This window comes from Prevotella sp. SGI.167, from assembly GCF_050313615.1.
Classification (GTDB): Bacteria; Bacteroidota; Bacteroidia; order Bacteroidales; family Bacteroidaceae; genus Prevotella.
In genome coordinates this window covers 1-44438 of sequence record NZ_JBNPLT010000028.1, presented here as the reverse complement: position 1 = coordinate 44438, position 44438 = coordinate 1, and the positions used below count along the sequence as shown (strand labels likewise).

Annotated in this window: 28 protein-coding genes; 9 read left to right on the top strand and 19 right to left on the bottom strand. The window is 46.8% G+C overall.

Annotation, left to right across the window (positions count from 1 at the left end; all coding sequences use genetic code 11):
- Positions 1 to 103: 103 nt before the first annotated feature.
- Positions 104 to 1444, top strand: a complete 1341-nt coding sequence (locus ACQRBJ_RS12695; protein WP_445303817.1) for an ATP-binding protein — start codon at positions 104 to 106, stop codon at positions 1442 to 1444.
- A gap of 92 nt (positions 1445 to 1536) precedes the next feature.
- Here the strand turns inward: ACQRBJ_RS12695 and ACQRBJ_RS12690 are convergent, their stop codons facing one another.
- Positions 1537 to 2244: a glycerophosphodiester phosphodiesterase family protein gene (locus ACQRBJ_RS12690; protein ID WP_445303818.1), complete on the bottom strand. Its 708-nt coding sequence runs from the start codon at positions 2242 to 2244 to the stop codon at positions 1537 to 1539.
- Between the two features lie 737 nt (positions 2245 to 2981).
- Between ACQRBJ_RS12690 and ACQRBJ_RS12685 the strand changes: the two genes are divergently transcribed.
- Positions 2982 to 4955 (top strand): DUF262 domain-containing protein, encoded by a 1974-nt coding sequence (locus tag ACQRBJ_RS12685; protein WP_445303816.1) that lies wholly within the window; start codon positions 2982 to 2984, stop codon positions 4953 to 4955.
- Positions 4956 to 4960: 5 nt separating this feature from the next.
- The gene (locus ACQRBJ_RS12680) at positions 4961 to 7531 is read left to right on the top strand and encodes a GmrSD restriction endonuclease domain-containing protein (protein ID WP_445303815.1); all 2571 of its coding nucleotides are present in this window, start codon (positions 4961 to 4963) and stop codon (positions 7529 to 7531) included.
- Positions 7532 to 7802: 271 nt separating this feature from the next.
- On the opposite strand, the gene ACQRBJ_RS12675 is transcribed toward ACQRBJ_RS12680, so the two are convergent.
- From ACQRBJ_RS12675 to ACQRBJ_RS12640, 8 genes are all read right to left on the bottom strand, one after another.
- Positions 7803 to 8645, bottom strand: a complete 843-nt coding sequence (locus ACQRBJ_RS12675) for a CvfB family protein (protein ID WP_445303814.1) — start codon at positions 8643 to 8645, stop codon at positions 7803 to 7805.
- A gap of 114 nt (positions 8646 to 8759) precedes the next feature.
- Positions 8760 to 9545, bottom strand: a complete 786-nt coding sequence (locus tag ACQRBJ_RS12670) for an ABC transporter ATP-binding protein (protein ID WP_445303813.1) — start codon at positions 9543 to 9545, stop codon at positions 8760 to 8762.
- Between the two features lie 161 nt (positions 9546 to 9706).
- A complete protein-coding gene (locus tag ACQRBJ_RS12665) occupies positions 9707 to 11098 on the bottom strand; it encodes a rhamnogalacturonidase (protein WP_445303812.1) in 1392 nt (463 codons plus the stop codon).
- A gap of 136 nt (positions 11099 to 11234) precedes the next feature.
- Positions 11235 to 12362 (bottom strand): glycoside hydrolase family 88/105 protein, encoded by a 1128-nt coding sequence (locus ACQRBJ_RS12660; protein ID WP_294970070.1) that lies wholly within the window; start codon positions 12360 to 12362, stop codon positions 11235 to 11237.
- A 128-nt stretch (positions 12363 to 12490) separates the two neighbouring features.
- Positions 12491 to 15070: a glycosyl hydrolase gene (locus ACQRBJ_RS12655; RefSeq protein WP_445303811.1), complete on the bottom strand. Its 2580-nt coding sequence runs from the start codon at positions 15068 to 15070 to the stop codon at positions 12491 to 12493.
- A gap of 196 nt (positions 15071 to 15266) precedes the next feature.
- A complete protein-coding gene (locus ACQRBJ_RS12650; protein ID WP_445303810.1) occupies positions 15267 to 16214 on the bottom strand; it encodes a polysaccharide deacetylase family protein in 948 nt (315 codons plus the stop codon).
- A gap of 4 nt (positions 16215 to 16218) precedes the next feature.
- Positions 16219 to 17094, bottom strand: coding sequence for a sialate O-acetylesterase (locus ACQRBJ_RS12645; RefSeq protein WP_445303809.1), 876 nt, complete (start codon positions 17092 to 17094; stop codon positions 16219 to 16221).
- 178 nt (positions 17095 to 17272) lie between these two features.
- On the bottom strand, positions 17273 to 20389 hold the full coding sequence (locus ACQRBJ_RS12640) for a sugar-binding domain-containing protein (RefSeq protein WP_445303808.1): 3117 nt from the start codon (positions 20387 to 20389) through the stop codon (positions 17273 to 17275).
- A gap of 282 nt (positions 20390 to 20671) precedes the next feature.
- On the opposite strand from ACQRBJ_RS12640, the gene rhaD reads away from it, so the two are divergent.
- Positions 20672 to 21481, top strand: a complete 810-nt coding sequence (gene rhaD, locus ACQRBJ_RS12635; RefSeq protein ID WP_264951576.1) for a rhamnulose-1-phosphate aldolase — start codon at positions 20672 to 20674, stop codon at positions 21479 to 21481.
- A gap of 258 nt (positions 21482 to 21739) precedes the next feature.
- On the opposite strand, the gene rhaM is transcribed toward rhaD, so the two are convergent.
- The 5 genes from rhaM to ACQRBJ_RS12610 all read right to left on the bottom strand — a co-directional run bounded on the left by rhaM (position 21740) and on the right by ACQRBJ_RS12610 (position 27440).
- A complete protein-coding gene (rhaM, locus tag ACQRBJ_RS12630; protein ID WP_022110650.1) occupies positions 21740 to 22057 on the bottom strand; it encodes an L-rhamnose mutarotase in 318 nt (105 codons plus the stop codon).
- A gap of 113 nt (positions 22058 to 22170) precedes the next feature.
- On the bottom strand, positions 22171 to 23202 hold the full coding sequence (locus tag ACQRBJ_RS12625; RefSeq protein WP_217761859.1) for an L-rhamnose/proton symporter RhaT: 1032 nt from the start codon (positions 23200 to 23202) through the stop codon (positions 22171 to 22173).
- A gap of 176 nt (positions 23203 to 23378) precedes the next feature.
- Positions 23379 to 24632, bottom strand: a complete 1254-nt coding sequence (locus ACQRBJ_RS12620; RefSeq protein ID WP_294970051.1) for an L-rhamnose isomerase — start codon at positions 24630 to 24632, stop codon at positions 23379 to 23381.
- Positions 24633 to 24756: 124 nt separating this feature from the next.
- Positions 24757 to 26256 (bottom strand): rhamnulokinase, encoded by a 1500-nt coding sequence (rhaB, locus tag ACQRBJ_RS12615; protein ID WP_445303807.1) that lies wholly within the window; start codon positions 26254 to 26256, stop codon positions 24757 to 24759.
- Positions 26257 to 26564: 308 nt separating this feature from the next.
- On the bottom strand, positions 26565 to 27440 hold the full coding sequence (locus ACQRBJ_RS12610) for an AraC family transcriptional regulator (RefSeq protein WP_153121726.1): 876 nt from the start codon (positions 27438 to 27440) through the stop codon (positions 26565 to 26567).
- 321 nt (positions 27441 to 27761) lie between these two features.
- Between ACQRBJ_RS12610 and ACQRBJ_RS12605 the strand changes: the two genes are divergently transcribed.
- From ACQRBJ_RS12605 to ACQRBJ_RS12590, 4 genes are all read left to right on the top strand, one after another.
- Positions 27762 to 30959: a SusC/RagA family TonB-linked outer membrane protein gene (locus ACQRBJ_RS12605; RefSeq protein ID WP_445303806.1), complete on the top strand. Its 3198-nt coding sequence runs from the start codon at positions 27762 to 27764 to the stop codon at positions 30957 to 30959.
- Positions 30960 to 30997: 38 nt separating this feature from the next.
- Positions 30998 to 33034 (top strand): RagB/SusD family nutrient uptake outer membrane protein, encoded by a 2037-nt coding sequence (locus ACQRBJ_RS12600; protein ID WP_445303805.1) that lies wholly within the window; start codon positions 30998 to 31000, stop codon positions 33032 to 33034.
- 68 nt (positions 33035 to 33102) lie between these two features.
- The gene (locus ACQRBJ_RS12595) at positions 33103 to 35928 is read left to right on the top strand and encodes a SusC/RagA family TonB-linked outer membrane protein (RefSeq protein ID WP_445303804.1); all 2826 of its coding nucleotides are present in this window, start codon (positions 33103 to 33105) and stop codon (positions 35926 to 35928) included.
- A 21-nt stretch (positions 35929 to 35949) separates the two neighbouring features.
- Positions 35950 to 37728, top strand: a complete 1779-nt coding sequence (locus ACQRBJ_RS12590; protein WP_445303803.1) for a RagB/SusD family nutrient uptake outer membrane protein — start codon at positions 35950 to 35952, stop codon at positions 37726 to 37728.
- A 262-nt stretch (positions 37729 to 37990) separates the two neighbouring features.
- Here the strand turns inward: ACQRBJ_RS12590 and ACQRBJ_RS12585 are convergent, their stop codons facing one another.
- The 3 genes from ACQRBJ_RS12585 to ACQRBJ_RS12575 form a co-directional block, all read right to left on the bottom strand.
- Positions 37991 to 38287 (bottom strand): nucleotidyltransferase domain-containing protein, encoded by a 297-nt coding sequence (locus ACQRBJ_RS12585; protein ID WP_294970029.1) that lies wholly within the window; start codon positions 38285 to 38287, stop codon positions 37991 to 37993.
- On the bottom strand, positions 38266 to 38655 hold the full coding sequence (locus ACQRBJ_RS12580; RefSeq protein ID WP_294970026.1) for a HEPN domain-containing protein: 390 nt from the start codon (positions 38653 to 38655) through the stop codon (positions 38266 to 38268). The genes ACQRBJ_RS12585 and ACQRBJ_RS12580 overlap by 22 nt, the downstream gene beginning before the upstream one ends.
- A 140-nt stretch (positions 38656 to 38795) precedes the next feature.
- Complete coding sequence (locus ACQRBJ_RS12575; protein ID WP_445303802.1) at positions 38796 to 43133, bottom strand: hybrid sensor histidine kinase/response regulator transcription factor; 4338 nt, start codon at positions 43131 to 43133, stop codon at positions 38796 to 38798.
- Between the two features lie 153 nt (positions 43134 to 43286).
- Here ACQRBJ_RS12575 and ACQRBJ_RS12570 point away from each other — a divergent pair, with 153 nt between their 5' ends.
- Complete coding sequence (locus tag ACQRBJ_RS12570; protein WP_445303801.1) at positions 43287 to 43433, top strand: hypothetical protein; 147 nt, start codon at positions 43287 to 43289, stop codon at positions 43431 to 43433.
- 45 nt (positions 43434 to 43478) lie between these two features.
- Here the strand turns inward: ACQRBJ_RS12570 and ACQRBJ_RS12565 are convergent, their stop codons facing one another.
- Both ACQRBJ_RS12565 and ACQRBJ_RS12560 read right to left on the bottom strand, forming a co-directional pair.
- On the bottom strand, positions 43479 to 43574 hold the full coding sequence (locus tag ACQRBJ_RS12565; protein WP_153121734.1) for a smalltalk protein: 96 nt from the start codon (positions 43572 to 43574) through the stop codon (positions 43479 to 43481).
- A 78-nt stretch (positions 43575 to 43652) separates the two neighbouring features.
- Positions 43653 to 44216, bottom strand: a complete 564-nt coding sequence (locus tag ACQRBJ_RS12560; RefSeq protein ID WP_445303800.1) for an HU family DNA-binding protein — start codon at positions 44214 to 44216, stop codon at positions 43653 to 43655.
- Positions 44217 to 44438: the final 222 nt, after the last annotated feature.

The window sequence follows — 44438 nt, the reverse complement described above, 5'->3', positions numbered from 1 at the left end:
TGATATGCCTAGTTGTCCCTGATTTACAACAAACTTTAACGCTGTTGCCGCTGATTTGCGACAAAAAAGTAGTATCTTTGCCCCTGATTTGAAACAAATGCGTATGTTTAGACGAAATATCATCAGTAAACTGGAGGCTTGGATGCAAGACAAAAAGCATAAGCCTCTTATCCTGAGAGGAGCTCGACAGGTTGGCAAGACAACTGTGGTCAATGAGTTTGGCTCTCAGTTTGATAATTATCTATATTTCAATCTGGAAAGAAATGAGAATGCCAAGTTGTTCGAGATGGAGATTCCTTTAGACGACCTGGTGAATATGCTGTATGCCAGTGCCGGTAAGGTTAAGAAAGAAGGAACTACCCTTGTTTTCATCGACGAGATACAGAATTCTCCTAAAACCATAGCACTTCTCAGGTATTTCTATGAACTGAGACCTGATTTGTATGTTATTGCAGCTGGCAGTCTGTTGGAGAATCTGGTGGATGTTAAAGTCAGTTTCCCTGTAGGAAGAGTACAATATCTGGCTTTGCGACCTTGTTCGTTTTCGGAATTCCTGGGAGCTATCGGCAAGAATAATCTGCTTGCCGTACTCTCGCAGAAGGCAGAATATACGGTTGCCTTCCATGAACAGTTGATGCATCTTTTTAATCAATATACCATTGTGGGAGGTATGCCTGAAGCTGTGCAGCAGTATGCTGAAACCCAGGATGTCATTGGTATCGAAGATGTTTATGAAACTCTGGTGCAAGCCTATAAGGATGATTCTGAAAAATACGTCAGAGGTAATAAGTTGACAGACGTAGTGAGATTCATCCTCTCCTATGGTTGGGCTTTTTCGGGTGAGACCATTACGTTAGGTAACTTTGCCAATTCTGGCTATAAGTCAAGAGAGGTGGGCGAGGCATTTAGATTGTTGGAGAAGGCTATGCTTCTGGAGCTAGTTTACCCTGTATCTTCTACCCAGTTGCCGATTATTCCTGAGACCAAACGAATGCCAAAACTCATCTGGTTTGATACGGGATTAGTGAACTATCAGGCGGGGATCAGAAAGGAAATCATTGGCTCTACCGATATGGTGGACAGTTGGCGTGGGCATATTGCAGAACAAATTACGGCTCAGGAGTTATTGGCTTTGGAAGATAGGGTGGGACAGCATCGCTCGTTTTGGGCAAAGCCGAATAATGGTGCAGAGGTTGATTTCATTTTTACTCATAACTCCAAGCTTTATCCGATAGAGGTAAAGAGTGGAACCAATGCCCATCTCCGTTCTCTCCAGGTATTTATGGATAGTTCTGATGTAAACATAGCCATCCGTATCTGGTCAAAGCCTTATTCTATAGATAAGGTCAAGACCATTCATGGCAAGGAGTTTACGTTGATCAATCTTCCGTTTTATCTGATAGGTAATTTGCGGAACGTATTGGATGCTGTTGTCGAAGAATAAAGGGTAGATACAAAAACAAAAGAATTCAGCAAATAAGCATCTTGGCTATTTGCTGAATTCTCAATTCATATTCTATTTTTTCCTTTTATTCTTTACTTGAAGCTGAGCTTGCCTTCGGCAATCTTCTTGGCTTCTTCTGGCTTGTTGGTGGTTATGAAGTCAACGCCGGAATCTACGCATTTCTGAATCTCCTTCATCTGGTCGATGGTCCATACATTCACCTTCATGCCCAGGTCGTGACTCTCTTTAATCCAGTTCGGATTTTTGAGGAGGGCACCACCATAGTAGTCGATGCCGGCAAAGCCTTTCTGCTTGATGACTTTGGGAGCCACGTCGCTGCCCAGATTGTAAACCCGGGCATGTGGGTTCAGCTTCACGAGTTCCTCGCAGGCATGCATGCTGAAGGAGATGTAATCCACCTGCTTCTCCATGCCGGTTGCCTTTACTAAATCAAGGCAAGCCTTTACGCATCTGTCTTCACGCTCAGGAGTCTGATGTGCCTTGATTTCCAGAATCAGCTGCATGGGAGCAAGCTTCTTGCCTGCCTCCAGATAACTCTTCAGCGTGGCGATAGGCTCACCGTTGGCAAGCTTCAGATTTTTGATGTCGGCATACTTGGCGTTCTCGATGATGATGCCATGGATGTCGTCGTCCTGGTTTACCACCACGGTGTCAGGAAGAACAAGGCTATGCAAAGAATTGCAAAATAAAAATGCCTCATTTCCAATGCTGGTAACGCTGTCAGAAATGATAATATCAAACAGAGAACTGCAACCCCTAAATGCAGACTCAGCAAACATGACAAACCAGCTCATCCTGCTAAGGACGAAGCAGAAAGATGCCGAAGTTATTATGCAAACATTGCTTTCTTCAAAGGCGCCCTAACCGAATACACATTCCAAATTGTTACTGGGAATATTTACAAAAATGGTATGGAAAAATATAGAGTTATTATTGCAGGAAGCAGCAGTTTCTTCAATTGTGATTTGATGAAAGAAAAATGCTGCCTCTACCTTGAGAACAAACTTAAGACGCATCATGTCATCTTACTCTCAGGAACTTCCATTGGTACAACAGAATTGATAAAAAGACTATCCAGCAGAATTAAAAATCCTAGTTGAATCTAACTTTGCTGAATGGGATAGATTCGGCCGAAGTGCTGCTGGTATTTCAAACATTAAAATGGTAGAAAGAGCTAATGCGCTTATTGCTTTTTGGGATGGAATGAGTACAAGGACAAAGCAACTTATAGATATGGCCATAGCCAAGCAAATACCAGTTAAAATTATACGATATTGACATAATTAACAAGATGAAACAACTTCTATGCAGAATTTTCGCACAGATTACAATATAAATCCCCAAAAAAAGTGAAAAAACGAGTAAATCAGTATTGATTCTAAACAAATTTCACTATCTTTGCAGAGCCTTACCATGTAAAGTGGATAAGCACAAATTAATTTTGACTTAGATGATGGTGTAGTGGTCAACTATGCCAAATTTAGGGATGTTCTAAAAAAGATAAAATAGCAAAGCTATGGTTAATAGTATTGACAGAAAAGCGGTAACAGAACTTATGAAGGGGTATTATTTTTATATCCCTTCATATCAGCGCGGCTATAGATGGACCAGCATCCAGGTGGTTCAACTACTAAGTGACTTATTATGTTATGCAAGTAGCACTTTTAACAAGCGAATACAAGGTATCAACGAAGGTGAGTACTATTGTCTGCAGCCGGTAGTAGCAAGAAAAATCACAGACAAAGAAGTACTGAGAAAATTCCTACCAAAAGATGCTAAGAAAGATGCAGAAGCATGGGAGATCATAGATGGTCAACAAAGACTTACAACTCTTTATATATTGTACAAGTATTTAATTACGAAGTGCAATATTTCTGCTGAAAGTTTAAAAGAGGATGAAATAGAACTCTATCATCTTACCTATGCCACAAGAAAAGGGTCTTCAGCTTTCTTAGCAAATATTGGAAACAACGATGATGAATGCAATGATAATATTGATTTTTTCCACATGAGTCAAGCCTATGAAACTATTGACAAATGGATAAGAAGCATTGATGAGTATGAACTTGCAGGTGCAAAAAGTTTGTGCCAAAGATACAACTTAAGCACAAAAGTGAGCGATATTCTGAACATATTCCGTTCATTATTAAATGCGGAAAAAGATAAATATTCAATGTATGGATCAGTCCAAGTATTATGGTATGAACTTGCAGATGACAAAGATGCCATTAAAGAGTTTAGAGAAATCAATACAGGTAAGATTTATCTAACAGATGCTGAATTAATAAAAGCTCTCTTTCTCAGAACACAGAACTTGGAATCGCAAGAGCATATTCAAATGCAGCGTGCCTTAGAATGGGAAAATATTGAAAATACGCTCCAAAATGATGCTTTCTGGTGTTTTTTAAACGCCAAAGGAATTGATATGCCTAACCGCATTGACTTCATCTTTAATCTAAGATATAAGATGGAAACTCTTTCTGTCTTAAATCAAGACGATGATAATCTTGATGGAAAAGTTGATACACTGTTAAGAGACTGTGAAACAAAACTCGCAACGAATAACTTTGTGTTCAACTATTTCTACGACAAATTTGATGGAAAATCTAATGTTGAATTGATTCAAGCATTAACCACGGAATGGGATGAAATACTTAATATCTTCCATACAATAGAAGATTGGTATGAGGATGTCATCACCTATAACCTTATAGGTATGCTCAGTCAGTACCAAGGCAACTTGCTTCCGAAGTGTTATTATCATTTCAATCACATGGATGAAAATGAGTCCAGGGGTGAATTTAAAAATTGGCTTAAACAAAAAATTTGTGATCAGACACAAAATATCACAGTGGAACAGGGACATATTGACCTCAGCTTTGGTGATAGCCGAATATTTAATTTGCTCTTGCTCTTAAATGTCCACCATTTAAATAAGCAAGCAGAAGGACTTGAGAGCCAAAGCGAGTTAAGTTCTATCTATAAATTTCCATTTGATGTTCTTACTAAGCAAGGTTGGGATATAGAACATATAGATTCATTCACAACTAATGGATTGAAAGAAATATCAAGCAAAAAGGAATGGATTAGTATAGCTCTTGAAGACTTAAGTATGAATGAAGAGGAAAGATCTTTCATAAATGAGCTTTACGAAGAAGGAGAACTTGACAAGGCCATCGAGAAAATACGAGAAATCGCAAAAGAGTGGACTGATGCACCAGAGGAGGTTAAGAATAATATTGGGAACCTCACTCTATTAGACTCAGGAACCAACCGTTCATATGGTAATAGCTTATTTGTGGTGAAACGTCGTAAAATCATTGAAAGAATGAAAGCTGGCATTTATATTCCAGTTACAACTACTTATGTCTTCATGAAACTCTTCGACGAAAACGGAACAAACCGCTCTCGATGGGGAGAAGAGGACATGAATAAATATCAAGCCTACATTTGCGATGAACTCAAAGATTATCTAAACATTAAAAAGTAAAGACAATGAGTGAGACATATACATTCAGAAGTATTTTCAGCAAACCTATTTCATACGCAAAAGACGAGGATCCTATAGTAATTTCGAAAGTTATCATACCAAGAATACAGAGACCCTATGCGCAAGGAAGACTTGGTGAAGCAGAAACAAAGATAAGAAATTCCTTCTTGAAGGATATTTTTAAATACTTGACATCTGAAAATGATGCCATCATGGACTTTCATTTTATCTATGGTTCTATCAAGCATATTGAAGATATTACAAATCAAAAAGAGTATATCTTGGAGCTATTAGATGGTCAGCAGCGTTTTACAACTCTGTTCCTTCTTCATTGGTTTCTTCTTAACAAAGAGAAAAGACAAAATACGGAAGTAGCAGAAAGCATTGTCCATGCACTTAAAAGTTTCACCTATGAGACTAGAGCTACAGCTACTGCTTTTTGCCAATCTTTAGCTCAATATTCATGCAGCTTAGAAGATGAAAAGCCAAGCGTTTGCATACGTAGAGCAAGATGGTACTATCATAATTTTGACAAAGATTCTACCATTGCAGGTATGCTTGTCATGCTGGATGCTATGAACGAGGAATACAATAAGACTGAAAATAATAATCTCTTGGAAAAGACCGAGAGATTGCAATTCTATGTACTCCCCCTAATGCAGTACAATCTTTCAGAAGAACTATATATGAAGATGAATGCTCGTGGTCTGCCTCTATCTGTCTTTGATAATTTTAAAGCAGAATTTACAGGTGCTTTAAGAAAATGTAAAGCATTGACAGAAGAAAAGGTTGACTTAGAGGGTGGCATTCAAAATGAATTAATCTCACATGAAGAAAGTATTTCTCTGAAACTGGATGCCAAATGGATAGACTTGTTTTGGAATAAAAACAAATCTAATTCTGATGAAAGCTATATGAGATTTTTCAGTAGATTCTTTGCCTATCGATATATGATTGATAGTGATGTTGCAGCTAACGAAATGACAAGCAAAGAACTTCCCATTTACTCATTTTATACACTTTCAGAAAGCAAAAAAAATAAAAATGTATATTTAGGATTTGATGAATATGAGAAAGTCTTGACCAACCATCCAGAATATTTTACGGCTTTAGAAAAAGTCTTAGATACACTTTGTTCGCATAAAGAAGAAATTGCCAAATCACTCACCCCGGCCTGGGGAAAAGAGAAAGAGGAAAACTTCTTTCTGGATTCTACAGCAACGTTTTCACAAACGCTCTTGGTTGTATTTGGAGCCATTTGTGAATTTATACTATGCTATGAGGATTGGGAAGCAGATATTTACCAAAAATGGATGAGAATCGTATGGAATATCATAGAGAATACCAATATTGACAGTTTGATACCAGCAACCAACACGCTACGTAATTTATCTAATTTTACAAAAGCTGTTGCTTCGAATCAGCACAAAGCAAGTACATTCTATGATCTCAAATCCAGGGCAAAATGTAATAACAGTTTCTTTGAGGCAGTAGCTGCTTCCAAGGAGATTGGCTCTTGGCCACGTCCATTCCAGGAAGAAATAGAAAAGGCCAAGAGAATTGCAGAGAATCCAGATTGGCTAACTGTGTTTCAAAGTGTAGAAGTCAATCCATTCATAAAAGGCACTACCTGTTTCTTCTATGAAGAAGGAATGCCAATAGAAGTATTCTGCAAGAACTGTGAGTGTATTCAAGAAATGTTTGATAAGGAAGGTATCAGTCCATATTATCGAAAGAATCATGTACTACTTCGTGCTATCAACTCCAATTTGTACGAATGGGATGGTCAACTAGAGAACCGCTATGTAACAGAAGATAGTGAACCTAAAAAGTTCTTAAAGACATTCCTCATTAATGAGCCTATCATAAGAAAGATGCTTATAGCAGCATTTAAGAATGCCAACAACAAGGAGGAGATTACATTCTTTTTAGAAGAGTACATCAAGAGCAACATTGTGTCACTGAATGGTTTAGAGAACTGGGATCTTCAACTTGCCATTGCTCATAACATCTTATGCCAAGACATCAGACTATACGACTGGATGACTTCTCAAAAAGCACCCGTTTGCATAAGCTTGTTTAAAGGACACATTGCTGTAGCTATACCACGTGTATGGTATGATAGATATTTAATCGATTCTGAAAGAGATATTATAGCCCAAAAACTAAAAGATGATTTTAGCATGGAATATTGGGAAGATGAAACTAAACATACCTATCTGTCTGATTTCGAAGAAACTGGACACTATAAAGGTGAAGATTTGTTTATGTTTGCATCACTATCAGACAAGGAAGATTATTCTATGAATTGCTTGTTCAAGAATTGCCACGAAATTCGAATATTCGTACAATGTCCAAGTCAAAAGAAATGTAAGGAACTTGAGAAATTATTACTTGAAGGTACCATATATGATGATGAGCGAAATTGCTTATACTTCGATACCGATATGGATGGTAACCTGATGGCTAGCTTTCATTACTTTTCAATAAGTGACTATAGTCCAATAAAGAAGCGTTTAGAGGAGATTTGGGATAAAGTAGAATCGGCGGTTAAAAAATTAACAAACAATAAGTAGCAATGAATTCGCGAAATAGAAGAATACAAGAAAAAACATAAATAAGCATCAGCCAAGAAGTCAGGAGCTTCTTGGCTTTTTTCGTCTAAAATATTAAATCTTTAAGGTTGCAATTTGCGACCTTAAACATAGGAAATCATGGTTTGTGATATCCAATGTATTAAATCGAGTAGGAGGAAAACAAAGTAGTTTTTCTCCTACTTTCGTTTTCCTCCTACTCGATTATATACCTTTTATATATATACCTTATTATATATACATCTAATCTGCTTTATTCAGCCAATCGGATGCTCATAGGGCTTACGGTGATGAGGCGCTTCTTGTAGAGGTCGCCAATGGCACGCTTGTAAACCTTCTTGCTCACGTGGAAACGCTCGTAGATGTCGTCGGCCTCGCTCTTGTCGCCAAGGTTGCACTCGCCGTCGTTGTCCAGAAGATACTGGTAGAGGGTTTCGGCGAAATCGGCAGTTTGCTGAATACCGGTCTTCTGCAGGGTGACATCTATCTTTCCGTCAGGGCGAACTCTTCCGATGTATCCCTTCATCTTGTCACCCGTGTGGATGTACTGGAAAATCTGGTCCTGATAGATGAGACCCGGATACTGGTTGTCGATGATAACCTTGAAGCCGAGGTCGGTCTTCTGCCAGATGAGGAGATCCACCTCATCACCATGCTTGTAGTGAGGATGGTCTTCGTTGAGATAACGCTCAATCTTGGCAGAGGCAACGATGCGATAGCTCTCCTCGTCTATGTGGATATGCACGATGTAGGAGTTGCCAAGCACCATGCGCTTCTTCTGCTCGCGGAATGGACAGAAGATGTCCTTCATCAGTCCCCAGCCCAGGAAGGCTCCGAATTCGTTGACCCATTTTACTTCGAGATAGGCGAAGTCGCCCACCTTTGCCAAAGGGGTTTCGGTGGTTGCTATGAGACGCTCTTCCTGGTCGAGATATAGGAAGACATCCAGCTCGTCGCCGATGCCAGCATCTTCAGGAACGTAGCGGGATGGAAGGAGGATTTCTCCCTCGTTACCACCATCGAGATACAGACCGAAATCTACTTTCTTTACGATGCGAAGGCGATTGAAATCGCCGAGTTTTATCTTTTTTGCCATATAATATTACTTTCGAGAATATAAAATGCTTTTGCCCTTACAGGGCGACAGGTTTGCGTCCGTAATTACCCAGGGTGTTGCCCTGGGCTAGGAGCTTCTGCCCTTTCTGGGTGTTTAGATGCAATCTATGGATGAGTCTGGTTCTTCTGCAGAAACTACTTTATTGTTATCAGCAGATTCTTCTGCAGAAACTTCTTTATTGTTATCAGCAGTTTCTTCCTGGCTATCAGCAGCTCCAGCCTCCACCGTCTTCTCTATCATTCCATCCTTGAGATGGATGGTGCGGTCGGTGATGGACGCAAGACCCTCATCGTGGGTAACGATGACGAAAGTCTGACCGAACTTGTCTCTCAGGTCGAAGAAGAGCTGGTGAAGCTCTGCCTTGTTCTTAGTGTCGAGGCTTCCTGATGGCTCATCGGCAAGGATGACGGCAGGATTATTGACCAAGGCTCTCGCCACGGCTACACGCTGTTTCTCACCACCAGATAACTCGGCAGGCTTGTGGTTGGCTCTGTCGCTCAAGCCCATGAATTCCAATAACTCCTCGGCACGTTCCTTGGCTTCCTTTCTGCCCTTTCCGGCGATGAAGGCAGGAATCATGATGTTCTCCAGGGCGGTGAACTCCGGTAGAAGCTGATGGAACTGGAAGACGAAACCGAGATGCTGGTTGCGGAAATCGCTCAGTTTCTTGGTGCTGAGGCTGCGCACATCAATGCCGTCCACCTCTATGCTGCCACTATCTGGCTTGTCGAGGGTACCGATAATCTGGAGAAGAGTGGTCTTGCCGGCACCACTAGGTCCGACGATACTTACCACCTCACCCTTGTCAATATGCAGGTCGATGCCCTTAAGTACCTGCAGGGAGCCGAAGCTCTTTGTTATACCTTTTATATCAATCATTTTCTTACTCAATATTATTTTGCAGGCAAAATTAAGCAAAATAATTGGAACAGCCTAATTTTAAGAGGTAAAAAGAAATAAGGAATGATATAAAAAAGCAAAACGAGCCTTATTCCTAGGAATAAAGCCCGTTTCTGTGTTGTTTTCTATAAATAGATGCTTTATTTCAACCCGTCAGCATCGCCGGTGGTCTTCAATCCGTTGCTCTTTTCTCTAGGGGTGATATTCACTTTCTTCGCTATGGTGTTCTCGATGAGATTGGCATCGAATGCCATCTTCTTGTCGGTGCAGGTGATGTTCTCGAAGGTGAAATCTACCAGACGGTATTTATCGCTTGTTCCTACATCGAAGAAGTTGTCACAATCCATCTGGATATTCTTCATCGTGATGCTGTTGCACTGGCTCAACGGCATGTCCTTGCGATCGCCTGGCTTGAAGAACTGGGTCCATGGACGGATGACGAGGAAACTGCCGGTCTTGCCCTGGATATTATCCACCGTTACATACTCGTAATGCTGAGGAGTATCAGGACGCATCTTCAACCAAAGCACGCGCTGCGCATTGCCTACCTTGATGTTGCGCAATACGATGTTGCGGTCTTTTATGCTTTCGCTGCCAAGGGTTAAGCATCCGTGCACTCTACCATAGGTGCAGTTCTGGATGAGTACATTATATACAGGACCGTTCTCCGGTGCCTGGTCTGCCCAGGTTCCCTTTCCGCCCTTGATGGCGATGGCATCATCGTTTACGCTCATGTAGCAGCCTTCCACCAGTACATCGTGACAGACATCAATGTCGATGGCGTCGCTGCTTGGTGCCCGCATGCCACTGGTAGGGGCGAAGATGGTGCAGCCCAGGAAGCGGACATGGTCGCAACGGTAGATGTGGTTGGTCCAGAACGGACTGTTCTGGATATGCACATCCTGCAAGGTTACGTTGCTGGAGTTGCTGATATAGACGAGGCGAGGGCGCTGTGCATCCTTGTTGGTGCACTGTCGGTTCCAGGTGCGGCGAATCCAGAACTCCTCCCAGTAGTGATAACCATTTCCATCGATGGTACCCGGACCGGCGATGGTGAAGCCGTTGCATTTATCGGCATTGATGAAGGCGGAGAAGTATTTGCAGGTCTCGCCTTCGATGCGGGTTTCTACCACAGGGAAGTTGGCGATGCGATCGCTACCTTTCAGTTTTCCGCCTTCTGAAACATAGAGATGGGTCTTTGGCTTGAAGAAGAGGGCACCGCTCTGATAGGTTCCGGCAGGCACCACGATAACACCACCGCCATCTTGGGCAGCACGATCGATGACCGCCTGGATAGCCTTGGTCTGAATCAGGGTACTATCCGTCTTTACGCCATAGTCGGTGAGGACGTATTTCTTGCCCAGGGTATCCACGTTCACCTTTTGGGCGTTGCTGCACCAGGCATCCATCTTTGTGCCATCAGGCCAAAGCTCGGTTTGTGCCTTCTTTGCTTTCTTCTGTTTCTTTGCGGCGTTGGCGCTTAGTGGCGAAAACGCCACCAGGCAAGCCATCAGCCAGATATATTTCTTCATGATTTGTTCTTTTTTAAAGATCTAGACTTGGGGGACCAGCGATGGAATAGCTGGGAACGGGGGCGTAAAGGGGGAAGGGGAGCTTTTTAGCTTTTGGGCTTTTACCTTTTTACCCTTTTACCTTTAAAAAGCCTTTTTACTTTTTTCCCTTTACAAGCTTGTAATACTCTGCGGCGCCTAGCAGGAGGCAACCGGTGCCGTAATCCTCAAAGTCTGGGACTGAGGTGAAGGTGACTGGCTGACCGGCTGATGGCTCCTTTCCTGTGCCCTGGTTGTAGCCGATGAAACCATCCTCGTGAACAGATGCGGCAAGCGCCTTCCATGCCTTGTCCATCGCCTTCTGGTAGGTGGCTCTAGGAAGAATGCCCTGCTGAACGCCCCATGCCATACCATAGAGGAAGAGGCCTGTACCCGTCATTTCAGGACCGCCATAGTTGGCTGGACAAACGAGGCTCACGTTCCAATAGCCATCTTCGCGCTGGCACTTCAGGATAGCCTTACTCATCAAGATAAAGTCTTTCTTCAGATACTGATAGTACTTGTCTGTCTTTGGCAGAGTCTCCATCACGCGTACCAGGGCTGCATATACCCAACCGTTGCCACGGCTCCAATAGCAGTTGCTGCCATCCTTCTCCTTGTAAGGTGGCACATAGTCCTTGTCTCTCCACCAGAGCCCCTCTTTCTTGTTGAAGAGTCCGTTAGCCAGGGTATCACGGCTCCATTTATAGGAATTCATCGCATAATCCAGGTATTTGCGCTCACCGGTAATCTTGGCATACTTGGCATAGGCTGGCATCGCCATCTGGATTGCATCAATCCAGGTCCAGTAGTTTACCCGGTTGGTGGACATCTGATGGTCGAGGTTCTCCTTTACCTTGCTTAAGTCCTTCTTGCCGCCTGTCTGAACGTAGCGGTCCATGTAGGTTTGCTGGCAGCACTGGTTGTCGGCATCGGTATCGTTCACGCTACCACGGGCAGTCCATTTGTGGTAATCCGCCCATTTATCGGTGTAGTCAAGATAGCGCTGTTGAGGGTCAATCTCGTAAAGCGCCATCAATCCCTCGTAATATACGGCACGGGTCCAGAGGTTGCTGGTACGGACTTTCTTTACGAATGTGTCGAGAGTAGGGTCGCTGTACTTCGTCATGAAGTAGTTGTTGGTGCGATGAGCTACTTCCAGAATTTCATTTTGCAATGCGTTCTGGGCAGACATTGAGGTCAAGCCTATGAGCATGCAGAGCGATGATAAGATCAGTTTCTTCATTTGTCTTGTTATTAATGTTAGTTTATTATTTTTTTTATCAAGAATTTAGAGAATACGAGAATTTTTTCTTCTTTCCTGATGATATGGAATGAAAATTCTTAAATTCTATAATTCTTGACTTGTGATATTTACTTGATTTCCACGAGTTTCACGGTGCTGTTCAGGCCGCTTGGCACAGGAGTCCATTTCTCGTAGGTGGTCTTCTTGTAGTTGATGTCCACCACGTTGATTTCCTTCATCTTGCGCCACTTTACGCCCTGGCGGTCCATTTCTGCGATGCGGTTGGCAGGCAGATTGGTAACCTCGATGCGGATGGTGTTCTTGCCCTTGTTGAGTGCATCCTTGCAGTTGAGGATATATGGTACAGCCCAGGCGCAACCTACATATTTATTATTGATATAGACACGGGCACTTTCACGAACATCACCCAGGTCGATAGCCCACTGCTTGTTGGCATCATCCTTCGATAGCTTGATGGTAGTTTCATAGACACCCGTTCCCATCATCACCTTCGCCTTGTCGCTGAGGCCTTCCCAAGACTTCAAGCCCTTCAGGTTGAAGTTTTCTCCTACCTTAGGCGCATCCTCAGTGAACGACAGCTTCCAGGTATTGGCAGTCAGGTCGATGGTCTTGCTATCCGCAGCCGCAAACTTCTCCTTTTCGCTCACCTTCACCTTAGAACCGAGTTTCCATTCGCTTACAGGCTTATTTGATGTGATGAGGATGCGGCTCTCGCCACTCTTCAGGTTCAGTTCGATGCCCTTGTCGCCGATGCTTGCCTCATGATATTCGCCCGTCATAGGGTTGTACCAGATGCCATGCTTCTCGTTCACGGCCAGAGCCACACTGGAAGCGATGTCCTTGCTGGTGAGGTTGGCGATGAAGTAATGATGGCCGATGCTGTTGTTGCGGCGAATCATCTTCAAGCCCAGGTTCTTTCTCATCATTTCAGGCTGGGCTGCCTGTTCCATTGCCTTGATGTTGTCGCCCTTGATAATCTTGGCGCCCTGTGATTTCAATTCAGATATGTGCTCAATAACGTCGCTTGGCATGATGTTGTTGCCAGGAATGATGATGCCCTTGTATCGGGTTCCGGCAGCTGTTTCAATCATACCATTCTTAAAGGTACACGTGCGGAGGTACTTGTCGCTGATGTAGTCGCAGTCGAATCCTGCCTTGTCGATATCGAGAATCACCTTGATAAACTCCGGTGCCTTCTTCGCCATACTGTGGATGTCGAATTGCATCAGCCAGTTCTTGGTATCCTTGCGCCACATATCTCTTACCGGCAGATAAACCAGGAAGTCATTGTCTGGCTGTCCCCACTGCAGATAGGTCTGGCAGTTGGTGATGTACTTCATCAGTTCCGGAGCGTCGCGCCAGATACTGTTGGTAGGACTCATATCCACCGAAGCATAGAACTTCCAGCCTGGCCATGGATCGTTCTTAGGTGAATAGGCGGTGCCATGGAAGAACATGTGGTTTACGCCGGCGCAGAACATCAGGTCCATATCCGGTTTCATCTGGCTCAGGGATGTGCGGAAGTGCTCGGTGAGCCAGGTGAAGGTTTCGCTGGATGTATATTTCTTTCCGGTGATGTGTGCTGCTGATGGGGCATATTTCAGCATACTCAGGTCGCTGAAGTTAGGACGGGTCTTTCCCGGATCCTTGCGCAGTCCCTTGATGCCGAAGTCGGTCAGTCCAAAGCCTTCAATCTCCGGGATGTCAACAGCAGCATAGCAGTCGATGAGGTTGGCTGGTGAACCGTGTGCCTGATTGCGGGTGATGGCACCACGCTTGTTTGCCCATTTGGTCCACTGTTCGGTGAAGTTATGGAGCAGCATGTCGCCCAGGGTTTCACGGTAATCGCTTACCACCACAGCATCGCCATCGAGGAACTCTGGGAACTTATCCTGCAGTTTATATCCGTGAAATTTCTCGAATTCCGTCAGGAGGGTAGGCGTCCAGTTGGCACCATATACCTCGTAGCTGTCGTTGAAGAAGGTATGAGGATATGGAGTCTTCGATGCCACGAAGGCGCTGTCGATGTGCTGTAGATAATTGGCCACGGCAGTAGAGTCGAAATGGTCGATAACGTATCCCTCTCCTCCAGGTGCGGCACGCTTCACCTTCTGTCGGGTACGGCTTTCGTAGAGAGCGATGACGCGTTTCTTGTTCTTTGCTCCTTCTACCGGGAACGCCTTGATGACCTTCAGTTTGGCAAAATCACGTTCTTTCTGAGGCACGTTGAATTCTATCTCCATCAGTTTCTGCTTTACATCCACGATGGTATCCACGAACACCGCCTTGCATGCCGCCTCGCTGATAGGTACCCAAGGACCACCGAAAGGCCATCCTGTGCCGGTAGACATATCGGTCTCGATGCCCACCTGCTTGTTTTCCTTCTCAACAAATTTGAGCATATCCATCCATTTAGGCGAGAGATAAGGGATATCGTTCTTGTCGTTGCCCTGTACGCCATAGAGCGGTGTTATTTCCACGGCACCGATACCTGCCTTGGCGTATTCGTCAAGGTTCCATTTCAGGTTTTCCTGATCCACGGCAGATCCCATCCACCACCATCTTACGCCCGGTTTGGCTTCCTGCGTAGGGGTAGGAAGCAACTGAGCCTGGCTGTTGAGTGAAGACAACAATGCCAAAGCAAAGGATAATCCTATGAATTTATGATTTCTTTTATTGTTCATCATATTGGGTTTTATTAAGTTGATCTTAATTGTTTATTCTTCGTTTGCAAAGATAGCGAAAAATACCCAATAATAGCCGTATTATGATTCTTAAAAATGTAAAATAGTACAAATATGCTAGGTGTTTTGCCAAAAAGTCAAGGAAGTGCATAAAAAAGATGAGCTCGCAAAATGCAAGGTATTAAAAAAAGTAAGATGGTCATCGGCTGATGATCACCTTACCTTTTGATGGTTCTATCTGAATCAGATATTTTTCGTCTTTATATTTGATGGGAAGGTTCTTGCCAGCCTGCGTCGCCTTGATGGGTTGGAAATCCAAAATCAGGGTAAGCGGTACTTGGAAGATGTTCTTGTTGAGTTTCATCTTCGGGGTAACCATTACCTGGTTCTTCTTGGCTTTTATCTTCAGGGTGGTATTGTCACGCTCCTGCTGGTATGCTGCCACATCATGAAAGGTAGCAATCCAGAGTTTCCCATTACGCGCTTGATTCTGGGCGTAATCGAACATCTTCCAGAGACGGGTCTCATCGCCGAAGCTGTCGTATCCCATGCGGATGCCGTGGGTCATTGTTACTGCCCATTCACCTTTTTCAATCACTTCTTGCAGGTAATTTTCAAACCATTCCTGGGTGCGCTTGCTGCCAAGACTAACCTGATAGGTGCGTGTGCCCACACGATCTTTACTGCAATATGCCACCGCCTCGTCGCTCTTTCTGTTGCCTGGATAGAAATAGGTGCGGGGGAAGATGCCGGTGTGCTGATAGATAAGTGTATCGTTGTGCTGCACCTCGTATCGCAATTCATCCTGGGTCAGTTTTGATACGTTTTTGTGGTCGTATCCATGACTCGTCATCTCCTGTCCATTCAGCGCCATTTCTTTTGCCTGTTCCCAGGTGAAGGTCTGCTTTTCGGGGTTCTTGGGTTGTTGGTTCATGCGTGAACCGATGAGGCAGAAGGTGCCCTTGATACCCAATTCTTTCATCTTCGGGAAAAGGATGGAGTATTGCTCCTTTAGACCATCATCGAAGGTAAAGGAGATGGCAGCCTTTCTGTTGTCGGCATACTTGGCGATGGAAATACTTTGAGCATGAATGCCCGAAGGTACCATGCTTAAAAGTGAAAATATAATGTAACCTATTGATCTCATGTCTTTACTTCAGAAGTTTTTCCTTCTCAATAAGCTGGAACATCTTGTTGCCCAATTCCTGAGCCCCCTCGGCATCAAAGTGCAGAACATCGCTGTGCAGGCTGGCATTTGGCACATCTACCACATAGATATTCTTGTCTTCCTGGGCAAGTCGATGCTGCGCATCTTCCACACCTTGGCTCCACTGCTTGCTCTTATGTGAGATTCCACCTATTATAATAGGTAGGTTGGCGTACTTCTTATTGCCTGTTTTCTCTACAAGATAGGTGCGGATATAGGTGAGCATCTGCTTCAGGTTGTGATAGTAGTTCTTTGCCTGATGGCGGTCGCTTTCTCCCTGGTGCCAGAGCATGAATTTGATGTCGTATCCCTCTGGCAGATGGCTCAGCTGGTTGTCGATGCAGGCACCGATATTCTCGGTGAAAGCCTTGAGCAGGCTCTTTCCGCCCTTGTCGGAAGCCACGTTTTTGGCAAGGTATTCTGGTGAAGCATTCCAGTATTGCTTGCTGGTGCTGGTGCAGAGGGTGTCGATGGCTGTGCCGCCCAGACTCTCCTTGATGACGTAGAAATTCTTCTTCAGTTTCTTCTCTACGTTCCAATATACGATGGCGTCGTAAGCCCAGCGTTCCGGTTTGTTCTTATTGTAGATTCGAGGCCAGAAAGTCTCAAATTTTCCTTCACCCGACAGACTGCTGGAGCCAAAACTCCACTGGCAGTATTTGTATTTCTGCAGTTGTATTTCGGCAGGAAGTTCTGTATTCATCACTCTACCATCGGTGTTCGACTGTCCAGCTGTGAGTATTACCACGGCTGGCTGTTTCTTGGCAGCTACCGGCATCAGGCAGAATGCTGCAAATAGGAGACAGATATATTTCTTCATATTCTTTAATTGATTGATATCGTAAGCAAAAGTATTTTTGCTACTTGGTTCTTTATTGTTTTATTTTGTTTGCAAAATTACGGAATAAAAAAGACGTAGTTTAATTGTGCAAAACTACGTCTTTTTGTACCATTTTTATCTTGAAAGCTAAATTTTTCGTCTTCAGAAAAGCAATATTCTATCTAGAGATGTTCTTCAGAAAATCAATCTCTACGATTCTCAATACCGGTTTGCCTTTCTTGATTCCTATGAAATCGAGGGTGCTTGCCTTGCCGCCCGCCAGCTCCTTGGTGTCGCTGAGCTGGGTCTTGCTCTTGGCATCGCCCATCATCGTGATGGTGATATCCTTCGCCTTCACCGGCTTGTCTATCTTGACATGAACATAGCCGAGGCAGGCGTAGGTGTAACCCTCCCAAACCTTCTTCTTGCCGGCAAAGATGGCGAGCGGATACATCTTGTCTCTCCAGCCCGTAAGTTTCACGGTGATTTCGTCTACCTTCTCTTTCTTGGCAAACTGATAGGTAATCCAGGCATTCTCAGGCTTGCCATCGCTCTTCCATTCGGTGGTCTCATCGTCATCGAAAGTTTTCTGGACATCTTCCTGGCTTACGCTAGCCACGGCACCGGTGATGTCGATGGTCTCCTTGATATCGGTATAGGATGGGGTAGATGGAGTTTCTCCACGAGAAAGGTCGCCCTTCAAGCTGAACTGAGGCAGGTAGTGCTCGATATCGACCTTCTCGGTCTTCAAGTCGATGCTTGCCACGCCCTTGATGCCATCAGCACCAGCACAGATTGTGATGTTTCCTGGGTTCACGGTACTGCGGATCAAGACTCTGTTTACACCGCATTCTACTGGCAAATCAATCTTTCCGATGTAATTATCGAAGGTATTGTCGCTATCTGTTGAATCGAGAATATCAGCTGCCTTGCGGGCTGCCTTCTGTTCTGCTGTCTCGTTCTTATCTACCACGAGGCTCTGCTTCTTGGCCGCAAGTGCCCTTTTGGTTTCCTCGTTGGGAGTAGCCAATCCGCCAATCCATTCCATTTCGCCCTGATAGTTGAAGTGGATGGTTCGGTTGTCGAGTGGACAGCGTCTGCCCTGCTTATCTACCACCTCTACCTGGATGAGCGCCATGTCGGCACCATCAGCCTTGAAACCTTCCGGATTCTGGATGCTGGTGAGCTTGATGTGATGAGGCTTGCCCGCAGTTTCGATGGCATAACGGCTTGTTTCTTTCTTGGTCTTGGCATCTTTTGATTTCTTATCAGACTTATCGTATGTATAAGCAACAGCTTCAATCTTTCCAGCCTCGAAAGGTACATTCTTCCAGGTGAAGAGCCACTGGTTGCTGCGTTCGCCCATGCCCAGACTCTTGCCGTTGACAAAGAGTTCTACCTCGTCGCCGGTACTTACCACATATTCTGTCTGCTTGATGGTGCCTGGCTTGTAGTTCCAATGTCCCACGATATAGGTGGCATCCTTTTCAGGAGATACCCAGCCGTTCCACATCACCTGATGAGCGAAGAAGGCATCCTTCGGAATGCGCATCGCATCGGTTACACCGCTCGAACGGTAGTTTGCCTCACCACGATGATGGGTGTTGGTATCTGAGAAGATGATCTTGGTTCCGCCATCGCTTACTCTTTTGCCGGTGCCCGGACGCTCCTGCCAGTATTCAAACCATCGCTCTACCATGCTTGCTGCAAAGGTATCCATGTTGTGGTTGTATTCGAAGGCAGGTTTGCCGCGATACAAGGGTCCGTCGCCTTCCTTGTGGTAAGGATAGCTCTGTTCATCCCAGTATTTGCGCAAACCCTCGTCGCGATGATACTCCATCGACCACATCGGATGCTTCTTGCTCTTGTTGATGTAAAGCATTTCGCCGCCGTATTCAGCCTCGTTGATGTTGAGCATCTCTCGGCTGCCGCTGGCTCTGCCGCCGTGAGGGTCGAATTCGTCGCGGATGGCTTTCATCTGCAACATGTGTTTGCGGCTCACACCCTTATTACCGCTTTCGTAGAAGATGATGCTAGGGTTGTTGCGGTTGTAGATGATGGCTTCCTTCATCAGTTCCAGGCGCTGTTCCCATCTTCTGCCTTCCACGTCTCTTTCGGCATCACCGGCTGGCATTGCCTGAATCAAGCCCACTCGGTCGCAGCTCTCGATGTCCTGCTTCCAAGGGCATACGTGCATCCAGCGAACCAGGTTGCCGCCCGATTCCACCATCAGCTTGTTGCTGTAGTCGCTCAGCCAGGCAGGAACGCTCATACCCACGCCAGGCCACTCGTTGGAGGTGCGCTGCGCATAGCCGTGCATCATGATGGCACGATCGTTGAGATAGAACTTGCCTTCGCCAAACTGGGTCTTGCGGAAACCGGTCTTGGTGATGACATCGTCTATCTTGCTGCCGTCGTCTGCCTTCAATAGGGTCTTCACGGTGTAGAGATATCCATATCCCCAACTCCAGAAATGAGCGTTGTCCAGGAGTCCGCTCACCTTCACGGTCTTGGTTTCGCCAGGCTTCAATGTGTATCTTTCGCCATCAAAATGACCCACTTCCTTGCCGTCTGCATCCAGAATCTTGGCGAAGAAGCGGAAAGAGCGAGACTTGGAATCCTCATTCCTTACCTGCGATTCAGCGTTCACCGTTACCTTCTTACCTGCAATATCATAGTTACTGCCATAGATATAGATACCTGTGGTCTTGAGATTATTGTAGAGCGGAAGAGTCTGGTAGAGTTTGTCGGTGATGTGGAGGAACACGTTCTTCGGAATACCGCCATAGTTGGCATTGAAGTTTTTGTCGTTCCACTGATAGCGCTGGCCTGTGGCTCGTTCACGATAGCTCCAGGAGTTATCCACACGTACGGCGATGACGTTCTCACCTTTTATAATATAAGGTGTCAGATCGAATCCGCTTGCCATCACACCATTCTCGGTATATCCCACTTTCTTACCATTGAGCCAGATGTCGGCACCGAAGCGCACGCCCTCGAACTCGATGAAATACTTGCGGTCGCCCACTTCCTGGATATGGAAGTGCTTGCGATACCACATGATGGTGTCGCTGAGTTGTTCGATGGAAACCTTGAACGCTTCTTTCTCGTTGAAGGCACGAGGCAGCGTAATCTGTTTCCAACCGGCATCCTTGTAGTTTGCCAGTTCTGCTCCCTGGAAGTCGCCCACCTTGAGCAACCATCCCCCATTAAAATTGAGCTTTGTCCTTTCTACTGCATACATCTGGCATATCGAGATGAAAGCGAGTAGAAGCAGAAATAGTCTTTTTCTCATTCTGATTTTGTTTTGATTGTTTTGTTGCGTTATTATTCTAATTTTGTTGCAAAGTTACGAAAAGAATGTATATTTCTTATGGATTTTTGTACGATTTCATGTTCTTTTGTTCGAGTTTCTACTATTTCCGTTTTATAAAATTGAAAGTGTCTACTGAAATCAGAAAAACAGAAAATGTTATGCCAAATGTCATAGCTCAAATATCAAAAGAATAGGTTGGGTATGGAGCGAAATGAGTATTTTTGCAGCAGAAATTTTAAACAAGCTAATAACAAGAATAATATGAATAGTGTTTTAGAAGGTCGTCCTGCCTTGAAAAAGGAGGTCGAGAAGATTGCAGAAGTTGCCGGATACCTCTGGCAGAATGGTTGGGCTGAGCGTAATGGTGGTAATATCACCGTAAACGTAACTGACTTGGTTGATGACGAGATCAAGGCTTTGCCAGCTATCAGCGAAGTGAAGCAGATTGGTACAGCTTTGCCAGCATTGAAGGGTTGTTACTTCTTCTGCAAGGGTACAGGCAAGCGTATGCGCGACTTGGCTCGCTGGCCTATGGAGAACGGTTCTATCATCCGTATCCTCGACGATTGCGCCAGCTATGTCATCATCGCCGATAATCCTGTGATGCCAACCTCAGAGTTGCCTAGTCACCTGAGCGTTCATGCCCGTCTCATCGAGAAGGGTTCCAACTATAAGGCTACCGTTCATACTCACCCTATCGAGCTTATCGCCATGAGCCACAACAAGAAGTTCATGGGCAAGGACGTTTTGAGCAACCTGCTCTGGAGCATGATTCCAGAGACCAAGGCTTTCTGTCCGCTCGGTCTGGGCATTGTTCCTTATCAGTTGCCTGGTAGCTTGAAGCTGGCTGAGGAGACTTTGAAGGAGCTGGAGGATTACGATGTAGTGATGTGGGAGAAGCACGGTGTCTTTGCCAAGGGCCTGGACGTGATGGATGCCTTCGACCAGATTGACGTGCTCTCAAAGAGCGCAAAGATCTATATCGATTCAAAATGCATGGGATTCGAGCCTGATGGCATGAGCCAGGAAGAGATGGCTGAGATGACCAAGGCTTTTAATTTGCCAAGATAAAATATAGGTTAGTTCATCAGATACATAAAGAATGTCAGATATTGATTCAATATCTGATATTCTATGAATAGTAGATATAGTGTTGTTGGTAATATTTTGATATAAATAGGTTTACTGAATATACATTTTATAGGTAATAGGTTTATTAGGTTTTAGTGTTATTAGGTAAAAGTTTTTGGGTTTAGTGAAACAAAGCCCCCGAACATCGTGAGATGCTCGGGGGCTTTTTCTGTTTCTAAGTTAACTAAATTCTTTATATCAATCCATGTGGAAAAGTTCTTCCAGCGGAATGCTGACAGGCGAATTATCAGGATTCACCTCCATGATGTCTGCCATCATATCCCACCATTTCTGGGTGATAGGATCCACGTTGGTGGTGTCCTGGCTGTTGGTATCGCTATCGCATTTCTGAACGGCAAAGAGCAGGTTGGTGTCCTTGTCCCAGAAGATGCTGTAGTCGCTCACACCCTGGTCCTTGATCATCTGTTTCAACTCAGGCCAAATCGCAGCATGGCGCTTGGCATATTCCTTTTCGCATCCCTTCTTGAGATACATCTTAAATGCAAATCTTTTCATTTTCCTTTGAACTTTTTTTCCTTTGAACTTTGAACTTTATGATTAGTTTATCTGTATAAAACTTATCTTCAATAATAAGGCATATCATAAAGTTCCAAGTTCTAAGTTTAATGTTAAACTAGCTGTGGCAGGAAGCTTGAGATAATCAAGACTATGATGCCAACGATTAATACGCCGATGGTCTTTTTAGAGCAGCCTTTCCATTCCTTCAGGATGATGCCCCATACGTTCGAGAACACCACGTTGAGTGCCATCAGGATGCAGAAAGACAGGGTCATGAGGGTAGGGGATTCGGTGAGGAAACCCTTTCCTAAGGACAAGCCGAAGAACTGACTGTACCACAAGGCTCCCGCCAGGGCGCAATATAGGATGTTGTTGCTCCAAACCTCCTCGTTCTTATAGTCGCTCCAAGTATGATTCTTGGTGTTCTGATAGAAACAGTAGATGGCGTTGGTGATGAAACCACCCACGGTTACGAGGAAGGTGGCAGGCAGGGTCTTGAACATATCCGGAGTGAAGGTGCCGAAGTGGATATCCTCTCCGAAGGCAAGACCTACATTGAAGCATCCGCTCATAAAACCAGCCAGCAGGGCGATAGCGAGACCTTTAGGGAAGTTGAAGTCCTTCACAGCCGCCTTCTTCTCTTCTTCAGAGAGAGAGGAAGCCTTCATGCTTCCAGCCACACCAATGATGGCGATACCGATAAGAGTGACTACCACACCGAGAATTACGCTGAAGGTGAGCGATGAGAGGGCATCCAGCTCGGGGAAGAAGATGTTGAGCAGCACCGGACCCATGATGGTTCCGAGACCCGCACAGGTTCCCAGGGCGATGCTCTGCCCCAAAGCTACTCCCAGATAGCGCATGGAAAGGCCGAAGGTCAGTCCGCCTACGCCCCAGAGCACACCAAAGAGCATGGTCATCGCTACATTGAAGCCATAACCGTCGAATAATTCAAAGAAAGAATGTCCGCTAGGAACAGCGAGCATAGCGCCTAAAAAAGGCAAAATAAGCCATGCAAACACACCCTGAACTACCCAGTATGATTCCCAACTCCAATCTTTGATCTTGTTGATAGGGACGTAACAGCTGGACTGGCAGAATGCGCCGATGGCTATGATTAAAAGTCCTATTAATATTTCCATATTTGCTTGGTTTTTAGGGTACAGAACTTTCGCATATAAAGAAGTTAAAGGAGTTAAGGAAGTTAAGGAGTTAAGACGTATGTCTTGTTGCTTAAAAACTGCGTGCAAAGACTGTTGTCTTAACTCCTTTAACTCCTTAACTTCTTTAACTCCTGAACATACAAATGTTCAACATCTTAGTTTCTCTTAGTGAGAACTTCTGCTTCATACTTCTCGATGTCAGCGATATACTCCTCGCCAACAGGGATATTGTTCTTCAGGTTGAAGTAATCGTATACAGCACCGAATGGCAATGTCTTCTCTTCCTCGAGGAGAGCCAGGCGCTGGAAGAGCTTGCCCTCGTCCTCGTACTTGCGGAGGGTATCCAATGGCTCAAGGAATGCCTGCAACAATGACTTCTGAGCGGCACGGACACCGATGATGTAAGCACCGATACGGTTGATGGAACCGTCGAAGTAGTCGAGACCGATGTGAGCACGGTCGAGTGCGTTGGCACGAACCAGCTCAGAGAAGAGGTTGCGGGTATTGTCGTCGAAGAGAGTTACGTGGTCTGAATCCCAGTGCATTGGGCGGGATACGTGGAGCATCAGCTCAGGAACGAAGAGCAGGAGTGCAGAAACTGCATCTGATACGTTCTCTGTTGGCTCGTAGTGACCTGTATCGAGGGTGTACATCACGTTGTTCTTAGCGCAGTAGCCAGCGTAGAAGTCGTGAGAACCTACGGTGTAAGCCTCCAAGCCGATACCGAAGAGCTTAGCCTCCAGGCAAGACTTCATGTTTGGCAATTCCTCTGCCAGGATCTCATCGAGAGAGTTCTTCAGAATCTCGCGATAGCGGCCCTTCTCTACGGTGATATCCTTGGAACCATCGTGTACCCAGATGTTCATGATACATGGGTCGTTCTGGAACTTACCCATGGCGTCTGCGATACGGCGGCAACGCTTGGTGTGCTCAATCCAGAACTCGCGGATAGCTGGGTCAGGATTTGACAATGTGAGGCTTCCGCTCAATGGGTGAGAGAAAGAAGTTGAGTTGAAGTCGAGCTTCATGTTCTGCTCCTTAGCCCACTGCATCCAGCCTGTAAACTGGTCAACGGTTACTTCGTTGCGGTCGATCTGCTTGCCGCCGAACTCACCGTAAATCTCGTGGAGATTGAGACGGAAAGTACCAGCGAGGAGAGAGTTCACCTTCTCGATGTCCTGACGGAGCTCGTCGATGTTGCGAGCCTTGCCTGGATAGTTACCTGTACTCTGGATACCGCCAGAAGCTGCCTCGCCACGCTCGAAGCCAACCACGTCGTCAGCCTGCCAGCAATGCAGAGAGATTGGAGTCTTCTCCAAAGTCTCAATAGCCTTGTCAGTATCTACACCCAGAGCGGCATAGCGCTCCTTTGCAATCTCGTAATTCTTTAAAATCAAATCTGCTTTCATTGTTTTTATGTATTTTGTTTGTTGTTTTTTTTGCTTATGACTGGGGGGACCCAGCGATGGAATCGCAGGGAACGGAGGCGACCAGGGGGGAAGGTTCTTTTTTCCTTTTTACCCTTTTACCTTTTTACCCTTTTATCTTTAAAAACTTCTCGTATGCCTCATCCCATGCTTCCTTGTTCTTTGGCTCGAATTTCTTGAGCTCAAGCGAGTTGGCGATGATCTGACGCATTTCCCAGATGTCCTTGACCAAGCCTGATGCCTTCGCCTGGAGCATGATGTTGCCGATGGCTGTGCCTTCCTGAGGACCCGCCAATACGGTGACACCGCAGCTGTCGGCAGTGAACTGGTTGAGATATTGGTTGAGCGAACCGCCACCGATGATGTGGAGCACGTTGAGGTCGAAGTCGGCAAAATCCTTCAGCCAGGTAAAAATCTGACGATAACGGAGCGCAAGACTCTCGAAGATGCAACGGCAGAATTCGCCATAGTTCTGAGGAACGTGCTGTCCTGTCTTTTTGCAATACTGCCTGATAGCCTCTACCATGCTCGATGGGTTGGCAAAGCAGGCATCGTCCGGGTTGATGATGCTCTGGAAGGCAGGCTGCTTCATCGCTTCCGCAATCAGCTCTGCATGTCCCAGCCTCTTCATATCCTTCTGGCTGGCAGCCGCTTCGTCCTTCCATTCCTTGCGGCAGCGCTCGTAGATCCACATGCCGCAGATGTTCTTCAGGAATCGGGTAGTGCCCTCGATGCCACCCTCGTTGGTGAAGTTGAGCTCGTAGCTCTTCTTGTTGATGATGGCATTCTTGGTCTCGATACCCATCAGACTCCAGGTACCGGAGCTAAGATAGGCAAACTCCTCGTTCTTGGCAGGAACGGCAGCTACGGCGCTGGCTGTATCGTGACCCGCTACGGCGATGACCGGAACGGCATTCAAGCCCGTCATCTTCTGCACCTCTTTGGTCAGCGTACCGATGATAGAAGCAGGGTTGGTCATCTTGCCAAACTGCTCTCTCTTCAGTCCGAGACTCTCCACGAGATCGTTGTCCAGGTCGCCTGTCATCGGGTTGAGAATCTGGGAAGTAGATGCCACGGTATATTCGCAGATAGCGTTGCCGGTGAGCATATAGCTCAGCGCATCAGGGATAAAGAGAATCTTGTCTGCATTCTCCAAAGCCACGTTTCCCGCCTTTCTCATGGCGTATATCTGGAAGAGCGAGTTGAAGTTCATGAATTGGATTCCGGTCTTCTCGTATACCTTTTCCTTGCTGATTTTCTCGTCGAAGTATTTCTCCATCATGCCGAAGGTATGAGGGTCGCGGTAGGCGAGAGGATTGCGGAGGATATCCCCGTTTTTGTCCACATATACGAAGTCACATCCCCAGGTATCGATACCGATGCTTTCGATATGGATGCCGCGCTGCGCCACGAGTTTCAATCCGGCGATAATCTCATAGAAGAGGGCGAAGATGTCCCAATAGAAGTGATTGCCGGTCTCGATGAGTCGGTTGTCGAAGCGGGTGAGTTCTTCCAGTTCGAACTTGCCCTCAGCCAGACTTCCCAGGATGGTTCTGCCACTGGTAGCACCCAGGTCTACGGCAAAGAAGTATTTCTTCTGTTCCATTTTTATAGCGTGTATTTTAAGTTATTGTTATTTGTTTACGGTTGCAAAGATAGGATGAAAACGCAAGAAGGAACAATAGAAAATGATATTAGAGCCTAGTTTTTTGGCGTCTGGTCAAGAATCTAAAAGAAATATCAAAAATTTAAGTTTTTGGGTGGAGCAGTTTTTGGCACGGATTACACGGATTCTTTATGCAATTATAATCGCTTTGCCCACATTAGCGCCATAAAATCCGTGTAATCCGTGCCTTATCTATACCCTAGGCAAGAAGCTTATGACACATCCTCATCTGTTTGTGGGATTTTTTTTTATCGGGTGGTGTTTCTGAAATCGGATGGCTTCATGCCGGTCTGATTCTTGAATTTGGCCGAGAAATAATCAGGGGATTCGAAATTGAGGCGGTAGGCTATTTCCTTGATGCTCTCATTGGTGGTAGACAGCAGTTCCTTGGCTCTCTGCAGTTTCAAAGTCTGCTGATAGAGTGCAGGAGCGAAGCCGGTATATTCCTTGAAGAGCTTGCGGAACGAAGAATAGCTGACGCCCAGTTCCTGTGCTAAATCCTGGATGGTGAGCGTATCCTCCAGGCTCTCACGGATGCGCAGACGAGCCCTGTTGATGATATCCACATGCTTGGAATCCTTGCCCAGGATGATGTTTCTCTCCAAGGAATACATCTTTCCGATGAGGTGGTTCACGATGCCCGCCAGTGTCTGCTGTACGAATGCAGCCTCCTCCTGTGCCGTCTTGTACGCCTCCTCATACAGGGCGATGATTTCGTTGCTGTAGCCCACGTGATAGATCGGCTTTTCCGGCGATAGGAATCCCGCCTTCACACGGTCGTTGATATTCTTTCCCTTGAATCCGATCCAGTAGCTCTTCCATCCTTTTGTGCTCGATGGATGATAGCTGTGCCATTCACCGGGAAAGAGCAGGAAAATGTCTCCTGCCTTGATTTTGGTTTCCGGAAGATGGGCAGAGCTGAACACACCTTCTCCTTCCGGCTGATAGAGGAGCTGGTATTCATCGAGGGTTCTTCCCTTCTTAATATCGAAATAATATCCATCGGCATGTCCCTTGGTAGGATATTCTTCCCCTGGTACGATTTCCTCTCGTCCCACGGTGCTGATGGTGAGACCCCATTCGGCGTCTCTTTCTGTTGCTAAAAGGTATTTGCTGGTTTGCATATTGCTTATTTTGTTTCAGTATAATCGCTTAGAGGCGTTTTTATGTCCAAATCCGCCTTTTCGCTAATTTTTCGGCAAAAATACACAAAAAAATCCACTATACCTTATTATATATGTAAAAAAGTATTTAAAATTATACTGAAATGTATAAAAATGTATGGTTTTGGATGATAATAATGATAGTTGAACGATTTTATTCTATGAAAAACAAGGTTTTTTAATAGCTTTGCAGCAGAAATCCTTTTCAAGAGGATTGCGACTAACAAAGCGAAATTGTCAAACCGGAATAGAAAGTAAAATCTTAACGTCATAATAAACAAAATGAATAACAAGCTATTTATGAAAAGTTCAGCATTGCCTGCAACTTTGTTTTGCACGGCATTGATGCTTGCCCCTCTTTGCGGAGGCGCAGGTTCTGCTAAAGCGACTACGGCTATAGCTCAACAGACAGGTATCCTCAAGGGTACTGTTGTTGATGCCAATGGTGAAGCCGTTATTGGAGCTAGTGTTATCATCGAGGGACAGAAAGTTACCCAGGGTACGGTTACAGACTTTGATGGTAACTTCTCTCTCAACGTGAAGCCAGGAGCCAAGTTAAAGATCAGTTACATTGGATTCGTATCACAGACCGTGGTTGCCAAAAACGGCATGCAGGTGGTCTTGAAGGAAGAGGCTACTTCCCTCAAGGCTGTAGAAGTGGTTGCCTATGGTGTGCAGAAGAAGGTAACCGTTACCGGTGCCCTCTCCAGCGTGAAGAGTGAAGACCTGGTCCGTACCCCTGTAGGTAATGTCAACAATGTGCTCGGTGGTCAGCTTTCGGGTGTTACCACCGTACAGTATTCCGGTGAGCCGGGTTCTGATGCTGCGAGCGTATTTGTTCGTGGTAAGGCTTCTTTCAATGGTGCCGACCCTTTGGTTCAGGTGGATGGTGTAGAGCGAAGCATGAGCGATGTTGATCCTGAGGAAATCGAGAGCATCACCGTTTTGAAGGATGCTTCTGCCACAGCCGTATTCGGTGTGCGTGGTGCCAACGGTGTTATCCTGATTACTACCAAGCGTGGTCAGGAGGGTAAGACCAAGATCAGCGGTTCTACTTCATGGGGTATCCTGACTCCTACCAAGATGGTAGAGCAGGCAAACAGCTACGAGTATGCTACCTTCCATAATATGATGCGCCAGAATTCGCATGGTAAGAATGGCGAACTGTTGAGTCCTCAGTTCTCTGATGCCGTTATCCAGAAGTTCAAGGATGGAAGTGATCCTATCCGTTTCCCTAGCACCTTATGGGCTGAATACATCATGAAGGATGCTACCATGCAGAGTAAGCACAACCTGAACATCAGCGGCGGTACCAAGACGGCACGCTACTTCATCAATGTAGGTTACTATACCCAGGGAGGTCTGTTCAAGGAGTTTGGGCAGGATTACGACTTCGGTTATCAGTATAACAGTTTCAACTACCGTGCCAACCTCGATCTGGATGTCACCAAGACAACCACCATCTCCTTCAATCTGGCAGGTAAGGTAGATAATGCCAACAAGCCATATTCCGGACAGGGATCATCCGGTCTGATCAATGAGGCTTATCAGGCCACTCCATTCTCCAGTCCGGGTATCATCAACGGCAGATACATCGCTACCGAGACCCAGTATGAGGATTGCGGTACCGACCAGCTTCCTTTCGTGGGTGGCAGCGGCATCACCTATTTCGGCAATAATGATGTGAATGGCGGTTTCATGAAGACTACCAACAACAAGCTGCAGTTTGACCTCCAGTTGAAGCAGAAGCTCGATATGATTACCAAGGGTCTCTCTTTCAAGATGAAGGCTTCCTACAATGGTGCCTACGCTATCAATAAGAATGCATACGCCAAGAAGGCTACCTATACCCCTGTACTCCAGGACGACGGTACCTATAAATATAAGAAATATGGTAACGAGGAACAGTTGAAATATGATGAGAAGACCGGTCGCAGCCGTTACTGGTATTTCGAGGCAGGTCTTAACTACAACCGTTCGTTCGGATTGAACAATGTGGGTGCCATCCTGCTCTACAATCAGGACAGTAGCTATTATCCGAGCACCTATACCAATGTGCCTCACCGCCAGGTAGGTCTGGTAGGTCGTGTTACCTACGACTGGAACAACCGCTACATGGCAGAGTTCAATGTGGGTTACAATGGTTCCGAGAACTTTGCTCCGGGCAAGCGTTACGGTACCTTCCCGGCTATGTCTGTGGGTTGGGTAGTGAGCGATGAGCCATTCTTCAAGCCGCTTACCAAGGTAGTAAGCTTCCTGAAGCTCCGTGCCAGCTACGGTCTGGTAGGTAATGCCAATCTGAACGGCAACCGCTTTATGTACACCGCCGATCCTTTTGCCATCAACAATAATGGAGTTTCTACCCGTGATGGATACGGATACATCTTCGGTGTCAACAACACCACCATATGGAAGGGAGCCTACGAGATGGCGCGCCACAATGCCGACATCACCTGGGAGCACGCCTACAAGCAGGACTATGGTTTCGACATCAACTTCCTGAAGGATAAGCTCCGTGGTACCTTTGATTACTACTACGAGCACCGTACCGACATCATGATGATTGACAACAATGTACCTACCATCATCGGTTTCAAGATGCCTTACACCAACGATGGTGAGGTGAACAGCTGGGGATGGGAAGCATCCCTGAAGTGGCAGGACAAGATTGGCAAGAACTTCAGATACTGGGCAGGTGTCAACCTCTCTTACAACCAGAATGAGCTGATCAACAATGGTGAGGCTCTGCAGCCAGAGGCTTATCAGATGGCAAAGAACCATCGTCTGGGTGCCCGCAGCATGTATCAGTTCTGGCGTTATTACGACGAGCAGACACCGGCACTCTATGAGCAGACCTTCGGCGAGAAATTCCCTACCCAGCTGGTAGAGAACATCCAGCCTGGTGATGCTGTGTATGTGGATTTGAACCACGATGGAAAGATAGACCAGAACGATATGACCCGCGACCTGGGCTATACCGATGATCCTGAGTATATGATTGGTCTGAACCTCGGATTCAGCTACAAGGGATGGTCTGTCAATACCCAGTGGACGGGCGCCTGGAACGTAAGCCGTATGCTGGATGGTGTGTTCCGCATGCCATTCTACAACAAGACCTCTCACGAGATGGGCGGTCTCCTGAAGTATGTGGTGGAGAACAGCTGGACAGCCGATAATCCATCCCAGAGTGCGAAGTATCCACGTGCATCATGGGATGCCTGGGACAACAACTACGCCACTTCTACCCTCTATGAGAAGGATGCGAAGTATCTGCGCCTGAAGACCCTGCAGATTTCCTACGATTTCAATGCTCCGTTCATGAAACGCATGGGTATGAATCAGTTGCAGCTGGCATTCAGCGGTTACAACCTCCTTACCTTCACTCCTTATATCTGGGGTGATCCTGAGGCACGTGCTACCACGGCACCATCCTATCCATTGCAGCGTACCTACATGCTGTCTTTGAAGGTGGGCTTCTAATATATTACACATTAATATATATAAATAAGGTAAATACAATGAAACTTAACAATATATTCAGAGGAATCGTTCTTACAGCCGTTATCGGTTCTGCGGTGACGGGGTGTACAGAGCAGATCAAGTTTGGAGATTCCTTCATAGAAAAGACTCCGGGTGGCGATGTTACTATTGATACCATCTTCAATAGTGCAGAATATACCCAGCAGTTCTTGACCAGTATTTATAAGAACCAGTACTACGGTCTGCCTTTCAAGGCGGGTGACGGCAACTCCCACAGTTACTTCAGTGGTCAGATTGAGGCGATGTCAGACTGCTGGCACAATCCTACGACGTCAGTTGCTATCTATAATCTGGTGTATGAGGATTACATGACAGCAGCCAGCAGCAATTCCATCTATGGTTTTGACAAGGAGAATATCTGGGAGATGGTGCATGCCTGCTACCTCCTGATGGAGAATATCGACCGTGTGCCTGATATGGATGAGGCTACCAAGAAGCAGTATGTGGCTGAGGCAAAGTGCCTGATAGCATCTTCCTACTTCAACCTCTTCCGCATGTACGGCGGTCTGCCTCTGGTTACTCACTCATACGATGTAAACGGAGATAAGCTGGATGCGCCACGTGCTTCGGTAGAGAAGACACTCAATTTCATTCTCAAGCTTTATGATGAGGCTATCAATTCCGGAGCCCTTCCTTTTGCTTATTCTGATGATGATGTCACTACCATGAAGGCACACTGGACCAAGGCGGCTGCTATGGCAATGAAGTGCCGTGTACTGCAGTTTGCTGCTTCTCCATTGTTCAACGACGACCAGCCATATTACAGCGGCAAGTATTCCATGGAGAATGCGAGTCAGGACAGTCTGGCTTGGATGGGTGGCAGGAAGCCTGAGTTGTGGCAGCAGTGCAAGAAGGCATGTGAAGACTTCTTCAATGAGAATGCCAACAACGGCAATCCTTATCATCTTGTAGAGCCTACAGCCCAGACTACTGAGGCTTATCGCTTTGCCTATCGCTTTGCGTATATCAGCCAGGCTAGTCCGGAGGTCATCTTCGAGACCCGTGTTACCGACAACAACCACAACTCCAAGTATTGCTGGGCGGCACGTCAGTATATGCGTACCCTCGACCGCCAGGCTTATTGCCCAACCCAGGAGTTCGTAGAGATGTTCCCTTGGGCTGATGGCAAGCCATTCAACTGGGAGGAGACCGAGAAGGCTGGCGAATTGGACCACATGTTCATCAAGGGTGACAGAAAGGTAGGCAAGCAGGAACTGCAGAACGTGAAATATACCCGCGACCCTCGTCTTTACGAAACAGTAAGTGTGAACGGACAGCGCGACAAGGTGAACGTGGGCGACGGCAAGTCGACAGGTCAGAATGTAGAGCTGTATGTGGGTGGTACCAATGCCGGTACAGGTCCAGACAAGTGTGTGGGCGTTTATGCTACAGGCTATTTCCACAATAAGTACATTGCCGACGGAATCACCGGTTCTGCCTACGAGCGCGAGAAGCCACACTGGGTAGAGATGCGTCTTTCCGATCTCTATCTCATCTATGCCGAGGCTCTGCTTCAGGCTGACGGCAACAATGTCAAGGCTTTGGAATACATCGACAAGATCCGTGCCCGTGTAGGTTTGAAGGGACTTGCGGAAAGCAACCCATCAGAGAATCTTACCACCAACAAGGATAATCTTCTGGAAGAGTTGCTGCGCGAGCGTGCCTGCGAGCTGGGATTCGAGAACACCCGCTTCTTCGATATGAAACGCTATAAGAGAGCCGACCTCTTCAGCCGTACTCTCCATCGTCTGGTCATCTATCGCCAGGTGAAGGATGATGCTACGGGCGAGTGGAAGACCTCTACCAACAAGTGGTATAATGGCGACAGAACCAACAAGAAGCTGAATAAGGACAATGATGCCTGGTATGAGCCATCTCATTTTGAGTATAAGCGCCTGCCTATCACCACGGGAGCCCGTGCATGGTGGAATGGATTCGATGTAAAGTGGTATCTGTTCCCATTCCCACAGACCGAGGTATTGAAGGGTTATCTCGTTCAGAACCCAGGCTGGTAATCCCGCCGGAGGTTATCTCTAGAGTAAAGGTTACTTGATTAAAGTTACAGATTAAAAAAGTAAATTCGATGAAAAATAATAAGAATGCTGTACTGATGGCGATGGCTCTCCTGAGCCTGCCAGCTTCAGCACAAGTCAAAATAGATTCCATTGCTCCTCATCGCTATGCGGCTCAGAGCATCGATGTGGGTGCCAATGTGAACTTCTCCCGCGAGCAGTCAACTTCAGCAGTGTCTGTCATCACCAGCGAGAGTACCAACAAGCGCAGCGCCAAGAATATCGGCAACTCTATCCTGGGACAGGGTTCCGGCCTGATTTCGCTGCAGAATTCCGGCAACTATGCCGGCATCAATCCTACCTTCTACATCCGCGGCATGCAGAGCCTGGATGGCAATACCCCGCTTTTCGTGGTAGATGGTATCGAGCGTGATCTCCAGTATATCTCTGCCGAGGAAGTAGAGAGCGTATCCGTATTGAAGGATGCTGCTGCCACCGCACTCTATGGCTACAAGGGTGCCAACGGCGTGGTGCTCATCACTACCAAGCGCGGTAAGTTCAATTCCAAGGAAATCAAGGTGAATCTGGACCATGCCATCAATTTCATGGCTCACAAGCCTAAGTTCGTGGATGCACAGACCTATGCCAAGGCGATGAACGAGGCTTATGCCAACGATGGCTTTGAGAACCCTAGATATACCCAGGAAGAGGTGGATGCCTTCGGAACAGGCAAATATCCTTATCTCTATCCTAACGTAAACTGGGTGGATGAAACCTTCCGCAACCACAGCGTTACCAATATGCTCAACGCTTCGTTTACGGGCGGTGGCGAGAAGTTCAAGTACTATGCCTTGCTCGACCTGCAGTATGACAATGGTTTCGTGAAGAATCCGGATACCCACGAGGGATATTCTACCAATAATAAATATGTGAAGGGTAACCTGCGCATGAATATGGATATGATTCTCTCTAAGAATACTACCATGAAGGTGAACCTCCTGGGTGTGCTCGCCGAGTCGAATGCTCCGGGCAATTCTGCCAGTTTGTGGGATATGGTCTATAGCCTGCCTTCTGCTGCTTTCGCCGTGAAGGGCGAGGATGGCAAGTGGGGTGGTAACTCTACCTGGGCTGGTACCGTTAACCCTGTGGCGCAGTCGCAGGATGCCGGTTACTCCAGAAATCACAACCGTGGTATCTATACCGACCTCACTATCCGCCAGGAACTTCCTGCGGTATTGAAGGGACTGGCTGTTCAGGGCCGCATCGCCTACGACCATTTCTCCAACATCTACGAGAATTACAGCAAGACATACGTATATGGAAGTCCTACGGTAGCCGACTGGCTGGATGGCGAACCTCAGTTGGGCAAGGCATTCACGGGTGGTTCTGAGAGCGATCTCGGTGCCTCTATCTCCACCAACAGCTTCACCCGCCGTTTCCATGCCGATGCCAGTGCCGACTATCAGAATACCTTCGGAGCCCACAGCATCTACAGCCAGTTGAAGTACGATTACGAGTTCAGCGATGAGTTTGCCATCAACAGTACGCTCTATCGCCAGAACATCAGCTGGTACACCCACTATGGTCTGCTCGACCGTTACTTCCTCGACCTTGCCCTGGTAGAATCCGGTTCCAACCGTCTGGCTCCTGGCAGCAAGTGGGCATTGTCGCCTACGGTATCAGCAGCCTGGGTACTCTCCAAGGAGAATTTCATGAAGAATCTCAACTGGGTGGATTTCCTCAAGCTCCGTGCATCCTACGGCATTATCCAGACCGACATCCTGCCTGAGAGCGGATGGATGTACTATATGCAGCAGTATCAGACTACCGGTGGTTCCTATCCGTTCAACAGCGGTTTCCAGAGCGACTTCGGCCGTACCTATCTTGATGCCATTGCCACTTCCGGTCTGACCCATGAGAAGGCAGCCAAGTTCAATGCCGGTGTAGATGCCACCCTCTTCGGCGGTCTCGATTTCAGCTTCGATGGTTTCTACCAGCGCCGTTCCAACATCTGGGTATCTACCGCAGGTAAGTATTCTTCAGAGTTGGGTGTGGATGCTCCATACGAGGGCGATGGTATCGTGGACAGCTGGGGTTGGGAGGCAAGTCTCGACTACAACAAGCAGATTGGCGACGTGAAGTTCAACATCGGTGCCAACATCGATTACTATCGCAGCCAGATCAAGGAGCAGGATGAGGCTCCTAAGCTCTATCCTAACCTGGTAAGCACCGGCCATCGCGTAAGCCAGCTCTTCGGCTACAAGGCTATCGGCTTCTTCAAGGACCAGGCAGACATCGATGCTTCCAAGCCACAGCTTCTGGGCAGCACTCCTCGTCCTGGCGACATCAAGTATGAGGATGTGAACGGTGACGGACAGATTGATACCAACGACAAGACTGCCATCGGATATTCTACCGTAGCTCCAGAAATCTACTACAATATCCATTTGGGAGTAGAGTGGAAGGGACTGGGCGTAGATGCGATGTTCCAGGGCACAGGCCGTTATAGCGGCGTGCTTTCTACCAAGAGTATGTACAAGCCGCTGGTGGGCAACACCACCATCTCTCAGTACTACTACGACAACCGCTGGACTCCAGAGACAGCCGGCACAGCCAAGTTCCCGGCGCTGAGCTCAACCAGCAATGCCAACAACTACAATACAAACACCCTCTGGATGTTTGACCGCTCATTCTTCAAGCTTCGCAACATCGAGGTTTATTACAACTTCCCTAAGGCGATGCTCGCCAAGACCAAGCTCCTGAATGCAGCCAAGTTGTATGTACGTGGTGTAGATTTGTTTAGCTTCGACCATCTCGATGAGTCAGATCCTGAGGTATTCGGTGCAACCAATCCTCTGAATCGCAGCATCGTGGCTGGTTTGTCAGTAACATTCTAATTATCTTAAAGTAGAACAATAATGAAAACAAATAAATTAGTATATGGTCTGTTCGGACTCATGGCGCTGGCATCTTGCAGCGATAAGATGGATTACAGCGAGACGGTAGTCAAGGATAAGGATTATGTGATTCAGACCTTCGAGAAGGTGGGTGGTTTCATGACCGATATCTACAATTATGCAGACTATGATTATGGTCAGAACTTTGGCGGAGGCATGCTTGCCTCTGCCACCGACGAGAGTGTTTACTCCGTGAGCGGTACCAGCATCGAGACCTTCTATAACGGCAGCTGGAGCCCATCCAACGCCCAGGGCTCGCTCTGGAGCAATATGTATAAGGGCATCAAGACCTGCAATGTAGTGTTGAAGGATTTCCAGGACTTGAAGTTCGAGGATTTCGAGCTCAATGCCGACTATCAGCAGCAGATGTACCGTTACGAGAACTACAAGTGGGAGGCCCGCTTCTGGCGTGCTTACTTCTATTTCAATCTCGTTCGCCAGTATGGTGGTGTGCCTGTCATCGATCCTGAGATGGCGGCAGCTGATGTCAACAATCAGCCTCGCAAGTCATCTGACGAGGTGTTCCAGTACATCTTCGATGAATGTGACGCCGTGAAGGACAGCATCATCAAGGATTACTCCGACCTGGGAAGCATGGCTCTGAGTACAGCTGAGGATGGACGTGCCAACAACCTGACCGTTCTTGCCCTCAAGGCTCGTGCAGCGCTCTATTGGGCAAGTCCGCTCTTCAATCCTTCTGGCGATAAGGAGCGTTACCACAAGGCTGCTCTCTATACCAAGGAATTGCTGGATGCCTGCGAGGCAAGGGGCATGAAGCTCGCTGCCAAGTATGCTGACCTCTGGTCAACCAATAATTACAAGGATGCCGACAAGAAGTGTGAGATTATCTTCGGTCGCCGTATCTATGGTACCAAGATTTCATCTACCGATCCATCAGATAATGTGGTAGAGAGCTACAACTATCCGTTTGGTATCGATATGGCAAAGGCTAGTTATTCAGCTTCCGGTAGAAACTGCCCATCCCAGAACCTGGTGGATGCCTACGAGATGAAGGATACGGGTAAGGGTATCAACGAGGCTGGCAGCGGCTATGATGAGCAGAATCCTTACGCTGGCCGTGACCCTCGCTTCGAGTTGACCATCGCCAAGAACGGTGATCTGTGGCCTACTGCAGCCAACTATAAGAAGGCTGCTCTCCAGACCTATTATGGCGGCGTGAATGCCGAGCCATTGGTGGGTGCTACTCCTACGGGTTACTATTTGAAGAAGTTGCTGCATGGTGATATCGACCTTACTTCAAAGACCAAGAAGCAGGGCGACTATCATACCTGGGTTACCTATCGTCTGGGTGAGTTCTATCTCAACTATGCTGAGGCGGTATTCAAGTATCTGGGCAGCGCCACTGCTACGAGTGCCGATCTCCCTATGTCGGCAGACCAGGCTGTGGATAAGATTCGCCAGCGTGCCGGAATGCCTGATTTCCCTACTTCGTTGAGCAATGAGGAGTGGTGGAGCAAGTATCAGAACGAGCGCATGGTAGAGCTTGCCTTCGAGGGTCATCGCTTCTGGGATGTACGCCGCTGGAAGGAGGCTGACAAGTTCTTCAAGAACATTCAGGAGATGAAGATTACCAAGAATGATGATGGTTCCTTCACCTATACCCGTGAAACCGTACAGCGCCAGTGGGATGACAAGATGTATCTCTTCCCGATCCCTAACGACGTGATGCTGAAGCACGAAAAATATGGTGCCAAATGGGAGCAGAATCCTGGCTGGTAATAGGATGATTATAAGAATAAAAAAACTCGTTGGTAAAGAAGCCAACGAGTTTTTTTTGTAATCTATTTGGCAGGCAATCTTTACTTGCTCTTTGCAAAAATATAAAAAAGATTGAGACAGACAAGGCAGCAGGCAAAATTTTGTGGCTTTTACAAAGACAAAGGCTCCCTTGCATGGAAGCAAGAGAGCCTTTGGCTATTTGTTTTTTCGTTTTACATTCCGAATCCCGCCTGAGAATGTAGAATGGGGGGATTTCTGTATTTTATACTGCTATTCCATTACGCATTATATCTTCATATAAGGGTGATGGGTTGCATTCTTCAATCAAAACCGGTTCTATAGATGTATCTATATTAAGGGTGGCAAGCCATAATGAAGATGTGGTATCTAACCAGTCGCCATTAAGTTTAGGTATAACTACTGCTACATCGATATCACTATCTTTTCTTGCTTCATTTCTGCTACAAGAACCATACAGATATACTTTCGCATTAGCAAGCAATGGAAGTATTGCTTCCTTGTAGCATTTTACTATCATCAAAGCATGTTCTCTATCCATTGTTTTAATTCTTTTGTTTTATTAATTAATGTTCTGCAATATTCTGGAATCAATTTCTTCGCTAACTCATCTTTGTAGGAAGGGTATCTTGCCTCAATATTCATTGGCATTAATTCCGCAAGAAACTTTAGCTGTTCTGGCGTCATTTTTGATACTAACCCGCAGCTTTGTGCCAACTTCAAGAGGTTATGGATGTATGGAACCTCGTCTGGTTTTATTGCACTCCAATACGACTTTATTGTTTTTTCTATAACCAAATGGCACATAAAGCCAACATATAGCCATCTTCCACCGTTGTACATAACCTCAGCGGTTTCGATGTCATAGTCAGCAAGTTCTTTCCAATATTTAACTTTATCTATTGCCATACGTTTTGTTTTTATGCAAAAATATACCAAATAATTGAGATTGCCAAATTTTTAGTGTTAAAAAGATTTTTTAGAATAAAAAAAACTCGTTGGTAAAGAAGCCAACGAGTTTTTTTTGTAATCTATTTGGCAGGCAATCTTTACTTGCCATACTTGCTAGGCGCTATTCCATACTTGTTCTTGAAGCATTTATAGAAATAGGTGGAATCGGAGAAACCAACCTTTTCGCTGATCTCGCTTACCGTGTATTCGCCTTCCAGCAGGAGCTTGGCGGCAATGCGCAGGCGCTCGTTCTGGATATAGATGTTTGGCGAAACACCCATGATGCTCTTCGTGCGGTTATATACCGTGGTTCTGCCCAGGCAGAGCAGCTCGGCAAGGCGGTCTACATTGAAGTTGTTGTCGCCGATATGCTGTGCCACGATTGCCTCCAGCTTGTCCTTGAACTTCTTGTCCAGGGTGGACATCAGGAGGGTTGGCTCATTCTTCTTGAGCTCCTTCACAGGCTTGATCAGGATGGCTTCTCCGCCTGACGTCTGCTCTGGGTTCTCTTGCGGAGCATTCTCCTGCAGGGTCTCTTCCTGAAGCTTCGCCTTCTCCTCAGCCTGCTGCTTCGCCTTCAGGTCCATAGCCACAAACTGCAGGGCTCGGGCGATGAGGAGCTTGAAGTTGCATGGCTTCACCATATAGTCATCTACGAAGTTCTTGTATGCCTTCAGTATATGGCTGGTATCATCAAAGGCGGTCAGCATGATGACCGGGATGTTCTGCGTCTCCGGATCCGCCTTCATGTTGCTTACAATCTCGTAGCCGCTCATCTCCGGCAGCTGGATGTCGCTGATGAGCAGGGCTGGCTTAATCTTCCGGATGTTCTCGTAACCCGTCTTTCCGTTCATGAATGTTTCTACATGGAAATAGACCGACAGCTCCGACTTGATCTGCTCCAGCATGTCCGGATCGTCTTCTATCACCATCACGGTAACGTTGTTGATGGCTTTCGGAGTCATCTCCTTCACAATCATGTCTATCTCGTCCTTGTCGATGCTGTGGGCGTCCAGCGCCTTCTTCTCGATGATATCCTCCGGCTGATACTTGCCGGCATCGTCTGGCAGGGCAAGGCAGAAGCGGCTGCCTCCTAGATTCCGGGAACGCTGATAGGTGAGCGAACCTTTGTGGATTTCTGCCATCTGATGCGCCGTAAAGAGACCGATGCCCATACCGCCCTTGGAAGCATAGCCGTGCATGAATGGCTTGAAGAGGTCAGCCTCTCTTTCCGGCTTGATGCCCGGACCGTTGTCTTCTACCGAGAAGAATACGATGTCGTTCTCCAGATAGAGTCTTACGCTGATGATGCCCCTGTCCGGGGTATATTTCACGGCGTTGCTCAGCAGGTTATAGACGATGGTTTCCACCTTTTCCTGGTCGAAGAGCATCTCATGCCTGCTGGTCCACGGAGTGAAACTCATGCTGACGTCCTTCTGCTTGGCTACGGTATAGAGATCATTGTAGATGCTTCGCACGAAACCGATGATTTCGCCCTTTTCCACATTCAGCTTCATATTGCCCGTATTGATCTTGCGGAACTCCATCAGCTGGTTGATGAGTCGCTGCAGTCGCCTGGTACCCCTGTTGAGGGTATAGATGGTGTTTTTGGAAGCATAGCCTTCTCCCTTGGTCATCATCTTCTCCACGGCACTCTGGATGATGGCGAGCGGGGTGCGGAATTCATGAGAGATGTGGGTGAAGAAGTTGATTCGGAAGTCAGACATCTGTTTCTCCAAAGCAATCTGCTGGTTCAGTTCGAAGTTTCTTCTCCATGAACGGTAGTAGAGCACTCCGGCTCCGCAGATGATGAGCAGATAGATGCACCACGCCCATACCGTATTGTACCAAGGCTGGCGGATGGTGATGTGCAGCAGGGTTTCCTCGCTCCACTGGTTGCTGCCTATACGGGTACGGATATGCAGGGTGTAGCTGCCAGGGTTCAGGTCGCTGAACTCGGCATGGTTGATGCTGGTCATCGGGCGCCAGGTCTTGTCTATTCCCTCCAGATAGTACTGGTACATCGCATTCTTGATGTGCGGATAATCGAAGTTGGAGAAGTGGATGTTGAGCGAATTCTTGTCGTGTGGCAGGCTGATTTCCCGTGTATAGTTCAGCGCCTTGGTCAGGAATTGCTCGTTTTCTGCTTCGTATATCGAGATGCCGTTGATGGTGAGGTCGGTGATGACTGCCTTCATCTTAGCTGGCGGCATGCTGATGGTGCGGGATGGCTGGATGAAGATCATGCCGTCGGATACTCCGAATACCAGTCTGCCATCCTTCAGCCTGGTGGCGCAGTTCTCCGTAAAGTTGTTGCTGAAGATGGTGCGTCCTATCTGGAACGAGCGGATATCGTTGGTCTTGGCGTTGAGACGGGAGATTCCTTCCTCTGTACCAATCCAGATATTGCCGTAGTTGTCTTCCTCCAGCGAGCGGGTATTGTTGTCGGTGAGTCCCTTGCTGGTATCAAACAGCTCGTACTCCAGGTCCCCGGTCTTCTCGTCGTAGCTGCATTTCAGAACGCCTCCGGTTGCTGCAAACCACAGTTTGCCGTCGTGTGCCTCGATGCCGCAATTGATTTCGCTTACGGGCAGCTTTCCGTTTTCGTCGCTGAAGCGGAGGAACTTCTGGGCTGTAATCTTCCTCTCAGCGGTATTCACCATGGTGATACCGTTGTTACTGCATACCCAGAGTCTGCCCTTGCGGTCCAGGAGCAGGTCGTGGATCTGTGCTTCCTTTCCGTCAGCATTCAGAAACTGTTCGAATTTCCGTGGCTGCTGCCCCGTTGTCTGTGGGGTGATGAGCAGACCTTCTCCCCAGGTGGCAATCCAGGCTCTTCCCTGCCTGTCGAAGATGGTCTTGTAGAAGGATGCGCCCGGAGCATAATGTTTCTTCTCATGTTTGGAATATCTCACATTGTCAATGTAGATGCCGTCGCCCTTGGTAGATATCCATTTCCTGCCCTGCGGGTCGATGGCATAATCGTAGACGCAGGCATCGGTCTGCCTTTCCAACGTTCGCTGTTGGGTCCTGGCATCATAGATATAAGTCCTGTTGGCACGGGTACTGACGGCGAGTTTGTCATTACCTATGTTGCTGATGTGTCGCACGTAGTTGCTCCATTCCCGGTTGGTATTTGGTTCAATCTTGACATGCTCTGTGTAGAGATCCTTCAGTTCACGGCAGCAATATACGCCATCTCCGGTACAGATCCAGATGCATCCGCTGCGGTCGATGAATACGTTCAGCAGGAAGTCGGAATGGAAGAGCGGGTCCTTGTCTGCTGCAGAGAAGTGCTGGAGTTCATCTTCCTTCGGGTTGTAGATGAAGAGTCCGTTGCCATAAGATACGATGTATACATTTCCGTGGGCGTCTTCGGCAGCCACGAAGTTCTTGTCTCTACCGTTGATGTAAGCCTTGTCGTCCAGCAGATGGAATTTCCTGAAGAGGTTTCCCTTCTTGCTGAACAGGTAGGCGTTTCCCTTCTTGTCGTAAAGAAACTCATAGGATTTGAGAAAGGTTTTCGACATGGCATTCGGTATCTGGATGGCTGGCTTGTGGAAGATGCCGGTCTTCAGGTTCATGGCGAAAGTTTCTTCCTGGGTAAAGATATACCATTCTCCCTGACAGAAGAAGGAGGCGCGCGATTTCCCCACATATCCCACCATGGATGGAAGATGGGATTTCCTGACGGGCTTGCCCGAGTTGTCATAAAGGAAGGCATCGCCCTTGTCGGTCAGCACGGCGATATGATTGCCGTCTGTGGTCAGGGTGATGATGTGCTGGTTCTTGAGCATCAGATGGCTCTTGCCGTCTGGGGTGATGCGGTTGAGTCCTTTATCGGATGCTATCCAGATATTGTGTTTGAAATCTTCCTGCATCTGTAGCTGATGGTCGCCTATCAGCTTGCCGTTCTTTGTAGTATAGTCTGTAGCGTGAAACTTCCCGTTGCTATAGGTCAGGTATCTGGCTCCGAAATCCCCGGAAAAGAGCCACATGCCATTCTGGCTCTTGAATCGGTTTCTCAAGAGCGCAGCATTTTCCTTATCGAAATAATCGGAGAAATGAGCTGTTTCCAGGTCGAAGCAGCAGAGGATGTTGGATGGATTGTAGCCCCAGATGAGTCCATGTTTCTCGTCGTTGATGAGCTGTGAGATGGAGTGGTAGGTCTTTTGTCCGGAGTTCTTGCTGAGATTGGTGAAGTTGATAAACTGATAGCCGTCATATCTGCTCACTCCGTTCGGTGTTCCGAGCCAGATGAATCCGTCTCTGTCCTGGATGATGTCGTTCACGGTATTGCACGACAGGCCGTCCTTAGCCGAGAGTCGTTTCCCGTCCAGTTTGATGCTGCCGGATGCCTGTAGAGGCATCAGCCAAAAACAGATGAATCCTACTAAATATAATAAGGTGTAGAATGTCTTTATGTTTCTTTTCATTGATAGGTCTTTTATTTTTCTGCAAAAATACAAAAAAATAACCATTATACCTTATTATATATGCAAAAAAGTATTTATCCCTGGCAGAAAAATAGGAATAGAGGGAAGATGTTGCGCGGTGTAGTTTCAACATCGGTAATGAAGGACCCCGTTTTGACAAAGACCGAAAAGCAGCAGGCTTATGTCAAGGAATCTTTGATAAGAGCGATGCAAGAGGTAAGGATGGCAAAATTGAATGGTCAGAAGTTGCCCGATGCTCGTGACCTGTTAAAGGTAAAAAAGGAAAAAAAGTGCCGATAGGATTTACTCCTACCGGCACTTTCTGTTTGTTGTTTCTGATGCCGTTTAAGGCATACAGCTGGTCACACCCAAGGTGGTGGCAATCGCAGTCAAGATTGATATCGCAATCTGAATGATAGTTTTCCAAGTGTCCTTCTTCATCTTTTTAGTGATTAATTGTTAGTGATTAGTGATTAATTCTTTTGCTGCTTAAACAACAGCCCCCGAAGGGGCTATGCTTTAGAAGCCTACGTCACTACCTCCTCCCTGGGTGCCGCCGCCTCCTCCCTGGGTGCCGCCGCCACCTTCCTGAGTTCCGCCACCGCCCTGGGTGGTATCACCGGTGTTGGAGTCGCCGCCTGGCTTGCCGGTTCCTCCGGTGTCCTCGCTGGTGTTATACTCGTCGTAGGCAACAATCTTGGTGAGCTTCTTCAGCTCAGCATTGCTCCACGACTTCGTATTTCTCACAATCAGGTGAACGCCCTGCACGCTTGCAGCAGACACCTTGTCCTTGCTCACCTCGCCACGCGAAGTCATGCCGATGGAGAACAGACCGAGGTCGGAGATACGCACGCTCTTGCCGTCGAGGATCAGGTGCTTCAGACAGTCCAAAGTGTCCATCAGCACACCGTGGATAGTACCACGACTGTATGGCGAGTTGTGCTCAGAGATATGAGTCACGAAGTCCTCAAAACTCATCTCACGGTCGCTCACTGCGGTAGCATACCAGAGTTTCTTACCAGCGTTCTCTCCACTCTGTGGAGTACGCGTTACTTTACGATACTTACAAGTTCCTTGTCCCATAGTCAATCAGTTTTTTAAAGGGTTAATAATTATTTTTAGACAGTGCAAAGGTACTGCAAATATCTGATACTGCCAAAAATCACCCCGTAGAGTTCTGTTAAACGCCGTTAACATTTACGCCGTTTTCCGTTAATAAAAACAAGTCTATCAGTTAGCTATGAGAAAACTATGAGTAGCCGAGAGTTTTCCTATGTTTTTCGGTAGAAGCGGTTACGGTTACAG

What these genes read in the sequence shown, in the direction of transcription:
- ACQRBJ_RS12575 (WP_445303802.1), bottom strand. Translation starts at nt 43,133, where the DNA reads ATGAAAAGAAACATAAAGACATTCTACACCTTATTATATTTAGTAGGA.
- ACQRBJ_RS12565 (WP_153121734.1), bottom strand. Translation starts at nt 43,574, where the DNA reads ATGAAGAAGGACACTTGGAAAACTATCATTCAGATTGCGATATCAATC.
- ACQRBJ_RS12620 (WP_294970051.1), bottom strand. Translation starts at nt 24,632, where the DNA reads ATGAAAGCAGATTTGATTTTAAAGAATTACGAGATTGCAAAGGAGCGC.
- ACQRBJ_RS12665 (WP_445303812.1), bottom strand. Translation starts at nt 11,098, where the DNA reads ATGAAGAAATATATCTGGCTGATGGCTTGCCTGGTGGCGTTTTCGCCA.
- ACQRBJ_RS12680 (WP_445303815.1), top strand. Translation starts at nt 4,961, where the DNA reads ATGAGTGAGACATATACATTCAGAAGTATTTTCAGCAAACCTATTTCA.
- ACQRBJ_RS12685 (WP_445303816.1), top strand. Translation starts at nt 2,982, where the DNA reads ATGGTTAATAGTATTGACAGAAAAGCGGTAACAGAACTTATGAAGGGG.
- rhaD (WP_264951576.1), top strand. Translation starts at nt 20,672, where the DNA reads ATGAATAGTGTTTTAGAAGGTCGTCCTGCCTTGAAAAAGGAGGTCGAG.
- ACQRBJ_RS12695 (WP_445303817.1), top strand. Translation starts at nt 104, where the DNA reads ATGTTTAGACGAAATATCATCAGTAAACTGGAGGCTTGGATGCAAGAC.
- ACQRBJ_RS12610 (WP_153121726.1), bottom strand. Translation starts at nt 27,440, where the DNA reads ATGCAAACCAGCAAATACCTTTTAGCAACAGAAAGAGACGCCGAATGG.
- ACQRBJ_RS12580 (WP_294970026.1), bottom strand. Translation starts at nt 38,655, where the DNA reads ATGGCAATAGATAAAGTTAAATATTGGAAAGAACTTGCTGACTATGAC.
- ACQRBJ_RS12595 (WP_445303804.1), top strand. Translation starts at nt 33,103, where the DNA reads ATGAAAAATAATAAGAATGCTGTACTGATGGCGATGGCTCTCCTGAGC.
- ACQRBJ_RS12655 (WP_445303811.1), bottom strand. Translation starts at nt 15,070, where the DNA reads ATGATGAACAATAAAAGAAATCATAAATTCATAGGATTATCCTTTGCT.
- ACQRBJ_RS12590 (WP_445303803.1), top strand. Translation starts at nt 35,950, where the DNA reads ATGAAAACAAATAAATTAGTATATGGTCTGTTCGGACTCATGGCGCTG.
- ACQRBJ_RS12585 (WP_294970029.1), bottom strand. Translation starts at nt 38,287, where the DNA reads ATGGATAGAGAACATGCTTTGATGATAGTAAAATGCTACAAGGAAGCA.
- ACQRBJ_RS12600 (WP_445303805.1), top strand. Translation starts at nt 30,998, where the DNA reads ATGAAACTTAACAATATATTCAGAGGAATCGTTCTTACAGCCGTTATC.
- ACQRBJ_RS12650 (WP_445303810.1), bottom strand. Translation starts at nt 16,214, where the DNA reads ATGAGATCAATAGGTTACATTATATTTTCACTTTTAAGCATGGTACCT.
- ACQRBJ_RS12660 (WP_294970070.1), bottom strand. Translation starts at nt 12,362, where the DNA reads ATGAAGAAACTGATCTTATCATCGCTCTGCATGCTCATAGGCTTGACC.
- ACQRBJ_RS12605 (WP_445303806.1), top strand. Translation starts at nt 27,762, where the DNA reads ATGAATAACAAGCTATTTATGAAAAGTTCAGCATTGCCTGCAACTTTG.
- rhaB (WP_445303807.1), bottom strand. Translation starts at nt 26,256, where the DNA reads ATGGAACAGAAGAAATACTTCTTTGCCGTAGACCTGGGTGCTACCAGT.
- ACQRBJ_RS12675 (WP_445303814.1), bottom strand. Translation starts at nt 8,645, where the DNA reads ATGGCAAAAAAGATAAAACTCGGCGATTTCAATCGCCTTCGCATCGTA.
- ACQRBJ_RS12670 (WP_445303813.1), bottom strand. Translation starts at nt 9,545, where the DNA reads ATGATTGATATAAAAGGTATAACAAAGAGCTTCGGCTCCCTGCAGGTA.
- rhaM (WP_022110650.1), bottom strand. Translation starts at nt 22,057, where the DNA reads ATGAAAAGATTTGCATTTAAGATGTATCTCAAGAAGGGATGCGAAAAG.
- ACQRBJ_RS12690 (WP_445303818.1), bottom strand. Translation starts at nt 2,244, where the DNA reads ATGTTTGCTGAGTCTGCATTTAGGGGTTGCAGTTCTCTGTTTGATATT.
- ACQRBJ_RS12625 (WP_217761859.1), bottom strand. Translation starts at nt 23,202, where the DNA reads ATGGAAATATTAATAGGACTTTTAATCATAGCCATCGGCGCATTCTGC.
- ACQRBJ_RS12640 (WP_445303808.1), bottom strand. Translation starts at nt 20,389, where the DNA reads ATGAGAAAAAGACTATTTCTGCTTCTACTCGCTTTCATCTCGATATGC.
- ACQRBJ_RS12645 (WP_445303809.1), bottom strand. Translation starts at nt 17,094, where the DNA reads ATGAAGAAATATATCTGTCTCCTATTTGCAGCATTCTGCCTGATGCCG.
- ACQRBJ_RS12560 (WP_445303800.1), bottom strand. Translation starts at nt 44,216, where the DNA reads ATGGGACAAGGAACTTGTAAGTATCGTAAAGTAACGCGTACTCCACAG.